General features: G+C 67.9%; 56 protein-coding genes (1 of these 56 cut by a window edge). 26 read left to right on the top strand and 30 right to left on the bottom strand.

Annotated elements, in window-relative coordinates; genetic code table 11:
• The 3 genes from aroQ to ACLIVD_RS25740 all read left to right on the top strand — a co-directional run.
• Positions 1–268 carry the 3' portion of a type II 3-dehydroquinate dehydratase gene (gene aroQ, locus ACLIVD_RS25750; RefSeq protein WP_491930848.1) on the top strand. 173 nt of this gene lie to the left of the window's left edge, so only the last 268 of its 441 coding nucleotides appear in the window; its start codon lies beyond the left edge, outside the window; its stop codon occupies positions 266–268.
• A gap of 6 nt (positions 269–274) precedes the next feature.
• A complete protein-coding gene (locus ACLIVD_RS25745) occupies positions 275–2,209 on the top strand; it encodes a bifunctional sugar phosphate isomerase/epimerase/4-hydroxyphenylpyruvate dioxygenase family protein (RefSeq protein WP_491930847.1) in 1,935 nt (644 codons plus the stop codon).
• A gap of 260 nt (positions 2,210–2,469) precedes the next feature.
• Positions 2,470–3,243 (top strand): M23 family metallopeptidase, encoded by a 774-nt coding sequence (locus tag ACLIVD_RS25740; RefSeq protein ID WP_491930846.1) that lies wholly within the window; start codon positions 2,470–2,472, stop codon positions 3,241–3,243.
• A 16-nt stretch (positions 3,244–3,259) separates the two neighbouring features.
• Here ACLIVD_RS25740 and ACLIVD_RS25735 read toward each other — a convergent pair whose 3' ends face one another.
• The gene (locus ACLIVD_RS25735; RefSeq protein ID WP_491930845.1) at positions 3,260–4,273 is read right to left on the bottom strand and encodes a LacI family DNA-binding transcriptional regulator; all 1,014 of its coding nucleotides are present in this window, start codon (positions 4,271–4,273) and stop codon (positions 3,260–3,262) included.
• 72 nt (positions 4,274–4,345) lie between these two features.
• Here ACLIVD_RS25735 and ACLIVD_RS25730 point away from each other — a divergent pair, with 72 nt between their 5' ends.
• Positions 4,346–5,533: a phytanoyl-CoA dioxygenase family protein gene (locus ACLIVD_RS25730; protein WP_491930844.1), complete on the top strand. Its 1,188-nt coding sequence runs from the start codon at positions 4,346–4,348 to the stop codon at positions 5,531–5,533.
• Positions 5,534–5,603: 70 nt separating this feature from the next.
• The gene (locus ACLIVD_RS25725) at positions 5,604–6,470 is read left to right on the top strand and encodes a sugar phosphate isomerase/epimerase family protein (RefSeq protein WP_491930843.1); all 867 of its coding nucleotides are present in this window, start codon (positions 5,604–5,606) and stop codon (positions 6,468–6,470) included.
• 40 nt (positions 6,471–6,510) lie between these two features.
• Here the strand turns inward: ACLIVD_RS25725 and ACLIVD_RS25720 are convergent, their stop codons facing one another.
• Entirely contained in the window at positions 6,511–7,563 is a 1,053-nt protein-coding gene (locus ACLIVD_RS25720) for a LacI family DNA-binding transcriptional regulator (RefSeq protein ID WP_283333584.1), read from the bottom strand.
• A gap of 239 nt (positions 7,564–7,802) precedes the next feature.
• On the opposite strand from ACLIVD_RS25720, the gene ACLIVD_RS25715 reads away from it, so the two are divergent.
• Both ACLIVD_RS25715 and ACLIVD_RS25710 read left to right on the top strand, forming a co-directional pair.
• Entirely contained in the window at positions 7,803–9,272 is a 1,470-nt protein-coding gene (locus tag ACLIVD_RS25715) for a sugar porter family MFS transporter (protein ID WP_477954768.1), read from the top strand.
• Positions 9,273–9,348: 76 nt separating this feature from the next.
• Complete coding sequence (locus tag ACLIVD_RS25710; RefSeq protein ID WP_283333586.1) at positions 9,349–9,753, top strand: hypothetical protein; 405 nt, start codon at positions 9,349–9,351, stop codon at positions 9,751–9,753.
• Between the two features lie 37 nt (positions 9,754–9,790).
• Here ACLIVD_RS25710 and ACLIVD_RS25705 read toward each other — a convergent pair whose 3' ends face one another.
• The 11 genes from ACLIVD_RS25705 to iolC all read right to left on the bottom strand — a co-directional run bounded on the left by ACLIVD_RS25705 (position 9,791) and on the right by iolC (position 21,977).
• Positions 9,791–10,192: a hypothetical protein gene (locus ACLIVD_RS25705; protein ID WP_491932922.1), complete on the bottom strand. Its 402-nt coding sequence runs from the start codon at positions 10,190–10,192 to the stop codon at positions 9,791–9,793.
• A 144-nt stretch (positions 10,193–10,336) separates the two neighbouring features.
• Positions 10,337–11,338, bottom strand: coding sequence for an ROK family protein (locus tag ACLIVD_RS25700; protein WP_280782356.1), 1,002 nt, complete (start codon positions 11,336–11,338; stop codon positions 10,337–10,339).
• Complete coding sequence (locus tag ACLIVD_RS25695) at positions 11,335–12,726, bottom strand: NAD(P)/FAD-dependent oxidoreductase (protein ID WP_491930842.1); 1,392 nt, start codon at positions 12,724–12,726, stop codon at positions 11,335–11,337. Before ACLIVD_RS25695 ends, ACLIVD_RS25700 begins: the two co-directional genes overlap by 4 nt.
• A 66-nt stretch (positions 12,727–12,792) precedes the next feature.
• On the bottom strand, positions 12,793–14,298 hold the full coding sequence (locus tag ACLIVD_RS25690; protein ID WP_280782358.1) for a CoA-acylating methylmalonate-semialdehyde dehydrogenase: 1,506 nt from the start codon (positions 14,296–14,298) through the stop codon (positions 12,793–12,795).
• 11 nt (positions 14,299–14,309) lie between these two features.
• Positions 14,310–15,182, bottom strand: a complete 873-nt coding sequence (locus tag ACLIVD_RS25685; protein WP_005261338.1) for a sugar phosphate isomerase/epimerase family protein — start codon at positions 15,180–15,182, stop codon at positions 14,310–14,312.
• A gap of 5 nt (positions 15,183–15,187) precedes the next feature.
• Positions 15,188–16,255 (bottom strand): Gfo/Idh/MocA family protein, encoded by a 1,068-nt coding sequence (locus ACLIVD_RS25680; RefSeq protein WP_005562834.1) that lies wholly within the window; start codon positions 16,253–16,255, stop codon positions 15,188–15,190.
• Positions 16,256–16,281: 26 nt separating this feature from the next.
• The gene (locus tag ACLIVD_RS25675) at positions 16,282–17,187 is read right to left on the bottom strand and encodes a sugar phosphate isomerase/epimerase family protein (RefSeq protein WP_265146199.1); all 906 of its coding nucleotides are present in this window, start codon (positions 17,185–17,187) and stop codon (positions 16,282–16,284) included.
• A gap of 35 nt (positions 17,188–17,222) precedes the next feature.
• Positions 17,223–19,175 (bottom strand): 3D-(3,5/4)-trihydroxycyclohexane-1,2-dione acylhydrolase (decyclizing), encoded by a 1,953-nt coding sequence (gene iolD / locus ACLIVD_RS25670; RefSeq protein ID WP_477955591.1) that lies wholly within the window; start codon positions 19,173–19,175, stop codon positions 17,223–17,225.
• Positions 19,176–19,177: 2 nt separating this feature from the next.
• Complete coding sequence (gene iolB, locus ACLIVD_RS25665) at positions 19,178–20,074, bottom strand: 5-deoxy-glucuronate isomerase (RefSeq protein WP_280782360.1); 897 nt, start codon at positions 20,072–20,074, stop codon at positions 19,178–19,180.
• A gap of 21 nt (positions 20,075–20,095) precedes the next feature.
• Positions 20,096–20,995, bottom strand: coding sequence for a Cgl0159 family (beta/alpha)8-fold protein (locus ACLIVD_RS25660; RefSeq protein ID WP_283333590.1), 900 nt, complete (start codon positions 20,993–20,995; stop codon positions 20,096–20,098).
• Positions 20,988–21,977: a 5-dehydro-2-deoxygluconokinase gene (gene iolC / locus ACLIVD_RS25655; RefSeq protein ID WP_280782362.1), complete on the bottom strand. Its 990-nt coding sequence runs from the start codon at positions 21,975–21,977 to the stop codon at positions 20,988–20,990. The genes ACLIVD_RS25660 and iolC overlap by 8 nt, the downstream gene beginning before the upstream one ends.
• Positions 21,978–22,179: 202 nt before the next feature.
• Between iolC and ACLIVD_RS25650 the strand changes: the two genes are divergently transcribed.
• The 5 genes from ACLIVD_RS25650 (at position 22,180) to ACLIVD_RS25630 (ending at position 27,516) form a co-directional block, all read left to right on the top strand.
• On the top strand, positions 22,180–22,917 hold the full coding sequence (locus ACLIVD_RS25650) for a GntR family transcriptional regulator (RefSeq protein WP_009474056.1): 738 nt from the start codon (positions 22,180–22,182) through the stop codon (positions 22,915–22,917).
• 31 nt (positions 22,918–22,948) lie between these two features.
• Entirely contained in the window at positions 22,949–24,310 is a 1,362-nt protein-coding gene (locus ACLIVD_RS25645) for an MFS transporter (protein WP_491932921.1), read from the top strand.
• 188 nt (positions 24,311–24,498) lie between these two features.
• Positions 24,499–25,497 (top strand): substrate-binding domain-containing protein, encoded by a 999-nt coding sequence (locus ACLIVD_RS25640; protein WP_280782363.1) that lies wholly within the window; start codon positions 24,499–24,501, stop codon positions 25,495–25,497.
• A gap of 139 nt (positions 25,498–25,636) precedes the next feature.
• Positions 25,637–26,695 (top strand): ABC transporter permease, encoded by a 1,059-nt coding sequence (locus ACLIVD_RS25635; protein WP_105414953.1) that lies wholly within the window; start codon positions 25,637–25,639, stop codon positions 26,693–26,695.
• Positions 26,696–26,700: 5 nt separating this feature from the next.
• Positions 26,701–27,516: an ATP-binding cassette domain-containing protein gene (locus ACLIVD_RS25630; RefSeq protein ID WP_105414955.1), complete on the top strand. Its 816-nt coding sequence runs from the start codon at positions 26,701–26,703 to the stop codon at positions 27,514–27,516.
• A gap of 60 nt (positions 27,517–27,576) precedes the next feature.
• Here the strand turns inward: ACLIVD_RS25630 and ACLIVD_RS25625 are convergent, their stop codons facing one another.
• Both ACLIVD_RS25625 and ACLIVD_RS25620 read right to left on the bottom strand, forming a co-directional pair.
• Complete coding sequence (locus tag ACLIVD_RS25625) at positions 27,577–28,977, bottom strand: MFS transporter (RefSeq protein ID WP_280782364.1); 1,401 nt, start codon at positions 28,975–28,977, stop codon at positions 27,577–27,579.
• 122 nt (positions 28,978–29,099) lie between these two features.
• Positions 29,100–29,777: a TetR/AcrR family transcriptional regulator gene (locus ACLIVD_RS25620; RefSeq protein WP_491930841.1), complete on the bottom strand. Its 678-nt coding sequence runs from the start codon at positions 29,775–29,777 to the stop codon at positions 29,100–29,102.
• A gap of 110 nt (positions 29,778–29,887) precedes the next feature.
• On the opposite strand from ACLIVD_RS25620, the gene ACLIVD_RS25615 reads away from it, so the two are divergent.
• Positions 29,888–30,802: a shikimate dehydrogenase gene (locus tag ACLIVD_RS25615; RefSeq protein WP_283333591.1), complete on the top strand. Its 915-nt coding sequence runs from the start codon at positions 29,888–29,890 to the stop codon at positions 30,800–30,802.
• 34 nt (positions 30,803–30,836) lie between these two features.
• Positions 30,837–31,328 (top strand): metallophosphoesterase family protein, encoded by a 492-nt coding sequence (locus tag ACLIVD_RS25610; RefSeq protein ID WP_283333592.1) that lies wholly within the window; start codon positions 30,837–30,839, stop codon positions 31,326–31,328.
• A gap of 32 nt (positions 31,329–31,360) precedes the next feature.
• Here ACLIVD_RS25610 and ACLIVD_RS25605 read toward each other — a convergent pair whose 3' ends face one another.
• Positions 31,361–32,380, bottom strand: coding sequence for an Lrp/AsnC family transcriptional regulator (locus ACLIVD_RS25605; protein WP_280782368.1), 1,020 nt, complete (start codon positions 32,378–32,380; stop codon positions 31,361–31,363).
• A gap of 121 nt (positions 32,381–32,501) precedes the next feature.
• On the opposite strand from ACLIVD_RS25605, the gene ACLIVD_RS25600 reads away from it, so the two are divergent.
• Genes ACLIVD_RS25600 through hutH form a run of 3 tightly spaced genes read left to right on the top strand, consistent with a single transcriptional unit; the run spans position 32,502 to position 36,696 of the window.
• Positions 32,502–33,908, top strand: coding sequence for an MFS transporter (locus ACLIVD_RS25600; protein WP_491930840.1), 1,407 nt, complete (start codon positions 32,502–32,504; stop codon positions 33,906–33,908).
• Entirely contained in the window at positions 33,905–35,113 is a 1,209-nt protein-coding gene (locus ACLIVD_RS25595) for an amidohydrolase (protein ID WP_317567593.1), read from the top strand. The genes ACLIVD_RS25600 and ACLIVD_RS25595 overlap by 4 nt, the downstream gene beginning before the upstream one ends.
• Positions 35,110–36,696, top strand: coding sequence for a histidine ammonia-lyase (hutH, locus tag ACLIVD_RS25590; protein ID WP_491930839.1), 1,587 nt, complete (start codon positions 35,110–35,112; stop codon positions 36,694–36,696). The genes ACLIVD_RS25595 and hutH overlap by 4 nt, the downstream gene beginning before the upstream one ends.
• 21 nt (positions 36,697–36,717) lie before the next feature.
• On the opposite strand, the gene ACLIVD_RS25585 is transcribed toward hutH, so the two are convergent.
• The 6 genes from ACLIVD_RS25585 to pcaH are packed head-to-tail and all read right to left on the bottom strand — an operon-like array spanning position 36,718 to position 42,688.
• Positions 36,718–37,929: an acetyl-CoA C-acetyltransferase gene (locus ACLIVD_RS25585; RefSeq protein WP_283333673.1), complete on the bottom strand. Its 1,212-nt coding sequence runs from the start codon at positions 37,927–37,929 to the stop codon at positions 36,718–36,720.
• Between the two features lie 36 nt (positions 37,930–37,965).
• The gene (locus ACLIVD_RS25580; RefSeq protein ID WP_280782372.1) at positions 37,966–38,763 is read right to left on the bottom strand and encodes an IclR family transcriptional regulator; all 798 of its coding nucleotides are present in this window, start codon (positions 38,761–38,763) and stop codon (positions 37,966–37,968) included.
• Positions 38,760–39,962, bottom strand: a complete 1,203-nt coding sequence (pcaDC, locus tag ACLIVD_RS25575; protein ID WP_283333596.1) for a bifunctional 3-oxoadipate enol-lactonase/4-carboxymuconolactone decarboxylase PcaDC — start codon at positions 39,960–39,962, stop codon at positions 38,760–38,762. Before pcaDC ends, ACLIVD_RS25580 begins: the two co-directional genes overlap by 4 nt.
• Positions 39,959–41,311, bottom strand: a complete 1,353-nt coding sequence (gene pcaB, locus ACLIVD_RS25570) for a 3-carboxy-cis,cis-muconate cycloisomerase (protein WP_283333597.1) — start codon at positions 41,309–41,311, stop codon at positions 39,959–39,961. The genes pcaDC and pcaB overlap by 4 nt, the downstream gene beginning before the upstream one ends.
• 28 nt (positions 41,312–41,339) lie before the next feature.
• Entirely contained in the window at positions 41,340–41,981 is a 642-nt protein-coding gene (pcaG, locus tag ACLIVD_RS25565) for a protocatechuate 3,4-dioxygenase subunit alpha (protein ID WP_283333598.1), read from the bottom strand.
• Positions 41,981–42,688: a protocatechuate 3,4-dioxygenase subunit beta gene (gene pcaH, locus ACLIVD_RS25560; protein ID WP_073369890.1), complete on the bottom strand. Its 708-nt coding sequence runs from the start codon at positions 42,686–42,688 to the stop codon at positions 41,981–41,983. The genes pcaG and pcaH overlap by 1 nt, the downstream gene beginning before the upstream one ends.
• A gap of 152 nt (positions 42,689–42,840) precedes the next feature.
• Between pcaH and ACLIVD_RS25555 the strand changes: the two genes are divergently transcribed.
• Both ACLIVD_RS25555 and ACLIVD_RS25550 read left to right on the top strand, forming a co-directional pair.
• Positions 42,841–43,590, top strand: a complete 750-nt coding sequence (locus tag ACLIVD_RS25555) for a CoA transferase subunit A (protein WP_005248111.1) — start codon at positions 42,841–42,843, stop codon at positions 43,588–43,590.
• Positions 43,587–44,228 carry a 3-oxoacid CoA-transferase subunit B gene (locus tag ACLIVD_RS25550; protein WP_009474040.1) on the top strand — a complete coding sequence of 214 codons (642 nt, stop codon included), beginning with the start codon at positions 43,587–43,589 and terminating at the stop codon, positions 44,226–44,228. The genes ACLIVD_RS25555 and ACLIVD_RS25550 overlap by 4 nt, the downstream gene beginning before the upstream one ends.
• Before the next feature lie 10 nt (positions 44,229–44,238).
• On the opposite strand, the gene fdhD is transcribed toward ACLIVD_RS25550, so the two are convergent.
• Positions 44,239–45,066, bottom strand: coding sequence for a formate dehydrogenase accessory sulfurtransferase FdhD (fdhD, locus tag ACLIVD_RS25545; RefSeq protein ID WP_283333599.1), 828 nt, complete (start codon positions 45,064–45,066; stop codon positions 44,239–44,241).
• A gap of 129 nt (positions 45,067–45,195) precedes the next feature.
• On the opposite strand from fdhD, the gene ACLIVD_RS25540 reads away from it, so the two are divergent.
• From ACLIVD_RS25540 to ACLIVD_RS25530, 3 genes are read left to right on the top strand one after another with little or no spacing between them, the layout of a single operon-like run.
• Positions 45,196–45,825 (top strand): GNAT family N-acetyltransferase, encoded by a 630-nt coding sequence (locus ACLIVD_RS25540; protein WP_283333600.1) that lies wholly within the window; start codon positions 45,196–45,198, stop codon positions 45,823–45,825.
• A 57-nt stretch (positions 45,826–45,882) separates the two neighbouring features.
• Complete coding sequence (locus tag ACLIVD_RS25535) at positions 45,883–46,890, top strand: iron-siderophore ABC transporter substrate-binding protein (protein ID WP_283333601.1); 1,008 nt, start codon at positions 45,883–45,885, stop codon at positions 46,888–46,890.
• Positions 46,891–46,938: 48 nt separating this feature from the next.
• Positions 46,939–48,987: a S9 family peptidase gene (locus ACLIVD_RS25530; RefSeq protein ID WP_491930838.1), complete on the top strand. Its 2,049-nt coding sequence runs from the start codon at positions 46,939–46,941 to the stop codon at positions 48,985–48,987.
• Positions 48,988–49,017: 30 nt separating this feature from the next.
• On the opposite strand, the gene ACLIVD_RS25525 is transcribed toward ACLIVD_RS25530, so the two are convergent.
• From ACLIVD_RS25525 to ACLIVD_RS25515, 3 genes are all read right to left on the bottom strand, one after another.
• Positions 49,018–49,278: a WhiB family transcriptional regulator gene (locus ACLIVD_RS25525; RefSeq protein ID WP_280782380.1), complete on the bottom strand. Its 261-nt coding sequence runs from the start codon at positions 49,276–49,278 to the stop codon at positions 49,018–49,020.
• Between the two features lie 63 nt (positions 49,279–49,341).
• Complete coding sequence (locus ACLIVD_RS25520) at positions 49,342–49,893, bottom strand: HNH endonuclease (protein ID WP_283333603.1); 552 nt, start codon at positions 49,891–49,893, stop codon at positions 49,342–49,344.
• Positions 49,894–49,953: 60 nt separating this feature from the next.
• Entirely contained in the window at positions 49,954–50,094 is a 141-nt protein-coding gene (locus ACLIVD_RS25515; protein WP_317567606.1) for a hypothetical protein, read from the bottom strand.
• A 217-nt stretch (positions 50,095–50,311) separates the two neighbouring features.
• On the opposite strand from ACLIVD_RS25515, the gene mihF reads away from it, so the two are divergent.
• Positions 50,312–50,623 (top strand): integration host factor, actinobacterial type, encoded by a 312-nt coding sequence (gene mihF / locus ACLIVD_RS25510; RefSeq protein WP_005248100.1) that lies wholly within the window; start codon positions 50,312–50,314, stop codon positions 50,621–50,623.
• A gap of 158 nt (positions 50,624–50,781) precedes the next feature.
• The gene (locus tag ACLIVD_RS25505; RefSeq protein WP_283333605.1) at positions 50,782–51,234 is read left to right on the top strand and encodes an SRPBCC family protein; all 453 of its coding nucleotides are present in this window, start codon (positions 50,782–50,784) and stop codon (positions 51,232–51,234) included.
• A gap of 125 nt (positions 51,235–51,359) precedes the next feature.
• Here the strand turns inward: ACLIVD_RS25505 and ACLIVD_RS25500 are convergent, their stop codons facing one another.
• Genes ACLIVD_RS25500 through ACLIVD_RS25485 form a run of 4 tightly spaced genes read right to left on the bottom strand, consistent with a single transcriptional unit; the run spans position 51,360 to position 54,607 of the window.
• On the bottom strand, positions 51,360–52,637 hold the full coding sequence (locus ACLIVD_RS25500) for a D-amino acid dehydrogenase (RefSeq protein WP_317567608.1): 1,278 nt from the start codon (positions 52,635–52,637) through the stop codon (positions 51,360–51,362).
• Complete coding sequence (locus ACLIVD_RS25495; protein WP_283333607.1) at positions 52,634–53,044, bottom strand: RidA family protein; 411 nt, start codon at positions 53,042–53,044, stop codon at positions 52,634–52,636. The genes ACLIVD_RS25500 and ACLIVD_RS25495 overlap by 4 nt, the downstream gene beginning before the upstream one ends.
• Positions 53,037–53,186 carry a hypothetical protein gene (locus ACLIVD_RS25490; RefSeq protein ID WP_280782386.1) on the bottom strand — a complete coding sequence of 50 codons (150 nt, stop codon included), beginning with the start codon at positions 53,184–53,186 and terminating at the stop codon, positions 53,037–53,039. Before ACLIVD_RS25490 ends, ACLIVD_RS25495 begins: the two co-directional genes overlap by 8 nt.
• Positions 53,183–54,607 (bottom strand): sodium:solute symporter family protein, encoded by a 1,425-nt coding sequence (locus ACLIVD_RS25485; RefSeq protein ID WP_283333608.1) that lies wholly within the window; start codon positions 54,605–54,607, stop codon positions 53,183–53,185. Before ACLIVD_RS25485 ends, ACLIVD_RS25490 begins: the two co-directional genes overlap by 4 nt.
• Positions 54,608–54,748: 141 nt before the next feature.
• On the opposite strand from ACLIVD_RS25485, the gene ACLIVD_RS25480 reads away from it, so the two are divergent.
• Positions 54,749–55,909: a CdaR family transcriptional regulator gene (locus ACLIVD_RS25480; protein WP_283333609.1), complete on the top strand. Its 1,161-nt coding sequence runs from the start codon at positions 54,749–54,751 to the stop codon at positions 55,907–55,909.
• Between the two features lie 138 nt (positions 55,910–56,047).
• Complete coding sequence (locus ACLIVD_RS25475; protein ID WP_009474026.1) at positions 56,048–56,200, top strand: hypothetical protein; 153 nt, start codon at positions 56,048–56,050, stop codon at positions 56,198–56,200.
• Positions 56,201–56,254: the final 54 nt, after the last annotated feature.

Raw genomic sequence — 56,254 nt, 5'->3', positions numbered from 1 at the left:
CCATCTGATCGACTGGGTGCACGAGGCCCGGACCACGGCGTCGGGCGTCGTGATCAACCCCGGCGGTTTCACGCACACGTCGGTGGCGTTGCGCGACGCCCTGGTGACGCTCGATGTGCCGCTCGTCGAGGTGCACATCAGCAACGTGCACGCCCGCGAGGAATTCCGGCACCACTCGTACGTGTCCGGAGTCGCGACCGGTGTGATCGCCGGACTCGGCATTCTCGGCTATGCGCTGGCCGTCGACTTCATCTGCAACAAGGGCTGACGCCACATGGGACGACAGGTTCGTACGAGCGTTGCCACGGTATCCCTGAGCGGATCGCTGGAGGAGAAGGTCACCGCGATCGCGGCAGCCGGGTTCGACGGATTCGAGGTGTTCGAACCCGATTTCGTGAGCTCGCCGTGGTCGCCGCGTGAGCTGGCTTCCCGCGCAGCGGATCTCGGACTCACCCGCGATCTGTATCAGCCGTTCCGCGATCTGGACTCCGTGGACGACACGACGTTCGCTCGCAACCTGATCCGAGCCGAGCGCAAGTTCGACATCATGGAGCAGCTCGGCTGCGACACCCTGCTGGTGTGCTCCTCGCCGTTGCCCGAGGCGGTGCGGGACGACGCCCGCCTGACCGAGCAACTCCACACCCTCGCCGAGCGCGCACACAGCCGGGGACTCCGCATCGCCTACGAGGCGCTGGCCTGGGGCACGCACGTCAATACGTACCGGCACGCGTGGAAGATCGTGCAGGACGCGGATCATCCGGCCCTCGGCACCTGCCTCGACAGCTTCCACATCCTCTCCCGCGGCGACGACCCGTCCGGCATCCGTGACATCCCGGGGGAGAAGATCTTCTTCCTCCAGCTCGCCGACGCGCCCCGCATGTCGATGGACATCCTGCAGTGGAGCCGGCACCACCGGAACTTCCCGGGGCAGGGCAACTTCGATCTCGCGACGTTCGGCGCGCACGTCCAGGCCGCCGGATACACCGGACCGTGGTCGCTCGAGATCTTCAACGACACGTTCCGGCAGTCGTCCACGGGCCGCACGGCAGCCGACGCTCACCGCTCGCTGCTGTACCTCCAGGAGGAGGTCGCACGCGTGCAGGCCGAGCACGGTGAGGACACCGGGCGCGGTCTGGCCCTGTTCGAGCCGCCGCCGCGCGCACCCCTCGAAGGCATCGTGTCGCTCCGGCTCGCGGCCGGTCCCGGCAAGGATTCCGACCTTCGGCAGGCGCTGCAGCACATCGGATTCCGTCTGGTGGGCCGCCACCGCAGCCACGACCTCCAGCTGTGGCGGCACGGCCGGATGACCATCGTGGTGGACGCGACCGCGGGCACCGTGTGGACCGCTCCGGGCCTGCCTGCGCACCTGCCGGTGCTCACCCAGATCGGTATCCGGTCGAGCGATCCCGATGCGTGGGGTGAGCGCGCCGCGGCGCTCGAGGTCCCGGTGCACGAGGTCCTGTTGCCCGGTGTGGACACGGCCCCCGAATCGGATGTGGTGCGTCTGAAGATCACCGATGCGACGTCGCTGGATCTGCGCGGCCCGGGCAGTGCCGCCTCGTGGCAGTCGGCGTTCGACCTGTATCCGACGGAGTCGCGCTGGCAGGACGAGGTGGCCGTGTTCACCGGGGTCGATCACGTGGCGCTCGCCGTGCCGTCCGACAACTGGGACGGCATCATGCTGCTGCTCCGTTCGGTGTTCGCGATGGCGCCGCACGAGGGCCTCGACGTCACCGACGCGGTCGGCATGATGCGCAGTCAGGCCCTGACGATGGATCAGACGGGTGCCGACGGCATCGACCGTCCGCTGCGCATCTCCTTGAACATGGTTCCGGGTGCGGTGTCGGGCAACTCCCACATCGCCGCGGCCCGGCGCGGCGGCATCAGCCACGTCGCGTTCTCGTGCACGGACATTTTCACCGCCGCCGCGACCATGCAGTCCAACGGGTTCGAGCCCCTCGTGATCTCGCCGAACTACTACGACGACCTCGAGGCCCGCTTCGGACTCTCCCGCGAACTCCTGGACCGGATGAGTGGGTCGGGCATCATGTACGACGCCGATGCCCATGGCGAGTTCTTCCACCTGTTCACCCAGACGGTGGGCGCCGACCTGTTCTTCGAGGTGGTGCAACGCGTCGGCGGCTACGAGGGTTACGGGGACGCGAACTCCGCGATGCGTTTGGCGGCGCAGCTGCGGGCCGCCGGCTGAGCGGTTGATTCGAAGGTCACGGAGCCCGCGGTCACGACCGCGGGCTCCGTGACTTCTGACACTTCTCGTGCGTGACCACTGTCGTCGATGTGCGCTCACGGGGTGCATGTGACTGATGAGACCGGAAAATCCGGTTCGGGACGCGAGATCGCCGCATATTCGTCAATGCGACGCGCAGGATTTAGCCCGATCCGTACTAACCTGTGTCGAAACCGTGACCGTTTCGTTATCGATCACGCACTCGACAGAGGAATGTGGTTTTGGCTCTACACCCGAACACCGTCCCGCACGCCCGGCGCACCCGGCGCCTCCGTTCGACAACGACCTCCCGTAGACGGCTGGTCGCGACCTCGCTGGCGGCCGCTGCACTGCTCGCATCCGGGGGGATCGCCTCCGCGGCCACCGGTGAGGTAGCGCAGGCGTCGACCGAGACAGGCGTGTCTCTCTCGACACCGCCCCAGTTCCTACAGGTCACGCGCCCAGTGCCCGTCGACTACGCCGAGCAACTCCAGCGCGCCGCCCAGCGTGAGGTCGAGCGGCTCGCGTTCGAGAAGGCCGAGGTCGAGGGGCTGGCTCGCGAGGCCGCCGAACAGGCTGCACGCGCGGCTGCGGCCGCGGAAGCGGCACGTCGACCCGCTGTGCTGGTCCCGGCCGACGGCACCTTCACCTCGGGCTTCGGTCCGCGGTGGGGCACCAACCACAACGGCATCGACATCGCCAACTCCATCGGCACCCCGATCAAGGCCGTCACCAACGGCACTGTGATCGAGACCGGTCCGGCGTCGGGATTCGGATTGTGGGTCCGCATCCAGCAGGACGACGGCACCACCGGCGTGTACGGCCACATCGACCAGTCATTGGTGTCGGTCGGGCAGCAGGTCCGGGCCGGCGACCAGATCGCCACCATGGGCAACCGGGGTCAGTCGACCGGACCGCACCTGCACTACGAGGTGTGGGCGGTCAACGGAACCAAGATGGATCCGGCGGGCTGGTTCCAGTCCCGCGGCGTGCCCGTCCCCCAGGGGCAGGGCTAGGCGCTGATCCACGCCGTCAGGGCTGGTTGTACGGGGTGACCACACGGATGGGTGAGGCGGCGGTCGCGACACCGCCGAGCGCGCCCCGGGCCTGCAGCAACATGCGGCACGCCAGATGGGCGTCGGCCCGGAGATCGTGGTGCAGCACGGCGGAGAGCGTGCCGGCCCGCAACAGCCGCGTATTGTCCTCGTCGAGGTCGTGGGCGATGAACACGCAACAGGTGCGGCCGGTGCGTTCGAATGCGCGGGCCGTGGCCACGTTGCCGCCGCCGATCGAGTAGACGGCCGCGATGTCCGGGTTCTGCTCGAGCGCCCGGAGCACCAGGCTCTCGATGGTCGCGTCGAGCCCGTCGCTCTCCGCGATGTCGATCACCGCACGGTCGGTGCCGAAACTTCGCAGTGCGGCTCGGAACCCCATCTCCCGTTCCTCCTCGCCACGGAAGGCATTGCTGCTCAGCGTGATCAGGACGGCGGACGACAGGTCGCCGAGCCACTGGTCGACGAGGTACGCGGCAGTCGCCCCCGCGGCCCGGTTGTCGATCCCGACGTAGCCGGCCCGCGAGCTGCCCGGCACGTCGGTGGCATAGGTGACCACCGGTATCCCCGCCGCGGTGAGCCGGTCGATGGCCTCGACGACCTCGACGGAGTCGGGCGCCTTCACGATCACGCCCTGTGTGCCGCGGGCCCCGATCCGATCGAGGGTCTCGACCATCGCCGGTGTCGAGCCGGTTTCCCGGAAATGGAACCGCGATCGCACGACGGCGGGGGCGAGGGTGGGCAGTTCCGCCTCCACGGCCGCGCGGAACGCGGTGGTGAAGCGTTCGGGGGACTGCATGACGACGTCGACGAGGAACTTGCGTCCACTCAGCTTCAACTGGGTGCGTTGTTTGTCGAGATCGCGGATCGCTTGCTGCACTTCCGCTCTCGTCGATTCCCGTACGCCGGGGCGTTCGTGGAGCACGCGGTCGACGGTGGCCTCGCTCAGCCCCGACTGCTGGGCGATCTCACGGACCTTGTAGCGGTGCTTCACGGCCGCCTCCTGAGGTGAAAATGATGGATTTCTGCTGTTGTTTGCCGATCACATCACAGCAAGACTATCTCCATGACCATCACGACTCCTCCGCCGACCGGCCGGCGTGAGTGGATCCGCGACTCCGACTGCGACCTCGACGCGTTTCGCGTCTCCGTGGATCGCTCGACGAACCTCGCCGACTACCCGTTCGCTCACTCCGTGGAGCAGAACGTCCTGCTGTACCGCAGTGACTTGCTGAAGCCCCACCTCGACGACGCGCAGTCCCGCCGCGCCGTGCAGACCGAACTCGGACGCGCGCTCACGGACGGTCCCGGAATCGTGGTGTTCCAGAATGCCTTCAGTGATCTCGGCGTACTGGATCGCGCCACGGAACAGTTCGACCTCCTCATCGCGCAGCAACACGCGTCGGGTGGTGTGGTGGGTGACCACTTCGGCAAGGCGGGCTCCAACGACCGCATCTGGAACGCCGCGCAGAAGCTGGCTTTCGGCGCCCCCGATGTGTTCGCCGAGTACTACGCCAACGACATCCTCGCGCTGATCTGCCAGAGCTGGCTGGGCCCGCTGTATCAGGTGACGTCGCAGGTCAACGTGGTCAACCCCGGCGGCGCCGCGCAGGTGCCGCATCGCGACTACCACCTGGGCATCGTGCCCCGGCACGAGCTGGCCGAGTACCCGGCGCACCTGCACCGGATGTCGGCCACGCTGACACTGCAAGGGGCGGTGGCACACTGCGACATGCCCGTCGAGAGCGGACCCACCCTGTATTTGCCGTACTCGCACCTGTTCGAGGCGGGATACCTGGCGGTCTCCCTACCGGAGTTCGTCGAGTTCTTCCGCGACAGTCATGTTCAGCTGCCGCTGAGGAAGGGCGACGCGGTGTTCTTCAACCCGGCGCTCTACCACGGCGCAGGCCACAACCGTTCGCACGCGATCCGGCGGACGGCCAATCTGCTCCAGATCTCGTCGCCGTTCGGCCGGGCGATGGAGGTGCTGGACCGGGAGGCCATGGCGAACGCCGTGTACCCCGCCCTGCTGGCACTGCAGAGTGCCGGGGCGAGCGAGCGCACCCTCCGCAATGCCGTCGTCGCGACGGCCGAGTGCTACCCGTTCCCCACCAACCTCGACCACGATCAACCGGTGCACAGTCTCGCGCCGGCCACCCAGGTGGACACAGTCTGGGAAGCGTTGCGGGAGAACGCCGATCCGGCGGTGCTCGCGGAACGTTTGGCCGCGCAGACCACCCGGCGACAGCCGTGAGCGGGATTCCCGACGCGGCCCCACTGTCACTACAACAGCACCGACCGGTGCGATGGGATGAAAGAGGACGATGACGATTCGACTTGCAGGTGCGCCCATTTCGTGGGGAGTGTGTGAGGTGGAGGGCTGGGGTCACCAGCTCGACCCCGACTGGGTGCTCACCGAGATGCGTGACGCCGGCCTGGCTGCCACCGAACTGGGACCGGACGGATTCCTCCCCTCGGATCCGCGCGAGCTGACGGACACCCTCGCCCGGTACGACCTGACGGCGGTCGGGGGATTCGTTCCGGTGCTGCTCCACGATCCGGATCACGACGCGGTCGCTGCGGTCGGCGGCGCGATCGAGTCACTCGTCGCGTCGGGGTCGGAGGTGATGGTCCTGGCGGCGGTGACGGGAGCCGCCGGTTACGATTCGCGACCGGAACTCGACGACTCGGGATGGAAGACGTTGTTGCGCAACCTCGACCGCCTGTCGTCGGCCGCTGCCGACCGCGGGCTCCGGGCGGTCATCCACCCCCACGTGGGGACGATGATCGAGAACCGTGCCGAGGTGGACAGCATCCTGGACGGCTCGTCGATTCCGCTGTGCCTGGACACCGGGCACCTGCTGATCGGCGGCACCGACCCCCTCGACCTCGTCACCAGGGCCCCCGAACGAATCGCCCACGCGCACCTGAAGGATGTCGATGCGGCGCTTCTCGCGCGGGTCCGGGTGGGCGAGCTCACCTACACCGAGGCTGTCGCGCAGGGGATGTACACGCCACTGGGCACCGGGGACGTGGATATCGCCGGGGTGGTCGAGCGGCTGCAGAATCAGGGCTACGACGGCTGGTACGTCCTCGAACAGGACACCATTCTCGCGTCGGAGCCGGAGGACGAAGGTCCCGTGCGCGACGTGGTCAGGAGCGTCGAATACCTGAGGAGCATCACGCGGTGAGGCCGTTGCCTCTGCGCTGAATCGTGCCGGCGGGGCGCGGCTACGACCGGGCCGGACCGGTCGTGCCGCGCACCACCAGGTGGGGGTCGATCACGAAATCCTGCGGGTCGAGGTCGTCGTTCTCGAGCCGGCCGATGGCGAACTGCACGGCGTGCCGCGCCAGTCCCTCCGTGTCCTGCCGCACGGTGGTGAGGTCGATCCGGGACAACTGGGCAAGGTGGCTGTCGTCGTACCCGACGATCGAGATGTCTCCCGGCACGTCGACGTGAGCGCGGGTGAACACGTCCATGAGACCGATGGCGCAGCGGTCGTTGCCGGCGAGCACGGCGGTCGGCAGGCGGTCCTCGGCCAGCAGGGTGTTCGCGGCGGCGATGCCTGCGTCCTCGGTGTGCTGGCCGGGAATGACGCGAATGTGGTCGGAGAGGTCGTGCCTGCGCATCGCCGCGAGGTACGCGCGACGCCGTTCGGGTGAGCCCGGGTCCGCGCCGCCGTCGACATGCACGATCTCGCGATGCCCGAGTTCGACCAGGTGGTCGACGGACTGCCGGATGCCCTTGGCGTCCGCTGTCCGCACGGTGTCGACGGCGGTGTGAGGGAGTGCGCGGCCGACGACGGTGACGACGGCACGGTCCGCGAGTGTGCGCAGATACGCCACCTCGGAGAGCGGGCCGAGCAGGATCAGGCCCTCGCACCGGTGGCTGAGGAGGGCTTCGATCGCCTTGTGTTCGTCTCGGGTGGGTGCGCTGGCGGAGAGCAGGACTTCGTATCCGGCGGCCTCGGCCTCCGCGTAGACGGTTCCGATCAGGTCGGCCTGGAAGGTCTGGTGGACGTCGATGAGCACGCCGAGGGTGCGGCTGCGGCCGCGCGCGAGCATGCGGGCGGCCCGGTCGAGCCGATAACCGAGGTCGTCTGCAGCCTGGAGGACGCGATCCCGGGTTTCGTCGGACGCTCCGGGCTTGTTGCTGAAGATCAGTGACACCAGGGTGCGCGACACCCCGGCCCGCGTCGCGACATCGGCCATCGTGGGGCGTCGGTGCAGGGCGGCCGGTAGCCGCTCCGCACCGTCGTGCGCGGCGGCTCGATCGTCGAGCATCTCGATCTCCCTCGGTTGCGTCGTCAGGGGGTGCATTCTCACGCAGCCCGATCTCTGCCCTTGACACCCTCTGTGATTCACATCATAGTAGATAACTGAAGCGCGTTAGTGAAGCGCTTCAGTTCAGCAAACTACGCCCCTTCGGCTGCATCGAGCCGAGCGCACTCGGGCGGTATCGACACGTGAACTGATCTTCCGTGTCGCGATGCGTGAGCATTCCCCAGAAAGGCCAACACCTGATGTCGACAACCCACTCGGCTGCCAGTGCCCGCGGAAGCGGCGGCGCTGCGCGCAACGAGCGCAGTCACAAACGCTTCCTGACCAAGCTCACCGTCATCTCCACGCTCGGCGGCCTGCTGTTCGGCTACGACACCGGTGTGATCTCCGGTGCGCTGCTCTACATGAAGGACGAGCTGAACCTCAGCGCCGTCGGCGAAGCCACCGTCGTGAGCTCGCTGCTCTTCCCGGGTGCCGCCGTCGGTGCGCTGCTCGGAGGCCGGCTGTCGGACGCTCTCGGCCGCAAGCGCACGCTCCTCGTCTGTGCGGGTCTGTTTCTCGTCGGCGCCCTCGGGTGTGCGATGGCCCCCAACGTGGAGATCATGGTGCTGGCGCGGATCGTCCTCGGTCTCGGTGTGGGCGCCGCCGCCGTCACCTGCCCGCTCTACCTGGCCGAGATGGCGCCGGTCGAGCGTCGCGGGCGGATGGTGACCATCAACGAACTGATGATCGTCACCGGTCAGATGCTCGCCTTCTCGATCAACGCGCTACTCGATCACCTCATCGAGGATCCGACGGTGTGGCGGTACATGCTGGCCATCGCCTCGGTGCCCGCAGTTCTGCTGATGCTCGGCATGCTCGTGCTCCCGGATTCACCGCGCTGGTACGCGTCGAAGGGCCGGCTCGCCGAGACGCGCAGCACCCTCGAGTTGAGCCGCAGCGAGTCGGACGCCGCAGTCGAGTACGCCAGCATCAGCCTCCATGCCGCCCGCGACCGGAACTCGAAGGTCAGTGGCGCCGTCCACTATCTGCGCGACTACCCGTGGATGCGCCGGATCCTCTGGATCGGCTGCGGTCTGGCCATTGTGCAGCAGGCGACGGGCATCAACACGGTCAACTACTACGCCCCGACGATCCTGGAACAGAGCGGGTTGGGTGTGAGCGCGTCCCTGGTGGCCACCATCGCGGTCGGTGTCACGTCGGTGGTCATGACAATTCTCGGAATCATCCTGCTGGGCTACGTGAATCGTCGCACGATGCTGCTGACCGGCTTCATTGGTGTGGCATCCTCGCAGGCCGCGTTGTCGCTGGTGTTCCTGCTGCCCTCATCCACGGGTCGCAGCTACATCATCCTCGCCGCGATGATGGTGTTCGTCGCCTTCGTGCAGTGCTTCATCGGAACCTGCGTGTGGTTGCTGCTCTCGGAGATCTTCCCGATGGCCATCCGCGGGTTCGCCATGGGCATCGCGGTCTTCGTGCTCTGGACGACGAACGCCTTGATCTCGTTCGTCTTCCCGATCCTGAACTCCGTCCTCGGGTCCACCGGAACGTTCGGCCTGTTCGTCCTCGTCAACCTGGTATCGGTGTACTTCGTGTACCGCTTCGTCCCGGAAACCAAGGGGCGCAGCCTCGAAGAGTTGGAGGACCGGCTCGGCGCAGGCAGGCCCGACGCGTCCGCTGCGGGCAGCACCGCCGCCGTCGCCGCCCACTGATCGCACGCTCTCACGCACCGGTGCCGCCGCCGTCGGGTGGTGGTGCCGGTGCGTGGTGGTGTGTGGCTCGTCTCCCGTGCAGTTCGTTCAAGTATTTCGCGTCCTGCTGGTCGTGGGAGCGCTCGGTGAGCAGTCGGAGGGCACAGGAGCGCTGTACCCCGCGGATGTGGTTGTGGGTGAGTTCGATTGCTGCCCCTTCGGGTTCGGTTCGGATGATGTCGCCGCGCGGTGTGGTCCATTCGAGGTTCCCTGCCCCGGTCTGGCGGACGGTCCAGGAGCCGTCGGTTTTCAGCCGGTGGTGGCGTCGGCACAGGCACGCGAGATTCGACTCGACGGTGAGACCACCGTTCTCGGGGTGGTCGTGGTCGAACGGCGTCGTGTGGTCGATGTCGCAGAGCCGCGCCGGGACTGGCAGTTGGGGAAGCGGCAGTTGCCGTCGCGGGCCCGGATCCTGCGGCCGAGAGCCGTCCCCGGTGCGTAGGTGAGTTCGGGTTTGGTTGCTGTGTTCCGGATGTAGGTCACGGGTATGCCGTGAGTCTTCTGAACGGGACTGATCCCGAGGACGTGCCCACCTGCGTCGCCTTCGGTGGCCAGCGTGTGGATGCGCTGGAAGACACCGTCGGCGGCCAATGTACGCGCGGAGTCCGCTGGGGGTACCTCCCTGTACGAAGTACTTGGGGGCAGATCGGCCCGTATCCCTCGAGGTGGGCGGGAAGGTCGTCGAGTCCGAGGAGTCGAGGCGTTGACGACGACCTGAATGAGAAGTGCCGCAACCGCATCGCGAGGGTGTGGGCGTCGGCTGCGGGAAGGTGTCCGTCGAGGTAGGCCATACCGTTCTCCGCGGGGCGGATCCATACGTCGCGATCGGCGACCGCGAGTGTGCTGCGGTGGGCGATGCTGTCGGGGTCGTGACGGGCGATGAGGTATGGGAACCGGAGTGGGCCGGGTTGATGCCGCGGCGCTCGTCCTCGTCGCAGCAGAGGTCGTAGAACTCGGTAACCGCCACAACTTGGCGGGCCGATGCGGCTCCGCGCCCGTGAGTGCTCGAGGAGTCCAGAGACTCGTCAACCACGCACGGGGAGCGGAGCTCCGCTCAGCAGCGCGTCCCTGGCCATCGTGGCGGCCCCGATCCGCTGGGCCGATTCGCCGAGTTGGGTTTCGCGGATTCGGGCGAGGGGGCGGTGTCCGGAACCGGTTGCGAGAGAAGCGTAGACGTCGCGCGCGTGGTCGAGGAACAGCGGTGCCGAACCGCTGACGCCACCGGAGACGACGACGAGATCGGGGTCGTAGACGTCACCGACCATGGCGAGTCCGACGCCCAGCCACCGGGCGAACTCCTCCATGGTGCGGACGGCGAGGGGGTCGCCGTCCCGCGCGGCGCTCGCGATACGGCGGCCGGTGAGCGATCCCGGATCGCTCGCGACCTCGCGTGCAAGGACCGTCGAACTCGTCGGGTCGGCGGCGAGGAGTTCGATGGCCGTGTCGACGAGGGCGGTTCCGCTGCAATACCGTTCCCAGCACCCCCGTTTGCCGCAGGCGCACGGTCTGCCGCCCGGCACCACCTGGAGGTGGCCCAGTTCGGGAGCGACGCCGTAACTGCCGCGGTAGAGCGTGCCGTCGATGAGCAGCGCCGCACCGATGCCGGTGCCGATCGCGACCATCACGACATTGCGACCACCGGCGGCGGCACCGAACCGATGCTCCGCCCACGCCGCCGCGTTCGCGTCGTGTTCGAGGACCACCGGCAGTCCGAGCCGGTCGCTCAGGTCGTTCGCGACCGGCACGTTCTTCCACGGCAGGTGCGGGGCGAAGCGCACCGTGGTGAGGTCGGAGCTGATGAATCCGGCCACGGCGAGACCGACGGCGGCGATCCGATGACGGGACGCGAGCTCGCGGACGGCGCGGTCGAGCGCGTCCTCGAGGGCTTTCGCCGACTGCGGTGTGGGTGCCTGGACGGAGTCGAGTACCTCGCCGGTCTCGTCGACCACACAGGCACGGATACTGGTACCACCGACGTCGATGCCGACGGTGAGAGCGGAAGCAGGCACGGAGGGGACGGTACTCACCGTGCGGAGGCCGTCGCCGCCTCGGGTACCGCCCGGGAAGAATCCTCCCAGGCATCGAGCCGGTTGATCGCCGTCCTCGCGACCACCTGTTGCTCCGTGACCGCCAGGTGTCCCCGGGTCCTGCCCAGGAACGACCATGTCCAGGACATGGCGGTCGCGAGTCGGCTCTTGAATCCGACGATGTAGACCAGGTGGATCAGGAGCCAGAGCAGCCAGGCGAGCAGCCCGGTCAGTTGGAGGCGGCCGACCTTCGCGACCGCGTGGAAGCGGGAGATCATGGCCATGCTGCCCTTGTCCGTGTATCGGAACGGGGTGCGTTCGGGCTTGTCGCGACCTTTCCGGTGGGCGCGCACCTCCGCGGCGATCAGTTGCGCGGCGTAGCGGCCGCCCTGGATCGCGACCTGCGCGACACCGGGAAGGCCGTCGCGGTTCATCATGTCGCCGACGACGAAGACGTTGCTGTGGCCGGGCAGTGTGAGGTCGGGTTCGACGAGGACACGGCCCGCGCGGTCGGTGTCGGCGCCGGTCTGTTCGGCCAGTTGCCGGCCCAACGGGCTGGCCGCGACACCTGCGGACCAGATCTTGCAGGCGGCCTCGATCCGCCGCTCGACGCCGTCCTGGTCGCGGACGGTGAGTCCGTCGTCGTCGACGTCGGTCACCATCGCGCCGAGCTGGATCTCGACACCGAGATCCTCCAGCGTATCGGCGGCAGCTCGACGCAGCTTCTCGTCGAAGGGCGGGAGCACCGTGGGCGCCGCGTCGAGGATGATGATCCGCGCGTCACGGGGATCGATGGTGCGGTAGGCGCCGGCGAGAGTGCGGTGCGCGAGCTGGGCGATCTCGCCGGCCATCTCGACTCCGGTGGGGCCGGCGCCGACCACGACGAACGTCAGGAGTCGCGCCCGCTCGGCGGGGTCGGTGCTCACCTCGGCGCTTTCGAAGGCGCCGAGGATGCGGCCGCGCAGCTCGAGGGCGTCGTCGATCGTCTTCATCCCGGGTGCGTGTTCGGCGAAATGGTCGTTGCCGAAATAGGATTGGCGGGCACCGGCCGAGACGACGAGGCTGTCGTACTCGGTGACGGTGGTGCGGCCGCGGTGTGTGGACGTGACGGTCCGGTCGGCGACGTCGATCGTCTCGACTCCGCCGATCAGGACGGACGCGTTCTGCTGGTCCTCGAGGACGAGCCGGGTCGCGGGCGCGATCTCACCCTCGGACAGGATTCCCGTCGCCACCTGGTACAGCAACGGCTGGAACAAGTGGTGTGTCGTGCGATCGATCAGAGTGACATCGACGTCCGTCCGTTTCAGAGCCTTGGTGGCGAAGAGGCCGCCGAATCCCGATCCGATGACCACGACCCGATGACGGCGGGCGAGAGAGGTGTCGCTCATGAAGTTCCTTTCGATCGAACGGACTCCGCGCCGGACCGCGGACGGTCCGGCGCGGAGAACCAGTACCTATGCGTTCTGGGGGAAGCCGAGGTTGAGGCCGCCGTGGCTGGGGTCGAGCCAGCGGGTGGTGACGACCTTGCCGCGGGTGAAGAAGTGCACGCCTTCGGTGCCGTGGGCGTGGCTGTCGCCGAACAGGGAGTTCTTCCAGCCCCCGAAGCTGTAGTACGCCATGGGGACGGGGATGGGGACGTTGATGCCGACCATGCCGACCTCGACCTCGTTCTGGAACCGTCGGGCGGCGCCGCCGTCGTTGGTGAAGATGGCGGTGCCGTTGCCGAACTGGCTCGAGTTCACCAGTTCCAGGGCCTCGTCGTAGGAGTCGACGCGGATGACGGAGAGGACGGGTCCGAAGATTTCGTCGGTGTAGACGCTCATGTCGGTGGTGACGTGGTCGATGAGGGTCGGTCCGAGCCAGAACCCGTCCTTGCCGCCATTTGCCTGCACGGTGCGCCCGTCGACCACGATCGTCGCGCCGTCGTTTTCGCCGGCGTCGATGTAGGAGGCGACCTTGTCGCGGTGCACCTTGGTCACCAGCGGGCCCATGTCGGAATCCTGGGTGCCGTCGCCGATCTTCAACGTATCGGTGCGGTCCTTGATCTTGGCGACCAACTCGTCGGCGATGTCGCCGACCGCGACCAGGGCACTGATGGCCATGCAGCGTTCCCCGGCGGACCCGAAGCCGGCGTTGACCATGGCGTCGGCGGCGAGGTCGAGGTCGGCGTCCGGCAGGACGATGGCGTGGTTCTTCGCCCCACCCAACGCTTGGACGCGTTTGCCGTGGGCGGTGCCGGTGGCGTACACGTACTGGGCGATGGGGGTGGAGCCGACGAAACTGATGGCCTTGATCGCGGGGTGGGTGAGCAGTTCGTCGACGGCGGTCTTGTCGCCCTGCAGGACGTTGAAGACCCCGGCCGGGAGTCCGGCTTCGGCCCAGAGTTCGGCCATCCAGATCGCGGCGGTGGGGTCCTTCTCGCTGGGCTTGAGGACGACGGTGTTGCCGGCGGCGATGGCGATGGGGAAGAACCACATCGGGACCATGGCGGGGAAGTTGAACGGGGAGATGATGCCGACCGGGCCGACGGGTTGGCGGAGGGAGGAGACGTCGATGTTGGTGGAGGCGTTTTCGGTCATGCCGCCTTTGAGCAGATGGGCGATGCCGCAGGCGAATTCGACGACTTCCTGGCCGCGGGAGACTTCGCCGAGGGCGTCGGAGACGACCTTGCCGTGCTCGGCGGTGATGATCTCGGCGAGTTCGCCCTTGCGGGCGTTGAGCAGTTCCCGGAATGTGAAGATCACCTGGGTGCGCTTGGCGAGGGAGGTGTCGCGCCAGGCGGGGAACGCGGCGGCGGCGGCGTCGATGACGGCGCGGGCGTCCTCGACGCTGGCGAGTGCGACCTGACCGGTGACGGCACCGGTCGCCGGGTTGGTGACCGGGGCGGTGTTGCCGCTGGTACCGGCGAATCCCTTGCCGTCGGACCAGTGTGCGATCTCGCGAGTGATGTTGGTGCTCATGTGTTGTCCTTTCACCGCGTGCGCGCGATGTAATCCTTCATGGTCTTCAGTTGGTAGCGGGAGACGTCGTGAGCGTTCTCGTCTTCGGCGAAAACGCTCGACACCATCACCGTGTCGGGTTTGTCGTAGAAGCCGAGTTCGCCGAGCCCGCCGAAGAACTCGTCCCAGTCGAGGTCGCCGTCGCCGATCTTGAGGTGCTGGTGCACACGCACCGGGTTGCCGGGCGGGTTGGTGATGTACCGCAGTCCGTGGGAGCGGTGGTGATCCATCGTGTCCGCGACGTGGACGAGCCGCAGCATGTCGCCGGCCGCGCGCATGATCTCGAGCATCCCGGCGCCCATGTGGTACGAGTGGCACGCGACGTACACCAGTCCGAAGTTCTTCGAGTTGATGCCGCGGATCATCCGGATGGCGTCCAGACCGTTCTCCACGAAATCGTCGGGGTGCGGGTCGATGCGAACGTCGATGCCTTCACGCTCGATGATGGGGACGAGTTCCTCCATCGACCGGTAGAAGGCGCGCTCCGATTCCTCGGCCTTCTCCGGGCGGCCGCTGAATTCGGTGTTCATCACGTTCACACCGAGGTCGACGGTGATCTGAATGGCGCGCTTCCAGTACCGCACCGCCGCCTCGCGGGCGTCTTCGTCGGGGCCCGACCACCGCAGGACCGGCAACACGGAGGCGATTCCGACGCCCGCATCGCTGCAGGACTTGCGGAACTGCCGAACCAGCTCGTCGTCGGCCTTCGGGTGGTTGAAGAACGGGATCATGTCGCGATGAGGGGTGAGCTGCAGGTGTTCGAAGCCGAGTTCGGCAACCACCGCCGGCAATTCGAGGAGGGAGTAGTCGTGGTGGAAGGGGGTGGGGTCGAGTGCAATCTTCATCGTGTTCATGCCCCCGGAATGGAGGAACGGTCGACCATGTCGACGGCCACGCGCTCGCCGGTCTCGAGCGACTGCACGCCGGCAGCGCACACGGCGGCGGCGGCGTAGCCGTCCCACGCACCCGGTCCGTCGATGTAGTTGCCGGTCTCCGCGCCCGTGCGGGCGGCGTTGACCCAGCGCTGGATCTCGACGTCGTACGCCTGGCCGAAGCGTTCCTTGAACGACGGGGTGATCTCCCCGCCCGACATACCTGCGCCCGAGCGGCCGTTGCCCGCGCCGGTGCCGTACTTGCGGACGAGTCCGACATCGAGACCGATGAACGCCGAACCCTTCTCGGCGACGATCTCGGTGCGCACCTCGTACGCGACACCGGTGGTCACGAAGACCTCGACGTCGACGTGGCGACCGGATTCGGTGCTGAAGAACGCGATCTGCGGATCCTGCAGTCCCTCGGGTGCACCCGGGTTCGCGGCGGGGCGGAGGATCTGTACCGAGGTGATCTCCTCGTCGAACAGGAATCGGGTGACGTCCACCTCGTGGACCAGCGAGTCCTTGACGATCATCGAGCTGTCGAAGCTCGGCGGCACGGCGGGGTTGCGGTGCACGCAGTGGGCGAGAAGCACCTGCCCGAACACACCATCGTCGATGAGCGACTTCAGCTGCTCGTACTCGTGGTCGAAACGTCGCATGAAGCCGACCTGGATCAGCTTCTTACCGAGCTCGGCTTCGCGCTTGACGATCTCGAGGGACGTGGCGACGTCGGTGGTCAGCGGCTTCTCACACATCACCGGCTTGCCGTGCTCGAGGCAGGCGAGAAGCTGCTTCTCGTGCGTCGGGCCGGGGGTGGCCAGGACGACGGCGTCGACACCCGGGTCGGCGATCGCGTCGAGCGGGTCGCCGATCACTCGGCAGCCGGGGATCCCGGCCGCGATCTGCTCGGCCTTCTCGACGAAGTAGTCGTTGACGACGGCGACGGTGGCGCCCTTGATGCGTTCGGTGATGCGTGCGACGTGGTCGGCACCCATCATTCCGACACCCAGGACGGCGATGCGCAGGTCGTTGCTTCCGGACATAGCTGACTAGCTCCTGACGTGATCGGTTAGACGAACGTGACGGACGGGATCCCGCAGGACCCCAGGTACTTACGGGTGCGCTGGGCGATCGGCAGCGGAACGTCCACAGCGCAGGGGTAGAGATCCTGCTCGACGATCGCGAACACGTCGATGTCGAGCTTCTCGATTGCGGCGAGCAGCGGCGGCAGGTCGGGGATGCCGAGCGGCGGCTCGATCATCGCGCCGAGCTTGACGGCCTCGCCGAACGGCAGGTCCTCGGCCTCGACCTTGGCGCGGACCTCGGGATCGACCTGCTTGAGGTGCAGGTAGCCGATCCGCTCGGGAGCGCGCTCGATGATCGCGAGGTTGTCGCCGCCGCAGTAGCTGATGTGGCCGGTGTCGAGGCACAGGTTCACGTACTCGCTGTCGGTGCCGTCGAGGAAGCGGTACACATTCTCCTCGGTGTCGACGTGGCTGTCCGCGTGCGGGTGGTACTGCGCCTTCACGCCGTACTGCTCGAACATCTTCTTGCCCAGCTCGTTCATGCCGCCGGTCTTCTTCTTCCACTGCTCCGCAGTGAGATTGCGGTCCTCGAGCACCTCGCCGCTGCTCGGGTCGCGCCACATCTCCGGGATCACGACCACATGCTTGCCGCCGGCGGCGGCGGTCAGCTTCGCGACGTCCTCGATCTGGGTCCACACGGCATCCCAGGAGTCGTCCTGGTGCAGGTGCTCGAACACGGTGCCGGCCGACAGTTTCAGATTGTGGGCCGCGAGTTCGTCACGGAGCTGCTGCGGATCGGTCGGCAGGTAGCCGTACGGGCCCAGCTCGATCCACTCGTAACCGGACGCGGACACCTCGTCGAGGAACCGCCCGTACGGGGTCTGCTGCGGGTCTTCGGGGAACCAGACACCCCAGGAGTCGGGGGCGGATCCGACGCGAATAACGCTCATCGGGAAATCCTTTCGAAAGTTCTACTGAGGGAGAGTTAGTTGCCGGACGGGCGCAGGAACGGACGCTGGATCTTCTTCCACTGCGCGTACGTCTCGTAGGCGGCCCGGGTGGAGTCGAGGGTGCTGGTCGAGCTGACCGGCACGTCCCACCAGGATTCGCTGTCCGGGGCCGCGATTCGCGGGTCCGTCTCGACGTGGATGACGGTGGTGTTGTCGCTGGCCTTCGCCACCTTGACGGCGTCGGTGAACTCGGCGGCCGTGTTCGCGCGGATCACGTCGGCGCCGAGGCTCGCGGCGTTGGCCGCCAGGTCGACGGGCAGGATGTCGCCGTCGAGCCGGCCGGAGTCGCCGCGGTAGCGGTAGTCGGTGCCGAACCGCTGCGAGCCGAGCGACTCCGACAGCGATCCGATGGACGCGAAGCCGTGGTTCTGCACGAGGACCACGATGACCTTGACGTTCTCCTGCACGGCCGTGACGAGTTCGGTGGCCATCATCAGGTACGAGCCGTCGCCAACCATGATGAACACGTCGCGGTCGGGGCAGGCCATCTTGGCGCCGATGCCGCCGGCGATCTCGTAGCCCATGCACGAGAACCCGTATTCGACGTGGTAGCCCTTGGAGTCGCGGGTACGCCACAGCTTGTGCAGGTCGCCGGGCATGGAGCCGGCGGCGCACACGACGACGTCGCGCGGATCGGACAGCGTGTTGGCGAGACCGATGACCTGGTTCTGGTTCAGTCCGCGCGAGTCGTCGTCGATCTTGTAGACCGAGTCCACCGTGGACTCCCAGTGAGCTGCGAGTTCTGCTGTGCGCGCACGGTACTCGCCGGAAACCTGGTAGCCGCCCAATGCCTCGGTGAGCGCCTCCAGTGCCTCGCGGGCGTCTGCGACGACGCTGACGCCGCCCTGCTTCACCGAGTCGATCGACGCGACGTTGACGTTGACGAACCGCACGTCGGGGTTGTTGAACGCGGTGCGCGACGCCGTGGTGAAGTCGCTGTAGCGGGTGCCGATGCCGATGATCACGTCGGCCTCGGTGGCGAGAGCGTTGGCCGCCGTGGTGCCGGTCGAGCCGATCGCGCCGACCGACTGCGGGTGGTCGTAGGGCAGTGAGCCCTTGCCGGCCTGACTCTGGCCGACCGGAATGCCGGTCGTCTCGGCGAACGAGGCCAGTGCCTCGGTGGCGCCGGAGTAGATCAGGCCGCCGCCCGCGACGATCAGCGGCTTCTTCGCAGACCGGATCACGTCCGCGGCCCGCTCGATCACCGACTTCTCGGGAAGCGGCCGGGCCACGTGCCACGTGCGCTCCGCGAACAGCGACTCCGGCCAGTCGAACGCCTCCGCCTGCACGTCCTGCGGAATGGCGACGGTGGCCGCACCCGTCTCGACGGGATCGGTCAGCACGCGCATCGCACTGAGCAGCGCCGAAGGCAACTGCTCCGGCCGCCACACCCGGTCGAAGTAGCGCGACAGCGGTTTGAACGCGTCGTTGACGGTGACGTCGCCGCTCGAGGGCAGTTCGAGTTCCTGCAGGACCGGTGCGCTCGCGCGGGTCGCGAACGTATCGGCGGGCAGGAGCAGGACGGGCAGCCGGTTGATGGTGGCGAGCGCCGCGCCCGTCAGCATGTTGGTCGAGCCGGGGCCGACGCTGGCCGACACCGCCCACGTCTGCAGACGATCCTTCTGGCGTGCGTACGCGACCGCGCTGTGCACCATCGCCTGCTCGTTGCGCCCGAGGACGTACGGCAGTTCGGATTCGGTACCGGCTTCGACGGCGTCGATCTCGGCCTGGAGCAGTGCCTGACCGAGCCCGGCGACGTTGCCGTGGCCGAAGATGCCGAAGCAGCCGGCGAAGAACTTGGTGCGTTCGCCGTCCCGCTCGACGTACTGGTTGGCGAGGAATCGGATGGTTGCCTGAGCCACCGTGAGGTGGACGGTGCCCTCGGCGTTGGGGTTCTTGCTCGCCGACATCGGCGCGGTGGACACCACGGTCATGCTCCTTCGGACGGTGCGTGGAGGGGGAGGCGGGGATCGACGGTCTGGTGTTCCCAGCTGCCGCGCAGCCAGGTGTGGGCCGGGTCGTCGCAGATGTTCCAGGCGCGGTCTTCGCCGGGGCCGGCCATGACGTTCAGGTAGTACATGTGATGTCCGGGGGCGGCGATCGACGGTCCGTGATAGCCGTGCGGCACGAGGACCACGTCGCCGGAGCGCACTTCCTCGAGCACCTCGATGGGCCGCTCGGGAGTGCCGTACACGCGATGGTAGCCGAATCCGGTTCCGCCGAAATCCACTGCGGTGGAATTGGCGTCGGCGATCTCGAAGTAGTAGATCTCCTCGAGCTGCGACTCGACGTCGCTGTTCTCGTCGTGCTTGTGGCTCGGGTACGACGACCAGTTGCCACCGGGAGTGATGACCTCGCACGCGATGATCGAATCGGCTTCGAAGCGATCGGCGGTGCCGAAGTTGTGCACCTGGCGGCTGCAGTTGCCCGCGCCGCGCAGTTCGACGGAGACGTCGGCTGCCGGGACGTACCGGAACGGGAACTTCTGCCGCGCGCGGGCCCCGCACAGGGCGAATCGTCCACCGGTCGCGCTCGCCACCGTGTAGGCCGAATCCCGGCCCACGTAGGCGAAGTCGCTCGGCCCGTCGAACACGGACCGCCGTCCGGTGAGGGCGAATTCGGTGCCCTCGCTCGACACCGCCGCGGACCCGGCCAATGGCACGACGATGATCTCGTCGTCACCGGACGCGAGTTCGGCCGACCCGCCGGGGGCCAGGGTGAGCACCCGGAGACTCGATTCGGTCCAGCCCGCGGATTCGGGGGTGACCTCGAGGTCGAACGGTCCGGTGGCCGCGGAACCGACCGGCACGTAATACTTGCTGTTCATCGTGGGCCTCTCCGGCGTGCGTCAGTGAACGAGGGATACGGCGGTGTCGACCGCGGCGGCGACGTCCTCGTCCCGCGGGTACAGCAGGGTGCGTCCGACGATCAGGCCGCGGACCGACGGCAGCGCGAGGGCCTTGGCCCAGCTCGCGAACGTCTCCTCGGGTGCCGTCTGCGGGTCTCCGCCGAGCAGCAGCGTCGGAAGCGTCGTCGCGTCCATCACGCGTTCCATCTCGTCGACCACCGGAAGCTTCATCCACGTGTACGCGGACGTGGACCCCAGGCCCTGGCTGATGTGGATCGACTTGATCACGGCGTCGGCGCTGAGATCGTTCTTGACCTTGCCGTCGACACGCCGCGACAGGAACGGTTCCACCATGGCCATCAGTCCGGCCTCGGCCAGCGCATCGACCGCCTGGGCGCACGCGGTGAGGGTGGAGAGGGTGCCGGAATCGTCGAGATCGATGCGGCACAGCATCTTTCCGCCGTTCATGCCCGCCTTCGCGGTGCCGGCCGCGGTGTAGCCGGTCATCCGGTCGTCGAGTTCGAAACTGGCGCCGGCCAGGCCGCCGCGGTTCATCGACGAGATGACCACCTTGTCGTCGAGCGCGCCGAGCAGCACCAGATCGTCGAGGATGTCGGCGGTGGCGAGCACGCCGTCCACACCGGGGTTGCGCAGGGCGGTGCGGAGGCGGTCGAGGAGGTCGGTGCGACTGTTCATCGCGGTCGGACGGTCGCCGACCGAGAGTGCACCGCGGGCGGGGTGGTCGGCGGCGACGATCATGAGCCGGCCGTTACCGCGGACCGTGGGCCGGGCGATCCGGGTCGCCCAAGCGCGGTCGATGGCGGCCGGGTCGTTCGCGCGTACCTCGGTGACGTCGGCGTAGGACGTGCAGACTGCGCGGTGAGCGAGAGTTTCAGACATTGACAGCCTCCGAAGTGGTGGAATCGGCGAGCGCCCGGACCTCGTCGGCCGTCGGCATCGCGGTGGAGCATTCGAGCCGGGAGGCGACGATCGCCCCCGCGGCGTTGGCGTAGCGCAGGATCTTCTCGAGCGGCCACCCGGCGAGCAGGCCGTGGCACAGCGTGCCGCCGAAGCTGTCGCCGGCACCGAGCCCGTTGACCACCTGGACGTCGTTCGGGGGCACCGTGATGCTCTGGGTGCGTGTCTTCCCGAGGACCCCTTTGGGGCCCTGTTTGACGATGGCCAGTTCGACGCCGAGATCGAGCAGGGCGTCCGCGGCCTTGTGTGCGTTGGTCTCGCCGACCGCGATCTCGCATTCCTCACGGTTGCCGACCGCGACGGTGACGTGCTGGAGGGCGCGCTGCACCTGAGCGGTGGCGTCGGCGGGGGAGGACCAGAACATCGGGCGGTAGTCGAGATCGAGGACGGTGTGGGTGCGGCGTCCGCGGGCCTCCCAGGCTGCGAAATGCGCGCTGCGGCTGGGCTCTTCGGACAGACCGGTGACGGTCGACCAGTACAGCTTGGCGTCGCGGACCGCGTCGAGATCGACGTCCGCCGGCGTCACCTGCAGGTCCGGAGCGACAGGTTTGCGGTAGAAGTACAGCGGAAAGTCGTCCGGCGGGAAGATCTCACAGAACGTGACGGGAGTCGGGTGCTCGGTGTCGATGCCGACGTAGCGGTTGTCGACGCCGAGATCGGTGAGCGCGGTGCGGACGAAACGTCCGAACGGATCGTTGCCGACGCCCGAGATGAGCGCGCTGCGGCAGCCGAGGCGGGCGGCGGCGACGGTGACGTTGGCCGCGCTTCCGCCGAGGAACTTGCCGAACGTCTCGACGTGTTCGAGTCCGACTCCGGTCTGCAATGGGTAGATGTCCACACCGCAGCGCCCGATGGCGAGGACGTCCAATCCGTTCCGGTTGGTATGCGTCTGGATGGTGGTCAAGGCTGACTCCCGAATAGGTCGTTGTGGGTGGTCTGCGCAGGGCGCCGAGGTCTGATTGAAACTGTGCTCCACCTCACCGACTCCTGTCAAGACTTTGTCCTGACATTATTACTTGAAGTCAATCTGGTGTTAGTGTTCGCATACACTGCCGGAAAGATCGGCGACGGCGACGTCGCCCCGCGCACGAGGATCGGAGTTGTCCGTGGGTGCACCACTCGCAGTCGAGCTCGACCGATCGAGCCCGGTTCCGCTGTATTTCCAGCTCGCGCAGACGATCGAGAACGCGATCATCGGCGGGGAACTCGCCCCGGGTGACCGCTTCGAGAACGAACTGGCGCTCGCCAAGCGGCTGAACCTGTCACGCCCCACCACGCGCCGCGCCATCCAGGAGCTCGTCGACAAGGGGCTGCTCGTCCGCAAACGTGGGGTCGGAACCCAGGTGGTGCAGAGCGCCGTGCATCGGCCGGTCGAACTCACGAGCCTCTTCGACGACCTCGCGCGGGCGGGGCAGAGCCCGACCACCAAGCTTCTCGACTACCAGGTATCCGTGCCGGCCGAAGACGTCGCCGCCGAACTCAACCTGCAGCCCGGCGCCGAGGTCGCATCCATCCGGCGCCTCCGCAGCACCAACGGCGAACCGCTGGCGCTGATGACCAACCACATCCCGGTGGACCTCGCGCCGGACCCCGAGGAACTGGAGGCGCACGGCCTCTACCACGCACTCCGGGCCCGCGGCGTGCACATCCGTCTCGCACGGCAACGCATCGGCGCGAAAGCGGCGAGCAAGGCGGAGGCGTCGCTGCTCGACGAGAAGACCGGGGCGCCGCTGCTGACGATGAACCGAACCGCGTTCGACGACTCGGGAAGCGCCGTCGAGTTCGGCAGCCACTGCTACCGCGCGTCGCGGTACTACTTCGACACGACCGTTGTCGATCGCTAGAACCGCGCGCGCGACGTCGTTCCCCCGTGGAATGGCCCTGCTGGTGGCAGGTGCCCTCTTCATGGAGATTCTCGACGCCACCATCATCGCGCCCGCCGTCCCGCTGATCGCCGAGTCCTTCGGTGTCGACGCAGTCGACGTCAACATCGCGATCTCCGCCTACCTGGTCACGGTCGCCGTCCTCATCCCCGCGAGCGGGTGGGTGGCCGACCGGTTCGGGACCCGCCGCGTGTTCGTGGCCGCCATCGCCGTGTTCACGCTGGCGTCCATCGGGTGCGCGGCGAGTGTGTCGTTGCCGATGCTCGTCGCGATGCGGGTGCTGCAGGGAGTCGGCGGCGCCATGATGGTGCCGGTCGGGCGGCTCGCGGTGCTGCGGTCGAGCACGAAGAGCGACCTCGTCCGCGCGATAGCCCTGCTCACGTGGCCCGCGCTCGCGGCGCCGGTCATCGCGCCCCTGCTCGGCGGTGCGATCGCCACCGTCGGCTCGTGGCGATGGATCTTCGTCATCAACATTCCCATCGGCATTTTCGGAATCCTGCTGTCCCTGAAGCTGGTTCACGGGGCAGGCTCGCGGTCGACGAGCAGGCTCGACTGGCGGGGCCTCCTCGGAGTCGGAACGGGAATCGCGGCAGCCCTCATTGCGGTGGAGAGCATCCGTGTGACGGGCACCGACTGGCGGCGAGTCGCGATCGGGGGAGTGGTCGCGGTCGTTCTGCTGGCGGCCTCGGTGCGCCATCTCGCCCGCACGCCCCACCCGCTCGTCGACTTCCGCGTGCTGCGCGTCCGCACGCTGCGCACCACTGTCACCGGGGGTTCGCTCTACCGGCTGATCGTCACCGCGGTGCCGTTCCTGCTGCCGCTGCAGTTCCAACTCGGCTTCGGCTGGACGCCGTTCCTCGCGGGTCTGCTCGTCGCGGCGTTGTTCGCCGGCAACATTGCCATCAAGCCCTGTACGACGCCGCTGATGCGGCGCTTCGGGATCAGGCCGATCCTGCTGGTCAACGCCCTGCTGTCCGTCGGCTGCTTCGGGCTGCTCGCCGCCCTGAGCTCGTCGACCCCGATGCCGGTCATCGCGGCGGTCCTCTTCGTGAGCGGAGCCCTGCGCTCGGTCGGATTCACCGCGTACAACAGTCTCGCGTTTTCCGACGTCGATCGTGCCAACCTCACGCACGCGAACACTCTCAACGCCGCCGTGCAGGAACTGGCGGCCGGTCTGGGTATCGCGGTCGCAGCGCTCGCCCTCACTGCGTTCACGCCGTTGGCGACGTCGTCCGAGCGCGGGTTCGGGTCCGAATATTCCTGGACCTTCGTCCTTTTGGGCCTGCTGATGCTGTGCACGGTGGTCGACACGCTGCGTCTGCCGCGCGACGCCGGGGCAGCGGTCACGCGCTGAGCGCGCCTGCACCCGTCCACCCATCTGCTCGGTTTCCGGGCCGTCTGCGGGGACACCCATGTCCGCTCATTTGATCTGTGGTCCTAATGTCCAGACAAACTATTGACTTTCGGGTGTGACGCGTATTACATCTAAGGCACACGGCCGAGACGTCACCGGGCCGTTCGTCCCCCCGAGAGGAAAAGCAGATGAACTTCCCCAACCGGCGTCGCGTGGCGGTACTGGCCTGCGCGAGTGCCTTGGTGATGAGCCTCGCGGCGTGCTCGAGCACCGGAGGCAAGCCGGACAGCAGCGGGTCCGGGATCGGCGCCGGCACCGCCGACACCCCGCGCATCACGATCGCAATGGTCACGCACGCGGCACCGGGCGACACGTTCTGGGACCTGATCCGCACGGGCGCGCAGGATGCCGCGGACAAGGACAACGTGGAACTGAAGTACTCCTCCGATCCGCAGGCTCCCAACCAGGCCAACCTCGTGCAGACGGCCATCGACTCGAAGGTCGACGGGCTCGCGCTCACCCTCGCCACCCCCGAGGCGATGGCTCCCGCCGTCAAGAGCGCGCAGGACGCAGGCATCCCGATCTCCGCGTTCAACGCCGGATACGGAGCCTGGAAGGACATGGGGGTCACCCAGTACTTCGGGCAGGACGAGACCATCGCCGGCCAGGCCGCGGGGAACCGGCTGAACGAGGACGGCGCCAAGCACGTCATCTGCGTCATCCAGCAGCAGGGCCAGATCCAGCTCGAATCCCGTTGCGCCGGCGCCAAGCAGACCTTCCGCGGCACGTTCGAGACCCTCAACGTGAACGGTGAGGACATGCCGTCGGTGAACTCGACGATCGCTGCCAAGCTCCAGCAGGACCCGTCCATCGACGGTGTGCTCACGCTCGGCGCTCCGATAGCCCTCACCGCCGTGCAGTCGGTCGGCAACGCGGGCAGCCCGGCCAAGGTCTACACGTTCGACACCAACGCGGCACTCGTCGACGCCATCTCGGACGGCAGCGTGCAGTGGGCCATCGACCAGCAGCCGTACCTGCAGGGCTACCTGGCCATCGATTCGCTGTGGCTCTACCTCAACAACGGCAACGTCATCGGCGGCGGCGGACCGACTCTGACCGGGCCGTCGTTCATCGACAAGTCCAACATCGACAAGGTCGCCGAGTACGCCAAGGCCGGCACCCGCTGATCGGCGGTCGATCACATGTCAGGGCACACGATCCGGACCCCGGTGGGTCCATCTCACGCACACACCATCACCATCGACCCGGTCGCACGACCGGCCGGCATCGCACAACGCTGAGATCCACCGGCGCGGAGAGGAAATCATGTCCACACAGCAAGATCTGGACCTTGCCAGTCACAAGGTCGTCCACGACGAGCGGGTGAAGGAGCAGAAACGCCTGCAGCGTCTGCTGGTCCGCCCCGAGATCGGTTCCCTGTTCGGCGCGATCGCCATCTTCGTCTTCTTCATGGTCGTCGCACCCCCGTTCCGCAGCCCCGAAGCGCTGGCCACGGTGCTCTACGCCTCGTCGACGATCGGGATCATGGCGTGCGCGGTGGCACTGCTGATGATCGGCGGGGAATTCGACCTCTCCGCCGGCGTCGCCGTCACCACCAGCTCCCTGGCGGCGTCGATGATCGCCTACAACCTGCACCTGAACCTGTGGGCCGGCGCCGCCCTCGCCCTCGTGGTCTCGCTGGCGGTCGGGTTCTTCAACGGGTACCTGGTGATGAAGACGAAGATCCCCAGCTTCCTGATCACGCTGAGCTCGTTTCTGATGCTCACCGGCATCAACCTGGCGGTCACCAAACTCGTCACCGGGCAGGTCGCCACCCCCAGCGTGTCCGACATGGCCGGGTTCGACTCGGCGAAGAGGGTGTTCGCGTCCTCGTTCGAGGTCGGCGGGGTGTCGGTGCGGATCACCGTGGTCTGGTGGTTGCTGTTCACCGCGATCGCCACCTGGGTGCTGTTCAAGACCCGGATCGGGAACTGGATCTTCGCCGTCGGCGGCAACCAGGACTCCGCCCGCGCCATCGGCGTCCCGGTCACGAAGGTCAAGATCGGGTTGTTCATGACCGTCGGGTTCGCCGCGTGGTTCGTCGGGATGCACCTGCTGTTCTCGTTCAACACCGTCCAGTCCGGGCAGGGTATCGGCAACGAGTTCCTCTACATCATCGCCGCGGTCATCGGCGGCTGCCTGCTCACCGGCGGGTACGGCACCGCGATCGGCGCCGCGATCGGCGCGTTCATCTTCGGCATGACGAACCAGGGCATCGTCTACGCCGGCTGGAACCCGGATTGGTTCAAGTTCTTCCTCGGCGCGATGCTGCTGTTCGCGGTCATCGCCAACAATGCCTTCCGTAACTACGCCGCCAAGAGGTGACCGGTATGAGTACCATCGAACAACTTCCCGTCGATACCGAACCCGGTGGTGGCGACAAGATCCCGCTGATCGAGCTCAAACACGTCGGCAAGCAGTACGGCAACATCATCGCCCTCGAGGACATCAACCTGCGGGTGCGGGCCGGGGAGGTCACCGGTGTCCTCGGCGACAACGGGGCCGGCAAGTCCACCCTGATCAAGATCATCGCCGGCCTGCACCAGCAGAGTTCGGGCGAGTTGCTCGTCGACGGCGAGGCCCTCACGTTCGGCTCGCCGAAGGAGGCCCTGTCCAAGGGCATCGCCACCGTCTACCAGGACCTGGCGGTGGTGTCGCTGATGCCGGTGTGGCGGAACTTCTTCCTCGGCCAGGAACTACGGAAGGGACCGCTCAAGTCCCTCGACGCGAACGGGATGCGCGCCACCACGATGTCCGAGTTGTCGAAGATGGGCATCGAGCTGCCCGACGTCGACGCCCCCATCGGGTCGCTGTCCGGCGGCCAACGCCAGTGTGTGGCGATCGCCCGGGCGATCTTCTTCGGCGCCCGCGTGCTGATCCTCGACGAGCCCACCGCCGCCCTCGGCGTCAAGCAGTCCGGGATGGTGCTGCGCTACATCTCCGCCGCCAAGGAACAGGGCTTCGGGGTCGTGTTCATCACCCACAACCCGCACCACGCCTACATGGTCGGCGACCACTTCGTCCTCCTCAACCGCGGCCGCCAGAAACTGGACTGCACGTTCGACGAGATCAGCCTCGAAGAACTCACCCAGCAGATGGCCGGCGGCGACGAACTCGAAGCACTCACCCACGAACTGCGGCGTTAGGCACCGACACGACGATGCGCCCGGCACACGTGCCGGGCGCATCGTTCGTTTCCGAGTGGGTCAGACCTTCGCGTTCGCCTTCGCCTTCGTGAGCGCGACATCCTCCTTGTCGAGGTCGAGCAGCGGAGTGCGGGAGTTCTCCTTGGCCGTGGAGGCAGAGGCCGCGGCGATGAGCGCGCAGACGGCGGTGAAGATCGCGACCGGCACCCAGTTCTTGGGGTCGGCGCCCCGCAGTGCCTGGGCGATGGTCGGTGCGAAACCGGCGAGAGCGAATCCGAGCTGCGTGCCGATCGCCATGCCGGAGTAGCGAACCCGCGAGGAGAACATCTCGGCGTAGAACGCCGGCCAGATGGCGTTGGTCCCGGCGTAGACGCCACCCATCAGCAGGATGCCCGCGAGGAAGATCATCGCCACGTTGCCGGTGCCGATCGCGGCGAAGTACAGGAAGATTCCGGCGGCCGAACCGATCGCGCCACCGATGAACACCGGCTTGCGGCCGATCCGGTCGGACAGCATGCCGAACAGCGGCTGCGAGACCAGGGCCACCGCGTTGGCGGCGATCGCGACCCACAGCATGGTCGTGCGGCTCATCCCGATCTCGGGGGTGGTGGCGTAGGCGAGGCCGAACACGGAGAACACAGTGCTGACGACGGCGATGAACGCGCAGAAGACCACACGGAGAACGTCGCGCCAGTGCGTGCGGAAGAGGTCGACGACGGGCAGCGGGGCGGGCGTCTCGTCCAGCGCTTCCTTGTTGGCGATGAAGATTTCGGGCTCTTCGAGCTTGCGACGCACGATGTAGGCGACGACGAGGACGAGGAGGCTGCACCAGAACGGGACGCGCCAGCCCCAGCTGTAGAGGGTCTCGTCGGGCAGCGCCGCGACGGGGATGAACGCGAGGCTCGCGACGATGAAACCGGCCTGGGTACCGGTGAGCGTCCAGCTGCAGAAGAAGCCGCGACGGTGTGCGGGGGAGTGCTCGAGGGTGAGTGAGCCCGCACCCGACTGTTCGCCCGCCGCGGAGATGCCCTGGCAGATGCGCAGCAGCACCAGCAGCACCGGTCCGACCATCCCGGCCTGCTCGGACGACGGCAGACAGCCGATCAGGAACGTGACGACGCCCATGAGAACCAGGCAGAACATCATCACCTTCTTGCGTCCGGCCCGGTCGCCGAAATGTCCGACGAACACGGCGCCGATCGGGCGCGCGATGTAGGAGATGCCGAAGGTGGCCAGCGACAGCAGCAGCGGATTCTTCGATCCCTCGAAGAACACGTGCGGGAACACCAGCGCAGCAGCCGAGGCGAAGATGTAGAAGTCGTAGTACTCGAGCAGGCTGCCGAAGAACGCGGCCTTCGCGGCCTTCTTCGCGTTGGTGGGATCAGCGTTGGGGTCGACGGAGGAGCGGCCTTTGCCGTCACCGTTTCGACCGGAGACGCCGGTGCCGTAGTCGATGGTCATCGATACTCCTGGGGAGCGAGGAATGTGAACACTGGCGGCTCGGAAGAGCAGGTGTTCGTAGGTCGTAGAAGCAAGGTAACCCCGGTCACAGCCTCGAGTCAATAATGGTCGAAATGGTTAGTTCATACTTTTCCGGGCTGCTGCAGGTAGGCCAGGACGACGTCGCCGATCATCGTGCGCAGGTGGGGGCGGTTCTCCGCGCCGGCGAGATCCCAGTCGAACAGCGCCCTGAACGTGTACCGATTTGCCACCCGGAAGACGCAGTACGAGCTGATGAGCATGTGGATGTCGAGCGCCGTCGTGTCGGTGCGGAAGAGGCCCGCCTCCTGCCCTCGCCGGAGGATCTGCTCGAGCGTGCGGATCGCCGGGGCCTGCGTCTCGGGGAGTCCCTCGGCCTGGACGAGGTTGACGCCGCGATTTGTGTTCTCGATCGCGACGAGACGAATGAAGTCCGGGTGAGCCTCGTGATGGTCGAACGTCAGCTCGGCGAGCGCCCGGATCGCCTCGGTCGGCTCGAGGTGGTCGACGTCGAGCTGGGACTCCTCGTAGCGGATCTCCTCGTAGGCACGCTGGAGAACCGCCCGGTACAGCCCCTCCTTGTCGCCGAAGTAGTAGTAGAGCATCCGCTTCGTGGTGGCGGTCTTCGCCGCGATCTCGTCGATGCGGGCGCCGGTCAGGCCCTTGTCGGCGAATTCCGTCATCGCCACCCGCAGGATGTTCTCCCGGGTCTTCTCGGGGTTACGGGTCCGTTTGACCGTCTCCTTCTCGGAGGTCGCGCCCGTCGTCTCGCTTCGTGTCATCGGTGAAACTCCTGCCTCTGCTGTCTTCCGCGCGGTATGGAGGTATGCTACCGTGACATAACTCACTAGATAGTTAATTAGCTCCCAGCCCTCTCCCGGAAGTGATCGCCATGACCTCTCGTGACCTCGATGCCCCCACCGCTCGCCCGTCGTACCTGTGCGGTCTGATCGGCACCGGGATCTCGAAATCGCTGACCCCGCCGCTTCACGAGGCCGAGGGTCGCGCGCAGGGCGTCGGGTACGTCTACCGGATCCTCGACCTCGACACGCTGGGCATGGGGGTCGAGGGACTGCCGCAGCTCCTCTCGGCCGCCAAGCTCCTCGGGTTCAACGGGCTCAACATCACGCACCCCTGCAAGCAGGCCGTCATTCCGCTCCTCGACGACCTGTCCGACGACGCCCGCAAGCTCGGCGCGGTCAACACGGTCCACATCGACGGTGGGCGCCTGATCGGCCACAACACCGATTGGTCCGGATTCGCGCGCAACATGGACGAGGGTCTCGAAGGCGCGCCCATGAACCGCGTCGTGCAACTCGGGGCCGGCGGGGCAGGCGCGGCCGTCGCCTACGCCGCACTGACCCGGGGTGTCGGACACTTCACGATCATCGACGCCGACGCCGCGCGCTCGAAGGACCTGCGCGACTCGCTCGCCGAACTGTTCCCGGACCGGGAAATCGCTGCGGGCGACCTCTCCGCCGTTCCCGCCGCGGTCGGTGCGGCCCAGGGCCTCATCCACGCGACGCCGATCGGCATGGCGGCCCACCCCGGCATGGCACTCGACGCCGCCCTGCTGCGCCCCGACCTGTGGGTCGCGGACGTCGTCTACCGTCCCGCCGAAACCGAACTCCTCGCCCGCGCCCGGGACATCGGCGCCCGGACCCTCAGCGGAATCGGCATGACCATCGGACAGGCTGTCGACTCCTTCCGGATCTTCACCGGCCTCGAGCCGGACGCCCAGCGGATGCGTGAGCACATGGGTCTGCTGTTGCAGGCAGAGGACGCCGCCGCGCTCGCGGGCGCGTAACGGCCGCGCCCGCCACGTGGCGCAGACTGTCACCGTGAGGTTATTGCTGCTGGCCGACACCCATGTCCCGAAACGGGCACGAGACCTGCCCGCCCGGGTGTGGGACGAGGTCGACCGCGCGGACGTGGTGATCCACGCCGGCGACTGGGTCGATCTCCCCACGTACGAAGCCCTGCAGGCCCGATCGGCGCGGCTCGTGGCGTGCTGGGGCAACAACGACGGCGACGACCTGCGCGCCCTGATGCCCGAGCGGGCGGACGTGACCCTGGCCGGGGTGCGCATCACCGTCGTGCACGAGACCGGGGCCTCCGCAGGCAGGGAGAAACGGATGTCGGCCGCCTACCCGGACACCGACGTCCTGATCTTCGGGCACAGCCACATTCCCTGGGACACCACCACGGAAACCGGTCTGCGACTGCTGAACCCGGGATCACCGACGGATCGACGGCGGCAGCCGCACTGCACGTACATGACGACCACCGTCCGGGACGGGGAACTCGGCGACGTCGAATTGCAGCGGTTGTGACGGACCCGACGTGACGGTGATTCGGGCGCCCTTCAGTACGCAGTCAACGGGATCACGCCAGTGGTCCGGCCGAGGGGATCGAGGACGTGCCCGCCCCGCTTGAACGTGTGCAGGGTGATGAACCTGTCGGTGATCACGAGTGAGGGGAGTTCGCGCGTCAGGGCCGCCTCGAACGGCGCGATCTCGGCAGCCGCCCGAAACCACATGGTGGCGACGATCGTCGACGTTCCCGTGACGGCCTCGACGACACGACATCTGGGCATGCGGCCCAACAGGTTTCCCGCTGTGTTCAGCTCACCCGGCGGAACGGTCATCATGAAAGTCGTCGGCACGATGGGCCCGAGAAGTTCGGGGGCTCCCTCGCACCGCAGGGCGACACGACCCGAGTCCGTCATTCTCTCGACTCGGCGGCGCGCGGTCGGCCCGGTCGTCCCGCACCGGGCGGCGAGATCGGTCCAGGATTGCCGGCCGTCCGTCGCCAGGGACTGAAGCAGAGCCCGGTCGAGGTCGTCGAGTGAGGAAAGCGGTGTCCGACGGGTGGAGGGGGTCGGCGGCACCAGGCGAGTGGACTGTTCCAGGTCCAGGGCTTGGACCCGCCACCGCGAACCCTCCCGGTAGGTGGTCAGCGCGACCATCGATGTCACCGCGGTGATTCCGTCGATTCGTTCGATCCGGTCGTCGAGAAGCCGAGCGAGATCTGCCATGCCGGGAACGAACACGTCGAGAAGGAAATCCGCTGCGCCAGTCGTGCTGGACACGGTCGCCACAGCCGATTCGCCGACGAGTGCCCGGGCCACGTCGCGTTTCGCCTGAGGTCTGCAGTGGACGGCCAGGAATGTGGCACATCCCTGGCGAACGAATGCCGGGCCGGGAACGACCGCAACCCACGCGGAACCGCGTTCGGTCAGCAGCTTCCACCTTCTCGCGAGGGTCTTCGGTGTGTGCCCGAGGGTCTGAGCCAGCTCTGCCCAGTCGACTCGCGGGTTCAGCTGGAGGGCGTCCGTGATGGCGAGATCGAGCTCGGTAGCTACCTCTGGCGTTACATCTGGCATTCTGCAGGGCCTCTTCTGTGAGAAACCGGTCATCTTTCCAGGTTAGTGAGGTGGGCCACCGAGAGTTGTCGCAGCGCAGGTGCGCAACCTGGAACAACCAGGCACAGCGAAGTCGAGGTCGATGATGCGAACAATATCGGTTGTGGGTGAAGACCTGAGGGCCAGACGGCTCTCGGTAGGGGCGCTGCTGGGCTCGATGGCCACCGTCGAGTTGCTCAGCGGCGTCACACAGGGCTATCTCACCCCACTGCTGCCTTCGCTCGGCGACAGCCTCCAGATCACGGTATCCGGACAGACCAGGATCTATCTGCTGTCTCAGTTGGCGTTCGCGATCTGGACACCGTTACTCGCCAAACTGGGCGATTCGTTCGGGTACCGCCGTTTTCTCCGCCTCTCCATTGCCCTCGTCGCTGCCGGGTCGCTGATCATGGCGATCGCGCCGAGCGTGCTGACGATCTCGGTCGGTGTCGTTCTCCAGGGTGCGGTCGTGGGCTTCATGCCACTCCTGATCGGGATCCTGCGACACCAGGCGCCGGCGAGTCGCCGCACAGGAGTAGGCCTCCTGGTCGGCGTCCTCACCGCGGCCGTCGGCATCGGCGGTGTCGTCTCGGGCTCCCTCAGCGAGCGGTCGGCGACCCTCGGGCTGTGGGTCGCGGTACCGGTCGCGGTCCTGGCGGTGATCGCCGGTTTCCTGCTTCCCGATGGGGCCCCACGGGCGGGCGGCCGTATTCCACTCGTGTCCTTCGCCCTGCTCTCGCTCGGTCTGGCCGGCGTGGTGGCCGCCCTGTCGCTCGGTGCGGACTGGGGATGGACATCGGGAGAAACGATCGGATCGATGTTTGTGGGTGTCGTCGGTCTCGCCGCATGGATCGGCGTCGACTCGGCCTCGAAGTTCCCGATGGTGGATCTCCGCATGCTCGTCCACCCACCCGTGGCCGTCGTCTCCGGGGTCACCTTCTGTCTGGCCTTCTCGACGATCGGCTTCTTCGGTGCGAACGCCGTCTTTCTCGGGTCCTCGCCCGACGACAGCGGATTCGGCCTTTCCTACGGGCCTCGTTCGATCGCGCTGGTCGCACTGGCTCTCAACGTGTTCGCGCTGGCGAGTTCACTCTCCACCGCGACGATGCTTCGCAGGCTCGGCGAACGGCAGACACTTGCCCTTTCGGGCGCCCTGATCGCAGCCTCGTTCGGCAGTCTGCTCCTCTGGCATTCGACGGCGCCCCAGTATCTCGCCGCCATCGCTCTGCTCGGCGTCGGTTTCGGCGGCTATCAGGCCTCGACGCGCGCACTGTGCGTCGAATCGGTACCCGACCGCGAGACCGCCATGGCGGCGGGGATCAACGAACTCGCGCTCTCGATGGGTGCGGCGATCGGAGCGGCCACAGTCGGCGCAATCCTGTCCGCGACCAGCACTTCCGCGGGGGTCACGTTGCAGTCCTACGTGTGGTTGTGGTGCGTGTGTGCAGCGGTCGCACTCGTGGGGGCCGGCCTCGGACTGTGCTACCGGAAGGGGGCGGACCTCTCATGACGGACCGAAGTACGCTCGTCCCAGCCGATGTTGCGGCGAAGATCGAGTCCTGTGTGGAGACCTGGTCGGGCGCACTGATCACCCTGAGCCACAGCCTCCATCACGAGCCGGAACTGGCATTCGAGGAACATCGATCGGTATCCAAGATCATCGACCTCGCGGAAGGTGCCGGGTTCGAGACGGCGCACGGCGTCGGGGGCCTGGCGACGGCCTTCGTCGCGACCAAGGGTACCGGCGCCCTCACCATCGGCTTCTGCGCCGAATACGACGCGCTTCCCGAGATCGGCCATGCGTGTGGGCACAACGTCAACGGCGCCGCCGCGGTGGGTGCGGCAATCGCGTTGGCGGAGGTGGCGGACACCCTGGATGTCCGGGTCAAGCTCGTGGGAACCCCTGCCGAGGAAGCGGGCGGCGGGAAGGCCATCCTTCTGAGAGCCGGCGTATTCGACGATGTCGCCGCCGCCATGATGGTGCACGCGGGCGGGCGAGACGAGGTGGGCGGATCCTCCCTGGCGATGAGCCAGTGGACGGCCGAGTACAGCGGTCGGTCCTCGCACGCCGCGACAGCCCCGTGGCTGGGCGCCAACGCACTCGACGCGGTGGCCGTGGCGTACAACGCCGTAGGACTCCTGCGTCAGCAACTCGAGCCCGGCCTCGTCGTATCGATCATCGTCACCGACGGCGGGCAGGCGTGCAATGTGATTCCGTCGAATGCCCGGGTGGCAGTGGAGATTCGAGCGACCTCGACGGCCAAGCTCCGGCAGGTGCAGGCGAGAGTGCGAGCGTGTCTCGAAGCCGGTGCCCTCGCAACGGGCACGGACGTCACCATCACACCCTGTGGCGAGGACTTCGCGGAATTACGGCAGGACGATTTCATGACCCGCGCATACTCCCGGGCGATCGGCACCCGCGGCCGGAGCGCCCTGTCCCGGGCGGGCGACCACATCGCGTCGACGGACATGGGGAACGTCTCCCACGTGCTACCCGCCATCCACCCGACCATCGGGTACGACGTCGGTGATGCCGCACACCACACGGCCGAGTTCGCATTGCACGGCACCTCCCCGTCCGCCGACGAAGCGGTACTGGACGGGGCACTGGCGATGGCAGCGGTCGGGGCGGAACTCGCCCTCGATCGAGATCAGCGCACACGACTGCTCGACCGAGTCCAGAATCCACACCTCCGAAGGGAAGAAAAAGTATGAGCGTCGATACCGTTGCGCGTCATGGAGACGACTGTGCACGAGCCGAGGAGACCGTCGTAGTCGGCGTCGGAGCTGTCACACCGGAGCAGGTGCTGAGTGTCGCTCGCCGAGGTGCCGCCGTGACGCTGTCCGAAGACGCGCTCCTTGCGATGAGCGAGTCACGTCGGCGCATCAAGGATCTCGCGGAGGATCCGAAGCCCGTCTACGGAGTGTCCACCGGGTTCGGGGCCCTCGCGACCCGGCACATTCCGCTTCCATTGCGTGCCCGATTGCAGCGCAGCCTGATTCGCTCGCACGCGGCAGGGTCGGGTCCCGGGGTCGAGCGGGAAGTGGTGCGGGCGTTGATGTTGTTGCGCCTGTCGACCCTGGCCACCGGGCGCACGGGGGTGCGCCCAGAGGTCGCGCAGGTTTACGCGTCGCTCCTGTCGGCCGGCATCACGCCGGTGGTCCACGAATACGGGAGCCTTGGGTGCTCGGGTGATCTGGCGCCGCTGGCCCATGTCGCGCTCGCGGTGATCGGTGAGGGCACGGTGCGGGATGCGGACGGGGCGCAGATGCAGGCGCGAGAGGCGATGTCCGCCGCCGGAATCGAACCCGTCGTGCTCGAGGAGAAGGAGGGGCTGGCCTTGATCAACGGCACGGACGGCATGCTCGGCATGCTGGTGCTGGCGTGCGAGGACCTGCACGGGCTGCTGCGTCTGGCCGACGTCACGGCGGCGATGAGTGTGGAGGGTTTGCTCGGCACCGACAAGGTGTTCGCCCCGGACCTGCAGGCGCTCCGGCCGCATCCCGGACAGGCGGCTGCTGCGGACAACATGACGCGGTTGCTCGCGGGTTCAGCCATCGTCGCCAGCCATGCGGGGCCGGAGTGCACGGTGGTGCAGGACGCCTACTCGTTGCGGTGCGCACCGCAGGTGGCCGGGGCGGCGCGGGACACGCTCGCGCACGCCGAGCGGGTGGCGTCGTGGGAACTGGCGAGCGCCGTCGACAATCCGGTGGTGACGCTGGACGGGCGGGTGGAGTCGAACGGCAATTTCCACGGGGCGCCGGTCGGGTACGTGCTGGACTTTCTGGCGATCGTCGTCGCGGATGTGGCGAGCATGAGTGAGCGTCGCACCGACCGCTTCCTCGACGTCGCCCGCAATCACGGGCTACCCCCGTTCCTGGCCGACGACCCCGGGGTGGACAGCGGCCACATGATCGCCCAGTACACCCAGGCCGCGATCGTCTCGGAGCTGAAGCGGCTGGCGGCGCCGGCGAGTGTGGACTCGATTCCGTCGTCGGCGATGCAGGAGGATCACGTGTCGATGGGGTGGTCGGCGGCCCGGAAGCTGCGCCGGGCGATCGACGGACTGACCCGGGTGCTCGCGATCGAGGCGTTGACGGCCGCTCGTGCGCTCGACCTGCGTGCCCCGCTGGCGCCGTCGCCGGCGACGGGTGCGGTGCGGGACACGATCCGTGAGCACGTCGCCGGACCGGGGACCGATCGTCACCTCGCGCCGGAGATCGAGGCCGCGGTCACCCTCGCGGCCTCGGGCAGGTTGCTCGAGACCGCTGAGGGTGTCGTGGGTGCGCTGGCCTGACGACCGACCCGCGTTTCTGGATCAGACCCGCTCGAACACCGCAGCCAGTCCCTGGCCGCCGCCGATGCACATGGTCTCGAGGCCGTAGCGGGATTCGCGACGGTCCATCTCCCGCAGGAGGGTGGCGAGAATACGGCCGCCGGTGGCACCGACAGGGTGTCCGAGGGAGATGCCGGATCCGTTGGGGTTGAGGCGTTCGTCGGTGGGGTCGAGGTCCCAGCTGCGGAGGACGGCGAGGGTCTGCGCGGCGAAGGCCTCGTTCAGTTCGATGACACCCATGTCGGACAGCGACAGTCCGAGCTGACCGAGGGCCTTCTCCGTGGCGGGCACCGGGCCGATGCCCATGGTGCGCGGCGGGACGCCGGCCACGGCCCAGGACGCCATGCGGGCGAGGGGCTTCAGCCCGAGTTCCTTCGCCTTCTCGGCGGTCGTCACGATGCACACGGCGGCACCGTCGTTCTGCCCGCTGGCGTTGCCGGCGGTGACGGTGGAGGCGGAGTCGATCTTGGAGCGGATGGCACGGAGCTTCGACAGGGACTCCACCGTGGTGTCTGCGCGCGGGTGCTCGTCCTTGTCGACTACGAGCGGGTCCGACTTGCGTTGCGGCACCGTCACTCCGACGATCTCCTCGGCGAAGCGGCCCGATTCCTGCGCGGCGACGGCACGCTGGTGCGATTGCACGGCGAGCGCGTCCTGGTCCTCACGGCTGATGTCGAACTCGGCGCGAAGGTTCTCGGCGGTCTCGATCATGCCGCCGGGCACGGGGAAGTTCGCGCCGCCGGCGGTGACGCGGGCGCGGGCGAGCCGGTCCGCGAGTTGGACCCCTTCGCCCTTGACGCCCCAGCGGATGTTCGGGTTCGTGTAGAACTCGGTCTGGCTCATGGATTCGGCGCCACCGGCGAGGACGAGGTCGTTGCCGCCGGACGCCACCTGCAGCACGGCGGTGATGACCGCTTGCAGACCGGACCCGCAGCGGCGATCCACCTGCATGCCGGGGACGTCGATGCCGAGTCCGGCGTCGAGGGCCGCGATCCGGCCGATGGCCGGGGCTTCCCCGCCCGGGGACGCCTGGCCCAGGATGACGTCGTCGATCTGGCTGCCCTCGATGCCGGTGCGTTCGACGAGCGCCGTGATGACGGTGGCCGCGAGGCTCTGCGGGGTGATGTCCTTGAACACTCCGCCGAAGCGCCCGACCGGCGTTCGCAGGGGCTCGCAGATGACGACGTCACGCATGGAAAGACCTTTCATGAAGTTTCCTCGGGCACTGCGTCAGCGATTGACGGTGGCGAGGTCCTGTTCGATGTCGGTTGCGGTGACCCGCAGCGACGGGATGAGATCGGAATGCAGATCCTCGAGGCTGTATCGCGCGGCCGGAGTGGAGATGTTCACCGCGGCGACGGTCAGCCCGGAGGCGCCCCGGATCGGGGCGGCCATCGACCGCAGGCCTGCCTCGAGTTCCTGGTCGAGAACGCAGATACCGTCCGCGCGAACGGCGAGAATCGCAGCTTTCAGCTCGTCACGGGCCGTGATCGTGCGTTCGGTGAGCCGCTGGATGTCGAGCTTCTCGAGGTACGCGTCGAGTTCGTCGTCGGGCAGTCCCGCCAGCAGGACCCGGCCCATCGAGGTGGCGTACGCGGGGAGCCGGGTGCCGATGGTGATGCCCACCGTCATGATCCGGCTGACGGGCACGCGGGCCACGTACACGATGTCGGCGCCGTCGAGGATCGACACCGACGACGACTCGTGCACCTTGTGGCTCAGCCTCTCGAGGTGCGGCTGCGCGACCTCCGGCAGCGACAGGCTCGACAGGTAGCTGTATCCGAGTTCGAGAACCCGCGGGGTGAGCCAGAACGCGGAACCGTCCGTGGCCACGTAGCCGAGCTCGACGAGGGTGAGCAGAAATCGGCGTGCGGTGGCGCGGGTCAGGTCGGTGGCGCGGGCGACGTCACTGAGCGTGCGCCGCTGATTCCGGTTGTCGAAGCAGCGGATCACGGCGAGGCCTCGGGCCAGCGACTGCACGTAGTCGGGGGACGGGAGGATCTTCTCCGTCGGTTCGGTAGCGGTCATGTCTGCGAATTCTCCTCCGTGGGCCCGGTGCCGGTGGAGGACAGGTCGGCGAGGGCCTGTTTGCCGAGTGCGAAACCGAGATTGCTGTTGGGCACACCGGCGTAGACGGCGGTGTGGAGGAGCACCTCACCGATGGTGTCGGCGTCGACACCCGCGCGGAGGGCGGCGCGGATGTGCATGTCGAGTTCGTGCTCGTTGCCCACCGCGGTGAGAACGGCGATCGTGAGCAGTCGCCGCAACTCGTGGTCCAGCCCGGGGCGCGACCAGATGTCGCCCCACGCGGTGCGGGTGATGAAGTCCTGGAACGGTGCCGTGAAGTCGGTGGTTCCCGCCACGGAGCGGTCCACGTGCGCGTCGCCGAGTACCGAGCGTCGCACCGTCATTCCCTGTGCGTGCGCGGCGCGACGTCCGCGCGCGTACCCGCCGCCGACGATGTGTTCGCGCAGCAGCGCCGTCACGGCACCTGCCTGCTCGAGGTTCGCGACGTGGGCGGCGGGGGAGAGCACCTCGAACCGGGCACCGGTGATGCCGTCCGCGAGGATCTGCATGACCGACGGCGGGGTGGACGGATCCTCCTCGCCCGCGATCACCAGTGTCGGTGCGCTGATGCGGGACAGGTCGGCAGTGAACTCCCAGTCGGCGAGGGCGTCGCAGCACGCGGCGTATCCCTCGGGGGACGTCGACGCGATCATTTCGCGGTAGTGCCGGACGAATTCCGGATCACGTTTGGCGAGCCCCTCGCTGAACCACCGTGCGACAACGGCATCCGCGAGCGACTCCGGACCGTCGGTGCGTGATGCCGCGGCCCGCTCGATCCATGCCTGCGGTTCACCGAATTTCGCGGCGGTGCACAGCAGCGACAGCGACAGCACCCGGCGCGGAGCGTGCGCGCCGAGCCACTGGGCGATCGCCCCGCCCATGGACAGTCCGACGAAGTGGGCGGCGTCCACGCCGAGCGAGTCGAGCAGGGCGAGGACGTCCTCGGACAGGTCGCGGACGGAGTACGGACCGTCCGGTGCCGGCGATTCGCCGTGGCCGCGTTGATCGACGGCGACCACCCGGCATTCGTCGGACAGGGCCGCGATCTGCGGGTCCCACATGGACCGGTTGGAGCCGAGCGATCCGAGCAGGACGACGACGGGGGCGTCCGCCGCGCCGCTTCGGGGTCCGGAGATTTCGTGTGCGAGTGCGACTGTCATCGCGTTCCTTCCCGGCCGCGGGCCACTGTCTCCAGTGCGCGGTCGACGATGTCGTGGGCGTGGCCGAGGTATCCGGCGGGGTCGAGCAGGGCGCGGATCTCGTCCGCCTGCAGGTACTGGAGGAGCCCCGGATCCTCGTCGAGGGGGTGTCCGGTCTCGCACGCGGCGGTGACGAGGTCGCGCGCGTTGTCGGTGCGGGCGGACAGGGCGCCGGTGACGCGTTCCGCGAGGAGCAGGCCACCGGTGATGTCGAGGTTGCGGGCCATCGCGTCGGGGTGAACGTTCAGCCCACCGAGCGAGTCGGCGATGCGCGCGACGGCTCCGCCGGTGAGACGCAGCAGGTCCGTGAGCGTTTCCCACTCGGCGTGCCAGGCGCCCGCGGCGCGCTGCTGCTCGTGATCCATCGAGCCGAGGATCGTCGCGACGAGTCCCGGGGTGCGGCGGGACGCGGCGCGGGCCGCGATCGCGGCCACCGGATTGCGCTTGTGTGGCATGGCCGACGAACCGCCGGGTGACCCTTCGCTGACCTCGCCGACCTCGGTGGACGACAGGAACACGAGGTCGGTGGCGATCTTGGACACCGCGCCCGCGGCCGTTCCGAGCGCCGACGCGAGCAGTGCGATGCGGGTGCGATCGGTGTGCCAGGGCACGTCCTGACGTGCCAGCCCGAGCTCGTCGGCGAGCACGTCGGCGACGTCGAGGCCGTGCGGGTAGAGCGCAGCGGACGTGCCGGCCGCACCTCCCAGTTGCACGGGCAGGCCGTCCAGTGCGTCGAACAGCGCGCGGGAAGCCCTGTGCAACGCCGTCATCCACCCCGCGGCGAGTACGCCGAACGTGGTGGGGAGGGCCTGCTGGCCGAGTGTGCGGCCGGCGATGGGGGTGTCGCGCTGGGCCCGTGCGAGCGCCTCGGCGCACAGCACCGCCTCGTCGAGGGACGCCAGGATGTGCGCACCCGACCGGCGGCACAGCAGCATCAGGGCGGTGTCGAGGATGTCCTGACTCGTGGCGCCCTTGTGCACGTGGCTTCCGGGCACCCCGAGATCGGCGGCCGTGACCTCGCCGCGGAGCAGTTTTACCAGCGGGATCACGGGATTGCCGCCCGCTGCGGCCGCCTCGCCGAGGGCACCGACATCCACGGAGCCCTCGGCGACGACGCGCGCGAACACCGACGAAATGGCGTCGGCGGACGCGGCGGGGATGACGTCGCATTTCGCTTCCGCCCGGGCCAGTGCGGCCTCGACCTCGACCATCGCGGTGACCCACGCCCGGTCCGAGAGCAGTGCCGACAACTCGCCGGCACCGAACGTCGGATCGAACAGGGCACCCCGGGAAGGCTCCGGAGAGTTCACGCGCGACACCTTTCTGGGTTGTGACCGGTTACAGCGCGAAGAACGGGGTTTCCCGTCCTTCTGTGTTCTGCACGTGGATCGTCAGGTGGTATCCGCGATCCGTCTTCTCCGCGATCAGCTTGGGGCGGTCGGCTTCCGGGACGGCGGAGAGCACGGGGTCCGATGCGTGCGCGTCCGTGTCCTCGGGGAAGTAGAGCCGCGTGTACAGCCGCTCGAGCATGCCGCGGGCGAACAGTCCGACGTTGATGTGCGGGGCCTCGACGGCGCCGTCCTCGGCGGGAAGTGCGCCCGGCTTGACCGTGTGCACCACGATCGTGCCGCTCTCGTCGGCGAACACGCGGGCCAGGCTGCGGAAGCCGGCGGGGGTCGCCTCGGCGGCACCGCGGGGATCGGTCGGGCTGTTGAACCGGCCCGCGGCATCTGCCTGCCAGGTTTCGATCATCGCGTCGCCGATGGGCTGACCGGCGCCGTCGATGACGTTGAAGGACACGTCGATTCGTCCCGGCGCATCCTCGGGGACGGCGTCGCCGCTGTTCTCCCACGTCGGGAAGAGGCCGATGTGGACGTACGGGCCGACGGTCTGGGACGGGGTGACACCGAACGGCACCTGGTCCTGGCTCTTGGCGAGGACCGGGTAGCGCGGGGCGTCGGGGTTCTGGGTGTCGATCATCAGTGGCCCTCCTCGAACGGGGTGGCGTCCTGACCGCGCAGGACGATGTCGAACTTGAAGCCGACGGCCCAGTTCTCGCGGGTCTGGTCGTAGTCGAATGTGCTGATCATCCGCTCGCGGGCGGCTTCGGGCACCGAGTTGTAGATCGGGTCCTGGAAGAAGAACGGATCGTCCGGGAAGTACATCTGCGTGACCAGGCGCTGGGTGAACGCCTGACCGAAGAGGGAGAAGTGGATGTGCGCGGGACGCCACGCGTTGTGGTGGTTGCCCCACGGGTACGCGCCCGGCTTGATCGTCGTGAACTCGTAGTGGCCCTGCTTGTCGGTCAGGCAGCGGGCGACACCGTTGAAGTGGGGGTCGAGCGGGGCCGGCCAGGAGTCCATCTTGTGGCGGTAGCGGCCTCCGGCGTTGGCCTGCCACACCTCGATGAGGGTGTCGGGGATGGGTTTGCCCGCGCTGTCGAGGACGCGGCCGTGGACGATGATGCGCTGTCCCTGGGCCTCGCCGCCGTTGGCGTGGGTCATGTCGTTCTCACCCTTGGCGATGTCGGCGTCGCCGAAGACCGGACCGGTGATCTCGCCGAGTCGCTGCGGGACCAGGATCAGGTCGTTCTTGGGGCTGCGCAGCCGAGTCGTCTTGTACTCGGGGAACAGCAGCGGGGCATTCGCTTCGTGCCCGGCGTGGTGGTGGGCTGGCAGATGCAGCATGGAAAAAGATCCTCACGTTCTCGATGTGAACAGTCGGCCGCTATTCGCACATAGTAGTCGCGTTCTGTGATGGGGCCAACAGGCGGGGCGCAATTTGTTCGCAATGTGGATGGGTGTTCACTACTCGAACATTTTGCGGTAGCCTGGGTCACATGGTCAACAAAGTCTTCGCAACGGCGGCCGAGGCCGTTGCCGATGTCCCCGACGGAGCGTCCCTCGCGGTGGGCGGCTTCGGCCTCGTCGGCATCCCCTCGGTCCTCATCGACGCCCTCCTCGCACAAGGTGCGACCGACCTCGAGACGGTCAGCAACAACTGCGGCACCGACGGTTTCGGTCTGGGTCTGCTCCTCGAGCAGCACCGGATCCGGCGCACGATCAGCTCGTACGTCGGCGCGAACAAGGAATTCGCGCGGCAGTACCTCAGCGGAGAGCTCGAGGTCGAGCTCACTCCGCAGGGCACGCTGGCCGAGCGCATGCGCGCCGGGGGAGCGGGCATCCCCGCCTTCTACACCCCCGCCGGTGTCGGGACGCAGGTCGCCGACGGCGGTCTGCCGATCCGCTACGACGGCCAGGGCGGCATCGCGGTGGCGAGCAAGCCCAAGGAGACGCGCGAGTTCGACGGGGAGGCCTTCGTCCTCGAACGCGCCATCCGCACCGACTTCGCGCTGGTCCATGCATGGAAGGGTGACCGCCTCGGCAACCTCGTGTACCGGGAGACGGCCCGCAACTTCAACCCGGACGCCGCCGGCGCCGGTCGCATCACCATCGCGCAGGTCGAGTACCTCGTCGAGCCCGGCGAGATCGACCCCGCCGAGGTGCACACCCCCGGCATCTTCGTCCAGCGTGTGGTCGAGGTCGGCAAGCAGGAAACGGGAATCGAGAACAGGACGGTACGGGCATGAGCTGGACGCGTGACGAGATGGCGGCCCGGGTCGCGGCCGAACTCGAGGATGGGCAGTATGTGAACCTCGGCATCGGCATGCCCACCCTCATCCCCGGTCACATCCCGGCCGGCAAGGACGTCATCCTGCATTCGGAGAACGGCATCCTCGGCGTCGGGCCGTACCCGACGGACGACGAGGTCGACCCCGAACTGATCAACGCGGGCAAGGAGACCATCACGGTGGTCCCCGGCGGCGCGTTCTTCTCCTCCTCCGACTCCTTCTCGATGATCCGCGGCGGCAGCGTCGACGTGGCCGTTCTCGGCGCCATGCAGGTCAGCAGCCACGGAGACCTGTCCAACTGGATGGTCCCGGGCGCCATGGTCAAGGGCATGGGCGGCGCGATGGACCTCGTCCACGGCGCGGGCAAGGTCATCGTGATGATGGATCACGTCACCAAGAAGGGTGAGCACAAGATCCTCGAGGAGTGCACGCTGCCGTACACCGGCAAGCGCTGCGTGCAGAAGATCGTCACCGATCTCGCCGTCATCGACGTCACTCCCGACGGCCTGCGGCTCGTCGAGACCGCTCCCGGCCACAGCGTCGAGGACGTCCAGGCGGCCACCGGCGCGACGCTCCTTGTCGACGCCACCGTCTAGAAACGCCCGCTCAGGCCCCGGTCTTCACGCGCTGGGCTCCGGCATAGACGTTCATCGACTCCCCACGGAGGAAGCCGACGAGCGTCGTGCCGGATTCCAGTGCCAGGTCGACGGCCAGCGAGGACGGCGCCGACACCGCGCCGAGCATCGGTACCCCCGCCATCACGGACTTCTGCACCAGTTCGAAGGATGCGCGCCCGCTGACGAGGAGAACGCTGCCCGACAGCGGCACCCGATCCTGTGTCAGCGCCCACCCCAGCACCTTGTCGACGGCGTTGTGCCTGCCGACGTCCTCCCGCAGCGCGACGAGTGCGCCGTCGGGGGTGAACAGGCCCGCGGCATGCAGTCCGCCCGTCGAATCGAAGATGCGCTGACCCGACCGCAGGGTGGCCGGCATCGACGACAGGGTGGCCGCGGTCACGGACAAGTCGTTGCCGGACAAGGGGAATCGTGACCGTGTCCGGACCTGGTCGAGCGACGCCTTGCCGCACACTCCGCAGGCCGACGAGGTGACGAACCGGCGTTCCGGTTCACCCGGCGCCGGGACGCCCTCGGCCAGAACCACGTCGAGCACGTTGTACGTGTTGGCTCCGCTCTCGTCTACGCCGTCGCAGTAGCGGGCGACGGACACGTCGTCGCGGCTCTCGACGATGCCCTCGGTCAGCAGGAATCCGTGCACCAGATCGATGTCGTCGCCCGGCGTGCGCATCGTCACCGACAGCGAACGGCCGCCGACCCGGATCTCGAGGGGTTCCTCGACGGCCAGCGAATCGGGTCTGCGTGTTGTTCCGTGCTCGGTGATGCGGACGACCGGGCGTCGCGCGGTGACGCGGCCCATCACCTGCCGCCGGATTCGAGCGGACTGCGTGCGGACGAGGGGCGGGTCATGGGTCCATAGTGGCCCCGAACCGGGCGCGACGGCCAGTCGTTCCGGCGCGCCCGCCTGGTGTGCCCGTACCCTCTGGACATGGGTGTGAGCGTGCGAGCGGCGACCGGATCCGACATCCCCGAACTGGCGCGCGTCCTGGCCGACGCGTTCTTCGACGACCCCGTGATGGTGTGGATGTGGCCAGATCCCGAGCGCAGGCGGCGCGGCCTGCCGCGACTGTTCGCGGTGGAGATCCGCCATCACCATCTGGCCGGGGGCGGAGCCGAACTGGCCGAGGACGGCGACGGCGTGGTCCGCGGGGCCGCGATGTGGGATCCGCCCGGCGGCTGGAAGCAGTCGACGTTGTCGTCGCTCCTCAGCCTGCCGGGGCTGGTCCGCGCGTTCGGCTCGCGGCTGGGCGTCGGGGCCGCGGTGAGCGGAACCGTCGAGGACGCACACCCGGTCGATCCCGTGCACTGGTATCTGGCGACGATCGGGACGTCCAACGCGGGACGGGGCGGCGGTTACGGGAAGGCGCTGTTGCGGTCGCGGCTGGACCGATGTGATGCCGAGGGGCTCCCGGCATATCTGGAGTCGAGCAAGGAAGACAACATCTCCTACTACCAGCGGTTCGGCTTCGACGTCACCGGCGAGATCCGGATCCCGGACGGCGGGCCGACGCTGTGGGCGATGTGGCGCGAACCCCGTCCGCGCGACCCCTTAGGCTAAGCTCGGCAAGCCTTACCTAAGTGGATCGTAGTACCTGGTAGACGAGAGGGTCGCCGCATGAACGTGGGTCAACAGAGGATCGGCCTGAGCCGACGCGGATTCCTCGTGGGCACCGGGGGAGCGCTGCTCGCGTTCGCCGCGGCCTGCAGCAGCTCGGACGGCGACGGCTCCGGCAGTGAGTCGTCCGGCCCGGTCATCGCCCACAAGTACGGCGAGACCCAGGTGCCGACCGACCCGCAGCGCATCGTCAGCGTGGGCTACAACGACCAGGACACGATCCTCGCGCTCGGCGGCGCGCTGGCAGGCACGTTCGACTGGTACGGCGACTACCCCTACGGCGTGTGGCCGTGGGCGCAGGACCTCCTCGGCGACGCGCAGCCCGAGATCGTGGGCACGGCGTCGACCAACATCGATTTCGAGAAGGTCGCGACGGTCGCCCCGGATCTGGTGGTCGGTACCTACTCCGGCCTCACCCAGGCCCAGTACGACAAGCTGAGCGCCATCGCGCCGACGGTCGCGCAGCCAAAGGAGTTCGCCGACTTCGGCGTCCCGTGGCAGGACCAGACGAGGATTCTCGGCGAGACGCTCGGCAAGAAGGACAAGGCTGCCGAGCTCGTGTCCTCCGTCGAGACGCAGTTCGATGACGTCCGGGCCGCCAACCCGGCATTCGCGGGAAAGACCGTCCTCGTCGGCGCGCTCAAGGGTCCCGGGCAATTCGGTGTGTACGGTCCGGAGGACCCGAAGGTCCGCTTCTTCACCGAACTCGGCTTCGTCAATCCCGCTGTGACGGAGCAGATCACCGGCAACTTCGCCGAGATCAGCACGGAGCAGCTGTCGCTCGCGAACGTCGATCTCCTCGTCTGGTACGCAGGCGGCGGCTACGGCGACAAGCTGCGCGCGGAACTCGACAAGACACCGATCTATCAGGAACTCGACGTGGTGAAGGCCGGCCGCACGATCACGCTCGAGGACGCCGCTGCCGAGGCGATGGCGTGGAGCACCGTATTGAGCCTGCCGTACGCGTTGAACGAGATTCCGCCGCGGGTCGCGCCCCTGCTCGTCTGAGACGCGGATGTCCGACGGTGTGAGCCCGGTTCGTGATACCAACGACTCGTGACCGCGATTCCTGAACTCCACGCCGGAACTCCTTTCGACGACCTCGACGACTACCTCGCGCTCGGCCGCGTCGGCGGCCTCGCGCTGTCCGCGGACGGGCGAAGGCTGGTCGTCGCGCAGTCGACGCTCGACGAGAAGGCGACGAAGTACGTCACCGCGTTGTGGGAGGTCGATCCCACCGGCGGGTTCGCGGCCCGCCGGCTCACCCGTGGCCGCAGCGGGGAGTCCAACCCGACGTTCACCAGCGACGGCGATCTCCTCTTCACGTCCTCCCGTCCGACGCAGGACGAGGACGACCTTCCCGACGACCTGTGGCGGCTGCCCGCGCGGGGCGGCGAGGCGGTGGTCGTCGCGCGCCGCGGCGGCGGCATCACCGGGGTCCGCGCCGCACGGTGCGCGCCGCGGGTCGTCGTCACCACCGGGGTTCTCGGGAGATCCGGGAAGTCCGCCGACGACGAGCGGGTGCGCACCGAGCGCAAGGAGAAGAAGGTCTCGGCGATCCTGCACACGGGCTACCCGATCCGCTATTGGGACCACGATCTCGGTCCCGAGGTGCCCCACCTCCTGTCCGCCTCACTGGACGCGCTCGCGGAGAACGGGCAGGAGCCGGAGCTGACCGACCTCACCCCGATGCCGGGTCCGGCGCTGCGGGAGGCGAACTACGCGCTGAGCGACGACGGCGCCTTCGTCGTGACGTCGTGGACGGTTTCCGGTCCGCTGGCGTCGATCCGGAACATCCTCGTGCGCATCGACACCGAGACGGGGGCGCGCACGATCCTCGTCGACGACGCCGACGCCGATCTGTCGGACCCGGTGATCTCCCCGGACGGACGGCACGTCGTGTTCATGCGGGAATCACATGCGACACCCGACTCCGCGCCGCGATTCACGCTGCACCGCTACAGCTTCGACAGTGGCACCGTCTCGGAGGTGGCGCCGGGGTGGGACCGGTGGGCCACGTCCGTGGTCTGGCTGTCCGACGGGTCGGGGCTCCTCGTCACCGCCGACGACCGCGGGCGCGCGCCGATCTTCCTGCTCCGTGACGGCGCGGACCCCACTCGGGTGACGACCGACGACTGCGCGTACACCGACCTGCAGGTCGCCCCCGACGGGTCGACGGTGTTCGCGCTGCGGGCGTCGTACGCGGCGCCGCCGCACCCGGTGCGCATCGACATCACCTCCGGCGCCGTCTCACTGCTGAAGGCGCCCGCCGACCTCCCCGAGTTGCCGGGGACGCTGACGGAGGTCGAGACGGTTGCCGCCGACGGCGCCGCGGTGCGCGCGTGGCTCGCGGTGCCGACCGGCGCCTCCGCCCACGCGCCGGTTCCTCTCGCGCTGTGGGTGCACGGCGGCCCCCTGGGGTCGTGGAACACCTGGTCGTGGCGATGGAACCCGTGGCTGCTCGTGGCGCGGGGATACGCCGTGCTGCTGCCCGATCCGGCGTTGTCCACCGGCTACGGGCAGGAGTTCGTCGAGCGGGGCTGGGGTAAGTGGGGCAAGGCCCCGTTCACCGATCTCATGGCGATCACCGACGCCGCGGTGGCACTGCCGGAGGTCGACGACAAGCGCACCGCGGCGATGGGCGGATCGTTCGGCGGTTACATGGCCAACTGGATCGCCGGACACACCGACCGGTTCAAGGCGATCGTCACCCACGCCAGCCTGTGGGCGCTGGACCAGTTCGGCCCCACCACCGATGCCGCCTGGTACTGGCAGCGGGAGATGACGCCCGAGATGGCGGTGGAGAACTCGCCGCACCTGTACGTCGCGGACATCGTGACTCCCATGCTGGTCATCCACGGCGACAAGGACTTTCGCGTTCCGATCGGTGACGGGCTGCGGCTGTGGTTCGAGCTGCTGTCCGAGTCGGGGTTGCCCGCGGACGACGAGGGTCGCACCGAACACCGCTTCCTCTACTTCCCGGACGAGAACCACTGGATCCTCACCCCGCAGAACGCGAAGGTCTGGTACCAGGTCGTGCTCTCGTTCCTCTCCGAGCACGTGCGGGGCGAGGACGTCGCGCTGCCCGAGATCCTGGGCCGGTAGCCGGCGGACCGGGGCCGCGCCGAGGCGGAGTCACGCCCGCTTCTCGCGACCCCGATCGAATTCCTTGCCACCCCACACGCCGGACTGGCCGGTGGCCCTGGCGAACAGCTCGCAGCGCGTCCGCAGTGGGCAGTGATGACACACGTCGCGCGCGTACGCGAAATCCTCGGTCGGGAACGGGAACCACCGGTCCGGCTCGGGGTCGGCGCGACACGCGGCGTCGACCCAGCCCGCGGGGTCGTCGGAGGCAGGCAGCAGGGTGGACAGGGTCGTGTCCAGGACGTCGGTCATCGGGAAATCTCCCCTTCCTGGGAGAAGGTCGGTCGGGTGGAGGCGGGTGCGGGGGTCTCGCGGTCAGACCGCCGCGAGATCCCTCCAGATCTGCCGCTGCGCCTTCTCGATGTGCCGGGGCGCCTTCGGCTCCCAGAGGAGCGGCATTCCCGCCTCCTCCGGTGTGCGGTCGGCCTTCCTCTGGTTGCAGGGGACGCAGCAGGCCACGAGGTTGGCCCAGGTGTTCGGGCCACCGCGGCTCCTCGGCAGCACGTGGTCGATGGTCGTCGCGACAGGCTCGGCGCAGTAGCCGCAACGATTGCGGTCGCGGCGGAACACGCCCGCGAACGTCGCGCGGCTGCTGTCGGTCACCAGCACGGAGTGCGGGACGTAGACGTAACGCAGCAGTCGGATGGTCTGCGGCAGGCTGATCTCGACGTGCTGCGAGCGGATCGGGAACGGCGGCTCCCGATCCGCGACCGTCTCGGCCGCACCGACACTGATCAGCACGACGGCGCGCTCGGCGGGAATCTCACAGAGGGCCTCGTACGTCACATTGAGGACCAGCACATCCGCACGCGACCAGTTGCGCGCGTCGAGGGTGCTGCCGGGTGGGTTACGGGAGAAGTGCCTCACGGGAGATCTCGGTTCTGTCGGTTCGCGGCGGTGGGGGCACGCCGGCCGACGGAAGTCGAGTCAGGCGTGGCGGGCGGTGCGGTGGGTCTTCGGGGCGGGCATGATCCCGCGTTCGCCTTGCCTGCCGACGGGGAAGGAGGAGGCGATGCCCGTGCGTGACGGCTGCAACCGGGCTGCGTGGGCTGTGGGCAGTGCGCGCATCGCTACGTCCTTCCTGAACTCGACGTGTGAACTGAACCGATCGGACACGTCGAGCATGACACAGCGCACGGCCCGCGTCCTGGTATTTTCGGCGCCGTCGGACCCGTGAGCGGGGCGTGTCGAATCGGACAGGATCCGCGACACGTCCGATGGATGCGGTAAAGTAGCGGTTCTCTCGCTACGGTGTTCGATACGTACCCCGAATGAAGGAGACATCGTGGCACTTCCCCAGCTCACTGACGAACAGCGGGCAGCAGCTCTCGAGAAGGCCGCCGCCGCTCGTAAGGCACGCGCAGAGCTCAAGGACAAGCTCAAGTCCGGTGACATCACCCTCAAGCAGGTCCTTTCCAAGGCCGATGTCGATGACATCATCGGAAAGACCAAGGTCAGCGCCATTCTGGAAGCCCTGCCGAAGATCGGCAAGGTGAAGGCCCAGGAGATCATGGCCAACCTGGAGATCGCTCCGACGCGCCGCCTCCGTGGCCTCGGCGACCGTCAGCGCGACGCCCTGCTGGCGCACTTCAGCTGACACGTTCCCCGGGTGCCCGCCCCATCGCCTTCCGGCGACTGGCGGGCGCCCGGACGCGTCTTTCCTGCCCCCACCCCCGCTAGTGCAACCTGACGGTTGCGCAAATGGCCGCCGATGTGCAACCGTGAGGTAGCACATTGTCGAGAGGTGAGGATGACATGAGCGTTCCGGACGCATCCCAGGACAGGATCGAGCGCGAGATTCAGATCGACGCCCCCATCGAGCGGGTGTTCCGGCTGGTGAGTGAACCCGGCTGGTTCATCGGCGACGGCGAACCCGGCAAGACGACTACCACACGCGAAGGCGACGTCTTCGTCGTGGACTTTCCCCCGTACGGGCGCTTCCCGATACTTCCCGTCACGTCCGACGCACCGCACTACGTCTCGTTCCGTGGGGGAGACGATCCCGCGCAGCCGCTCGTGGAGGGCACGTCCACCCTGGTCGAGTTCTTCCTGTCGGAGCGGGACGGTGGCACGCTCCTCCGCGTCGTCGAGACCGGATTCGCCGCCTTGTACCCGAATGCCGAGCGCCGCGCGGCCGCCTACGAAGGCAATATCGAGGGCTGGGAAATGCAACTGGCGTTCGCCAAGCGTGACGCCGAAAGCGGCTAGCGCGAAGCATCTGTCGCGCTGATGTGTCGACCTCGCTGACCGCAGTCGGGGGTTGCGGTCAGCGAGGTCGGTGCGCCGCCGTTTCGGGAGGCACGCTCGGATAGTCGTCGGGTCAGTGCACTTCGTTACGCGCCTCGTCCGCTCGGATGCCGGCGCGACGAAATCGGGGAGTACGGACTCGGGTCGATGTCCGGTCGCCGTTCGTCCACGAGATCCGCGAGGATGCGGGCCGAGCCGACCGCCATGGTCCAGCCGACGTGACCGTGACCGGTGTTGAAGTACAGATTGTCGTGCCGTCCCAGCCCGATCATCGGCGGGCCGTCGGGCGTCATCGGGCGAAGGCCCGTCCGGTATCTGGCCGTGTCCCAGTCCACGGCGCCGGGGAACAGTTCGTTCCCCGCGTCCACGATGCCCGCGTAGTCGGCGGGTGAGAGACTGCGGTCGTACCCGACGAATTCCGCGGTGGCCGACATTCTCAGCTCGTCACCGAACCGCGACCAGGCGACGAGTGTCTTCTCGTCGATGCCGCCCACCACCGGTGCGCGTTCGGGGTCCTTGACGGTCGCGGTCAGCGTGTATCCCTTGGCCGGGTAGACGGGTAGCCGCAGACCGACACTCCTCGCGACGAGAGCACTTGCGGCCCCCGCGGCGAGGACGAAGGCATCCGCGCGAATGTCGCCCCGGTCGGTGACGGCCGAGGTGATGGCCGCGCCGTCGGTCTCGAGGCGCATGACGGACGTGCCCAGGTGGAACCGGACCCCTAGCCGTCCGCATTCCTCGGCGAGCCCCACCGAGAACCGGTGCGGGTCGCCGGTGCCGTCGGTGCGGTCGTGGATCGCCCCCGCGAACGTGGCCGTCCCGTGCCGGAGGGCGGGCTCCGCGGCCGCGATCTCCTCCGGTCCCAGCATGTCCTGCTGCTGTCCGTGGTCGCGGAGCAGCTGCGAGTTCACCTGCGCGTGCTCGAGTTCCGCTTCGTCCCGGTACAGGTACAGCACGCCGTTGCGTGTCTGGCAGTACTCCAGGTTCTCGCGGGCGGTGAGTTCGTCCATCAGCTGCTGGCTGTACCGGGCCAGTCGGAGCTTCGCGAGAGTGTTCGACCGCGCCCGGGAGGCCGTGCACTCGCGGAGGAATCGCACACCCCACCGGGCGAGTTCGGCGTCCGCCCGGGGGCGGACACGGATCGAGGTCGACGCGCCGAGCAACGATCGGACCAGCATGGTGGGAGCCGACGGCGACGCCCACGCGTAGGAGTGACCGGGGGCGATCAATCCGGCGGTGCTCGCGCTGGTGTCGGACGCGACCTCGCTGCGCCGGTCGTATACATGCACCTCGTGTCCACGCTCGGCCAGAGCGTGGGCGGTCGCCACACCGACGACCCCTGCTCCGAGAACTGCCACCTTCATTCCGCTTCCTTTCCTTCGGTCGAGCCCCGGCCCGTGACGGCGACGGCCTGTATCTCCACGAGTAGCTGCGGGTCCAGCAGGGCTGCGACCACCGTTGCCCTGGCCGGGCGGTGGTCTGCGGCGAACCAGCGCATCCATTCCTCGTTGAAACGCGGGGCGTCCTCGGCGTTCGCGAGATACACCGTGGCCGAGGCGATGTCGTGCAGGGTGGCGCCGGCCGCGGCGAGGACCCTGTCGAGTCGTGTGAGGGAGTGACGTGTCTGCTCCACCACATCGGTACCGACGACGTTGCCGGTGTCGTCGAACGAGACCTGGCCGGAGACGAACACGAGGTCGCCGACCCTGCGCGCCGACGGGTACGGGCTGGTGCCGGTGGTCACCCCGGGGACGTCCACGATGTCACCCATGGTCGCGCTCGCCCGCTGTGGCGCCACCGCTGTCACCGCGGAGCACTTCCTTGACGTAGAAGCGCCAGCCGAGGAATCCGACCCACAGGGTGACGGTGACGACGGCGGTGGGTACCCCGTAATAGAGGAGGACGGGAATCATGCGAATTCTCCTTCGGTGACGCGGACGGCAGGCTGTTGCCGGCGCGGATAGCGGGACGAGGTGGCCGTCGCGACCGTGACGAAGACGAGGAGGTTGGCGACGACGCCGGGCACCAGCCCATCCAGTCCGAACGGAGCGTCGAGGCCCCACTGCCACACCGCGGTGACGATCGCGCCCGCCGTGATCGCCGACAGTGCCGCCGGCGCGGACCGCACGCCGAACAGCACCGCGCCGAACAACGGAACGATGACCGTCGGAGCCCACAGTGTGTAGCTGTAGAGAAGGGCGTCGACGATGGACGGAACGCTGAGGGCGAAGATGGTCGCCCCGGCACCGACGACGACACTGGTGGCCCTCTCGATGGTGAGACGCCTCGACGGCGGCAGCTCGGTGGGGCTGAGGGGCTGGTAGATGTCCTTGGTCAGGACGACGGCGGTGGAATTGAGGTAGGAACTCGCCGTCGACATCACGACCGCCATCAGCGCCGCCACCACCAACCCGAGAACGCCGACCGGCATCAGATTCATCACCACGGTCGGTAGCGCCTGATCGCTTTCGATGTCCGGGTACAGGACGAGTGCGATCAACCCGAGAGACGCCGAGGTGAAGAAGAAGAAGAACGAGAAGAACCCGGCCAGTGCGTAACCCTTACGGGCGTGCCGCGAGTCGGGGGTGGAGAACGTCCGCTGCGCGTACGGCGGGACCAGCGTCTCGCCGAGCAGTAGTGCCGCGAAGAGCGTGAGGAACTGTGCGGGGGAGTAGTCACCCATGAACGAAAGATGCTCGGCGGGAACACTGTCCAGGAGGGCCGACGGTCCGCCGACGGCGTCGAGCCCGATGAGGAGCGCCACCGGCAGGAGTACTCCCAGGAAGACGAACTGCAACAGGTCTGTCTGGATTACCGCCCAGGCCCCACCGAACGAGGAGTAGAGCACGACCACACCCATGCCGATGATCACCGCGGGCACGGTGGGCACGTCGAGGGTGGCGTTGACGACGGTACCGATGGCCAGGGCCTGGGCGCCGAGGATGCCGGCACACAGGACGACGGACAGTACGCCGGTGACCAGTCTCGCCGGCCGGCCGTAGTGGGCCTCCATGATGTCGCCGAGGGTGTGGGCGCCGATGTAGTTCTTGAGTCTGGGCGCGACGAAGTAGCCGACGAGCACCGTCTGAACGCCGAATGCGCAGAAGGCGAACATGTACACGTAGCCGTCACGCATCGCGGCGCCGGCGACACCGAGCGATGCTCCGCCGCCGAGGAACGCTGCGGCCAGGCTGCCGAAGAAGACCGGCCAGATGATTCGGTTGCCTGCCACGGCGAAATCGTCCGGCGACTTGACGCGTCGCATGGTCTGGACGCCGATCAGGACGAGTAGCAGGAAGTAGGCACCGAGAAGTATCCAGTCGAGGATTGCCATGTGAACTCCTAGTTGGGATGAACCCATCGTAGGAACGGCATGTGACCGCGGTCACTAGGCAAGTTGACCTTGATATACACTGGAATCGATACTTGATTGTGCGATATGCACAACCCCTCGCAGGGTTCGGAAGGACTGTCGATGCTGAGTGAGGCTCTGGCGCAACAGATCGCGAACGAGATCACCGACGTCATCGGGTTCAACGTGCTCATCACGGACGCGGCAGGCACGGTGGTCGGCAGCGGGGACGAACGTCGCATCGGCCAATTCCACGAGGCATCGATCGAGGTGATCCGTGCGCGGCGCATGATCGCGCATTCGGCAGCGGACGTCCGCGACCTCGTCGGCAGTCTGCCCGGCGTCACCATTCCGCTCGTCATCGACGGTGACGTGGTGGGCACGATCGGGCTGTCCGGTTCGCCCGAGCAGGTCGAGCAATTCGGGCTCGTGGTCAAGCGGCAGACCGAAATCCTGATGCAGGAGGCCTCGCGGATCGGTACGCGGCTGACCTACGAGCGGGCAGCGGAAGAACTGCTCCGCGACATCTGTGATTGGCATCGCTCCACGTTCACCGAGGCCCAGATCGTCCGGCGGGCAACGGGTCTGGGATACGACCTGCGCCTTCCCCGGGTCATGCTGCTGATCAGCTACGACAGTCACTCCGACGACGTCGCGGTCCAGGGGCAGCCCGTGTCGCACAAGGTCCTGCGCGCCGTGCAGGACGCCTTCGACTCCGCGACCGATCTGGTCGCGCCGCTCGCTCGGCAGGTCGTCGCGGTCACCACCGTGGTGACCGCACGGACGCCCGCGGCGGATGCGGCTCTGACGGACCGGTGCCGGAAGTATGTGTCCCTGGTCCGTGAACGGGGATGGGACACCCGCGTGGGGATCGGCTCCATCGCGCACGGGGTCGAACAGCTCAATCTCTCGTCCCAGGACGCGTACGACGCGCTCCGGCTCGGCGCGGTTCTCGACCCACGCGGACAGGTCTACGACATCGACCGGTTCCGCCTCCATCAGGCCGTCTCGGTGATACCCGCGGAAACCCGTGACAGACTGTCACGGGCCGTGCTCGGCGCGTTGGCCACCGACAACGACTGGCCGCACCTGCAGGAGACGCTGATCGCGTGGGGGGAGTGCGGGTTCAACTCCAGCCGGGCGGCGCAGCGGCTGCACGTCCACCGCAATACCCTCGCCAACCGACTCGACAAGATCGCCCGGCTCCTCGGTCGCCCGCTGGACGAACCGGGTCTGGGTATGACGCTCTACCTCGCCTGTGTGGTGGCACAGCGGGCCGGCTGAGCCTACTGCCGGCGTGTGTGTGAACCTCACCGGCGCGCCCGTCGCCGTGTCGCCGCCGATCGGCGGCGTTTTCGATGCATACTCGACATTCTCGAGTGGTTGCCGCACTGGATGCGGCAGACGAACCGGAGGAATCCCTTGAACGACCACCACGTGCAGCTCTTCTCCGAGCTGCACAGCACCGCAGGATCCCAGGCAGGCGGCGAGGATGCCGGCGAGGCGCTGCGCCCCGTCGACCCGGAGCATCGCACCGCCACCGAGGTGCACCGCGCCCTGTTCAGCGACCAGTAGCGAGGCGGACGGTAGCCCCGTCGTCGGTCGTCCGCGCGTTCATTAGACTCGACG

It is taken from the genome of Rhodococcus sp. G6(2025) (genome assembly GCF_058628105.1).
The sequence above is the reverse complement of the archived record's forward strand: the minus strand, read 5'-3'. Positions and strand labels throughout refer to the sequence as shown.

Coding starts and splice junctions, on each gene's coding strand:
- ACLIVD_RS25745 (WP_491930847.1), top strand. CDS start 275: ATGGGACGACAGGTTCGTACGAGCGTTGCCACGGTATCCCTGAGCGGA.
- ACLIVD_RS25730 (WP_491930844.1), top strand. CDS start 4,346: ATGACCATCACGACTCCTCCGCCGACCGGCCGGCGTGAGTGGATCCGC.
- ACLIVD_RS25725 (WP_491930843.1), top strand. CDS start 5,604: ATGACGATTCGACTTGCAGGTGCGCCCATTTCGTGGGGAGTGTGTGAG.
- ACLIVD_RS25720 (WP_283333584.1), bottom strand. CDS start 7,563: ATGCTCGACGATCGAGCCGCCGCGCACGACGGTGCGGAGCGGCTACCG.
- ACLIVD_RS25715 (WP_477954768.1), top strand. CDS start 7,803: ATGTCGACAACCCACTCGGCTGCCAGTGCCCGCGGAAGCGGCGGCGCT.
- ACLIVD_RS25695 (WP_491930842.1), bottom strand. CDS start 12,726: ATGAGCGACACCTCTCTCGCCCGCCGTCATCGGGTCGTGGTCATCGGA.
- ACLIVD_RS25690 (WP_280782358.1), bottom strand. CDS start 14,298: ATGAGCACCAACATCACTCGCGAGATCGCACACTGGTCCGACGGCAAG.
- ACLIVD_RS25685 (WP_005261338.1), bottom strand. CDS start 15,182: ATGAAGATTGCACTCGACCCCACCCCCTTCCACCACGACTACTCCCTC.
- ACLIVD_RS25680 (WP_005562834.1), bottom strand. CDS start 16,255: ATGTCCGGAAGCAACGACCTGCGCATCGCCGTCCTGGGTGTCGGAATG.
- ACLIVD_RS25675 (WP_265146199.1), bottom strand. CDS start 17,187: ATGAGCGTTATTCGCGTCGGATCCGCCCCCGACTCCTGGGGTGTCTGG.
- iolB (WP_280782360.1), bottom strand. CDS start 20,074: ATGAACAGCAAGTATTACGTGCCGGTCGGTTCCGCGGCCACCGGACCG.
- ACLIVD_RS25660 (WP_283333590.1), bottom strand. CDS start 20,995: ATGTCTGAAACTCTCGCTCACCGCGCAGTCTGCACGTCCTACGCCGAC.
- ACLIVD_RS25645 (WP_491932921.1), top strand. CDS start 22,949: ATGGCCCTGCTGGTGGCAGGTGCCCTCTTCATGGAGATTCTCGACGCC.
- ACLIVD_RS25640 (WP_280782363.1), top strand. CDS start 24,499: ATGAACTTCCCCAACCGGCGTCGCGTGGCGGTACTGGCCTGCGCGAGT.
- ACLIVD_RS25635 (WP_105414953.1), top strand. CDS start 25,637: ATGTCCACACAGCAAGATCTGGACCTTGCCAGTCACAAGGTCGTCCAC.
- ACLIVD_RS25630 (WP_105414955.1), top strand. CDS start 26,701: ATGAGTACCATCGAACAACTTCCCGTCGATACCGAACCCGGTGGTGGC.
- ACLIVD_RS25625 (WP_280782364.1), bottom strand. CDS start 28,977: ATGACCATCGACTACGGCACCGGCGTCTCCGGTCGAAACGGTGACGGC.
- ACLIVD_RS25620 (WP_491930841.1), bottom strand. CDS start 29,777: ATGACACGAAGCGAGACGACGGGCGCGACCTCCGAGAAGGAGACGGTC.
- ACLIVD_RS25615 (WP_283333591.1), top strand. CDS start 29,888: ATGACCTCTCGTGACCTCGATGCCCCCACCGCTCGCCCGTCGTACCTG.
- ACLIVD_RS25605 (WP_280782368.1), bottom strand. CDS start 32,380: ATGCCAGATGTAACGCCAGAGGTAGCTACCGAGCTCGATCTCGCCATC.
- ACLIVD_RS25600 (WP_491930840.1), top strand. CDS start 32,502: ATGATGCGAACAATATCGGTTGTGGGTGAAGACCTGAGGGCCAGACGG.
- ACLIVD_RS25595 (WP_317567593.1), top strand. CDS start 33,905: ATGACGGACCGAAGTACGCTCGTCCCAGCCGATGTTGCGGCGAAGATC.
- hutH (WP_491930839.1), top strand. CDS start 35,110: ATGAGCGTCGATACCGTTGCGCGTCATGGAGACGACTGTGCACGAGCC.
- ACLIVD_RS25585 (WP_283333673.1), bottom strand. CDS start 37,929: ATGCGTGACGTCGTCATCTGCGAGCCCCTGCGAACGCCGGTCGGGCGC.
- ACLIVD_RS25580 (WP_280782372.1), bottom strand. CDS start 38,763: ATGACCGCTACCGAACCGACGGAGAAGATCCTCCCGTCCCCCGACTAC.
- pcaDC (WP_283333596.1), bottom strand. CDS start 39,962: ATGACAGTCGCACTCGCACACGAAATCTCCGGACCCCGAAGCGGCGCG.
- pcaG (WP_283333598.1), bottom strand. CDS start 41,981: ATGATCGACACCCAGAACCCCGACGCCCCGCGCTACCCGGTCCTCGCC.
- pcaH (WP_073369890.1), bottom strand. CDS start 42,688: ATGCTGCATCTGCCAGCCCACCACCACGCCGGGCACGAAGCGAATGCC.
- ACLIVD_RS25555 (WP_005248111.1), top strand. CDS start 42,841: ATGGTCAACAAAGTCTTCGCAACGGCGGCCGAGGCCGTTGCCGATGTC.
- ACLIVD_RS25550 (WP_009474040.1), top strand. CDS start 43,587: ATGAGCTGGACGCGTGACGAGATGGCGGCCCGGGTCGCGGCCGAACTC.
- fdhD (WP_283333599.1), bottom strand. CDS start 45,066: ATGGGCCGCGTCACCGCGCGACGCCCGGTCGTCCGCATCACCGAGCAC.
- ACLIVD_RS25540 (WP_283333600.1), top strand. CDS start 45,196: ATGGGTGTGAGCGTGCGAGCGGCGACCGGATCCGACATCCCCGAACTG.
- ACLIVD_RS25535 (WP_283333601.1), top strand. CDS start 45,883: ATGAACGTGGGTCAACAGAGGATCGGCCTGAGCCGACGCGGATTCCTC.
- ACLIVD_RS25525 (WP_280782380.1), bottom strand. CDS start 49,278: ATGACCGACGTCCTGGACACGACCCTGTCCACCCTGCTGCCTGCCTCC.
- ACLIVD_RS25515 (WP_317567606.1), bottom strand. CDS start 50,094: ATGCGCGCACTGCCCACAGCCCACGCAGCCCGGTTGCAGCCGTCACGC.
- ACLIVD_RS25505 (WP_283333605.1), top strand. CDS start 50,782: ATGAGCGTTCCGGACGCATCCCAGGACAGGATCGAGCGCGAGATTCAG.
- ACLIVD_RS25500 (WP_317567608.1), bottom strand. CDS start 52,637: ATGAAGGTGGCAGTTCTCGGAGCAGGGGTCGTCGGTGTGGCGACCGCC.
- ACLIVD_RS25495 (WP_283333607.1), bottom strand. CDS start 53,044: ATGGGTGACATCGTGGACGTCCCCGGGGTGACCACCGGCACCAGCCCG.
- ACLIVD_RS25490 (WP_280782386.1), bottom strand. CDS start 53,186: ATGATTCCCGTCCTCCTCTATTACGGGGTACCCACCGCCGTCGTCACC.
- ACLIVD_RS25485 (WP_283333608.1), bottom strand. CDS start 54,607: ATGGCAATCCTCGACTGGATACTTCTCGGTGCCTACTTCCTGCTACTC.
- ACLIVD_RS25480 (WP_283333609.1), top strand. CDS start 54,749: ATGCTGAGTGAGGCTCTGGCGCAACAGATCGCGAACGAGATCACCGAC.